Origin of the sequence: Pseudovibrio flavus, assembly GCF_009711345.1 — a bacterium.
Lineage (GTDB): Bacteria > Pseudomonadota > Alphaproteobacteria > Rhizobiales > Stappiaceae > Pseudovibrio > Pseudovibrio flavus.
In genome coordinates, this window is the sequence record NZ_SMMA01000065.1 from 357,212 (window position 1) to 413,053 (window position 55,842).

Here is a 55,842-nt window from a genome sequence, read left to right on the forward strand (position 1 = left end):
CTGACCAGCGGCCATATATTCACGCAGTTTTAGAGGGTTACAGGCCTTGATCTGGTCGTTGTCTTTGAAGGGAAGAAGCGCGACATCAAAATGCTGAACGTAAGCGGGGAGAGCAGCATGATCTCGCGGGCCAAGAAAATGCACATTGGGCAGAAACTGCAAGGTGCTGATATCAGTCTCGACCTTGCCAATAAAAACGAAGTTCCAGTCAGGTAGGGCTTTTGCAGCTTTTGCAAGGCGTGCGGTATCTACCCAGTCGGCTATGGAACCATAGAACCCGGCAACCGGGCTTGCAGGCATATCTAGCGGGCGAGAGTGCGGGGCGGTAAACAGCCCGAAATCTACGCCATGGGGAATAAGAAGTGTCTTTTCCTGCGGGAAACGGCTGGCCAGTTCCTCACTTGCGGCAATAACAAGGTCGCACTGCCTAACGAGATCCTTCTCCATGTCCAGCACAGGCTTATGATCAACGCCTGCAAGAGCGCCAAAGTCGTCGCCGCAATAATAGATGAGCGCCTTTTCATCAAGAGCGCCAGCTATAACGACGGCAGGGGGCAAAGAGGTCCAAACCAGAGGATGCGATATACCGAGGGATCGCATTTTTTTGCGGATCTGCCTGCTGAGTAGGAAGCGGTTGATGATTGCTGCCAGTTTGTTTCCCGGCCATGGAATGGCGATGGGGCTGAGAATATGCAGCCCCTTTGGTAGAGGCTCCGCCGTTGCACCGGTCTCAGCAACCATATTGGAAAGGGTAGGTTTTAAAGGCGCTCCTAAAATGGAACGGGCTTTTTCCCAAACGCGCTTCAAATCACGACCAGAGAGCTTGGGCCTACGCATGCCAATGGAGTTGACCCATATCACCTGCCGTCCATTCACCATGGATTTGATCAAGTGCTGCGTTGAAGATGGGTGACGACCCCAATCCTCTCCAAACACAACAAGATCATGCTTGGTCATGCGGGGCTCCATTCGTTTTCTGGGTGTCGTCGGCTACGGTCTTGGGGGCAGCTTTTCGTGTCGTCGCCGTAGTGCGTTTTGTTGCAGGGCGTGCGCTGGGCTGTTTTGTTGTTGTGGTTTTAGCCGCGGCGGCAGATGCTGCGCGTGGTTTGCGCACAGGTGCCTTACGGGCGACTTTTTTGGTTAGGGCTGGCTTATCTTCTGTGGCCTCGCTCTGCGGCTCTTCAACGGTCTGTTCATTGGCTGTAGCGCTGGGCGTGTCGATCTGTTTGATAACACGGGCAGGGCAACCGCCAGCTAGAACCCGTGGTGGAAGGTCTTTTGTGACGATGCTACCTGCAGCGACAACAGTGCCCGCGCCAATGGTAACGCCCGCCATAACCATAGCCCCGGTTCCGAGCCATACGCCGTCTTCCAGAACAATATCGCCGACTTGATCTTCCGTTTCAGGTAGGCCAGCAGCCCGCGCCTCAGGATCCAGAGGGTGACCGGGGTAGCCTGCCAGAAAGTTCCGTCCAGCAAGGCGCACATTATCGCCAATCTTGATGGCATGGCCTACGGCAAGTGTGGTCTGCCAGCCGATATCGACATTGGAGCCTACCACAAGGCGAGGCGTCTCATCGCCGCTTGAACGGCCGGAAATAGTGGTCTGGCCTGATAGGCGAACGTCCTCGCCAAAGTCCATGACTAGATGTCCCAGCACGAGCGGCATGCCGCCATAGATGTAAAGCTTGGGCGCAGGTCGTGCGAGCTGGCTTTGGAAGAGCGGTGTTGTCCATAAAACACGGATGATGTCGAAGAAGAGATTTTTGATAATGCGGCTGAGCTTATAAAGGCCGTCATGAAACCAAGGAATGACAGGAAAAGAAAAGCCCTTAAGGTACTTAGCGGCGTCGTACAAAAAGCGTGCAGCCGGATGCTCCTTCGCTTTGATCCACTTCTTTATGTCTGCAATAGTTTTCATCTAGACGATCCTCGGTTCTTTAAGCGCAAGCGATTGCGCAGATCATAAATGCGGGCAGAGCCTTTGGTTTCGGCAGGAAGCGCGTCGGGGTGGGCAAGGTTTTCGGTGTATTTTGCCAGCGCTACGGTAAGGGACAGCAGAATGTAGATCGGCCACGTAAACCCTTGCGTCAGGAAGGTGCCCGAAACGCAAAAACCGGCAATACCGCCGATAAGGGCAAGCGCTGTTGCACGAACGGATGCATCGGCTTTCTTCTCATCAAGGGTTTTGGATGATTTCATGTTCGTCAGCATCATCAGCACCACCATGGTGATGAAGGCAAAGAAACCGGGAAAGCCAGTCTCGCCAAGCACGCCAAGCCATGTAGAGTGCACGGCCTTGTTCATGCCGGTCCAGTGGTCGGTGTAGAAGAAGTAGTTGACCACGAAGTTGTCCAGCCCAACGCCGTTGAGCGGCCTGCTGGTTGCCATGTTCCAAGCCGCACCCCATGCGTAAATGCGTCCCATGGCACTTTCATCAATGCCGTCTTCTGCAGCGCCCCCCGACTTACGGTCGGAAATACCGGCCATAACCATCAGGCCCATAAGACCAATGCCGCCAATGGCAGCCAGTAGTACCTTGTTTTTGATGACTTTGTTTCCGCCAATGCCAAGCACCGTCACGATGCCAAGCAAGCCGCCGCGGCTCTGCGTGGCAACAATACCCCAGCAGATCATCATGGTCGCCAGCATTCCCAGCAGACGATCAAAGAGCGTTGGCCTCATTATGGCAAGTGCGGTGGCAAAGCTAAGGGGAAAGAGCAGCACGAGCGAAAGGTCGTTCGGATCACCCAGCACCGAGCCATAGTCTCGGCCAATGGTAACGCGTGAGCCTTCAACAAGGCCCAAGCCTTGAAGCTTGCGCGACACGGCAACAATGGCAACTGCAACGCCCGCCATAACGAATACACGGGCGGCAAGGGCGAAGTCCTCTGGGCGTTTCACGATCCAGCTAATGGCAAGGACCATTATGCCGATCTTGATATAGGTGTCCTTGAAATAGGCAAAGGCAACGCCTTTGTTGATCGCCAGAAAGAGGCCAAAGAACACAAGGCCGAAGAATACCGCGAAGGCCGTTAGGTCGCGGTGCCAGAAGGGCTTCATGGTTTTGACGCAGAAAATCTGCCAGCACAGCACCCCAAGTGTTGGCAGAGCCAGCAGAATGGGAATGCGGAACGGCATAAGAACCGGAAAAACCTCGTGAATGCGGAAGAAGGAAAACACCACAAAGCCAAGGCAGAGGTAGAAGAGGGTATTAAAGGCTATCAATACGCAAATTGGCAAAAGGGCGATGCCGATTGCCAGAAACGGGTGCAGCGGATTGAACAGGCCAACGCCAACGATGAGGGAGGCGATCAGCGCAATAGCGATGTGGTTCGTTCGTCGGCGCGGGCGCGGATATTCGGGCAGGTTCATCATGTACCAGCCCTCGAAAACCGCAGGAACGTCTTGCCCTTCACCTTCAACGCAACGGTAAGGCCGAGGCCGAGTAGAACCAAACCGCAGCCAACGGCGTAGGCGAACTGCAGGCCGATGGAAACATCAAGCGGCTGGAGGAAGACTGCCAGTAGAGCGAACAGCGTGAAAAACGCCATGTAGCTCAGGCGGTAAGGGATCGGCGCCCGCCCGTGGTAGAGGTAGAGGAACAGGAAGAGGCGCAAACTATGGCCTGCAAGAGTTGCGATGATTGCGCCCGCTACACCATGAGACGGAGCAAGCAGTGCATAGCCTGCAACGGCAACGATACCGCCTGCCACATTGACGGAAAGCACATGCAAACCATGCTGGGCGCGGTAGCAACCAACGTTCATGAGTGAGCAAAGCTCATTGAGGGCAAAGCACAGAACCAGCCATGGAATGTAGGCAATGGCAGGGGCGTAGGATGCAGGAAGCAGCCAGTTTATGAAGATCGGCGCGGCTAGGGCTGTGCCTAGCGCTCCTGCGATCAACACCCAGTAACCAAGTAGGACAACATCAGCGGATTCTTCCAGTCCGCCTTCTTCGTCAATGATGCCAATGCGTTTGGCGTACCACCATAAACCAAAGGGCTGCATAAGCAGCGGTGCGGCAAGTGCCAGCTTTACGGCAATAGAATAGTGGGCCAGCGTTTGCGGCGTAATGGCTGTAACCAGAAACCAGCGGTCGCAAGAACCAAGGGCAAACATGGAAAGGGCACCGCCCACGAGCGGCATACCGAAGTTTACAATACGCTTAAGGCCATGCAGGGAAACGGCAATGCCTGTACGCCTGATCTGGAAGAAGAGAAGCGCCAGCGCCAGAGCAATATCCAACGTTCCATTGGCAGCCAATATGGCGTCAATTCCGTAGCCGTTTAGAAGCAGAAGAACCATTGCCGCAGCCTGCAAGACACCGCGAGAGGCGGTAAAAAGCAGAAACATTTTTGGCTTGTTGCTAAGCCGTAGCCACGCAAGGGGCAGCTCTATCAAACCGCCAAGCGTTGCCCCCAGAACGCTGATCCGCAGGGCCCACATGTTAATGGGCAGGTTCCACGCATGCACAACAAGCGGCACGAGCAGTTGAACAAGAACCCCAAAGACAACGGCCAGAACCAACGCGCTTCCGGTAATCGCCGCAGCTTCCTTGTTGCGGGCTTCATCACCCACCTGAACGCCGGAAAAGCGGAAAAGCGTATCGGCAAGGCCCATAGCGAAGATGAGGCCGAGAAACTCCAACGTAGAGGCGACCACATCCAGATAGCCCACATCCTCAGGCTTCATATAGCCAGTGAGGACCGGCAGAGTGATGACTGCCAGTCCCTTTGTTAGCACCATACTTGCGATGTATGGCCATATGGAAAGGATGCTGCGGGCGTTCATGGGCTAGGCCACCTTGCGGGCAGAGCCACTCTGGTTTTCGATAATCCGCGATAGACGCTTGGCTGAGCCTTCCAATGTGAAGTTTTCGGTAATCTGCTTTCTACCAGCGCGGCCCATAACCTGCCGCTCCACATCGCTTAGCGCCATTAGTTCTACAATGGCGCGGGCAAGCCCTTCAGGGTCACCCGGTTCCACCATGAAGCCAGTCTCCGGCGTTACCGTCTCCTTCATGCCCATAAAGCGCGTGGTGATGACGGGAAGTTCCATCGCCATGGCTTCTTTCACGACAAGGGGACCGGTATCACGCGCACCGTCTGGCGCTTCTTTGAAGGGGGCAATCAAGCCAACATAAGAAGGGGCGTTTTCGCTGATCCACTCTGCAGGCTTGGGACCAAGGAACGTAAGCCCTTGCTTGTAAAGCCCATTGCCAAGGGATTCCTGCTCTAGCTCCTCCATCAGCGGGCCGCTCCCAACAATATCGATGGCTGGGGCAAGCGGGCCAAGTTGGGCAAGTGCTGCAAAAATATCGTCAGTGCCCTTTTGTTCAACCAGCCGGCCAACGAACAGCAGACGGCCATTCTTCTCCGCATCCTTGCGCGGTACAAACCGCTCCGGCGCAGTGCCGCAGGGCACCATATGAACGGATGCCTTTGGTGCAAAGTCTTGTAGGTCTTTGGTCAGGTCATTGCAGACGGAAACAACAAAATCAGCGGAAGTAAGCTTAAGGGGCAGGTCCTGCGCTTCTGCATACACATCATGTCCGTGGCAGACGAAAGAAACCGAAGCGCCGATCATGCGGGCCGCCACAATCGCGTGCGCGGCTGCTGCGCCTGCAAAGTGGGCGTGGAGATGGTCCACCCCATGCGCTTTGGCAAGGCGGGCGATCTTTAGAGCGTTGCCCATAAGCGAGACCATCGGAATGCCGTTCTGCACTTTGGCAAACGATAGGCCCCGCACGCAGGAACCGGAAAGGCCGGTCAGTGCCTTCAGCGCTTCCATGTCTGGCTCTTTGACAGGGTAGAACGCTTCTTCCTGCGCCATGGTCACATCAATCGCTTGAGCCGGACCATCAACCTCGCGCAGGACATAGGGGATGACAGTATGCCCTTGTGCCTGCATAGCTCGCATCTCATTGCCAACAAAGGTTTCGGAAAGGACGGGGAATTCAGCAAGCACGTAGCCAATGGTCTTCAAGGTTCTCTCCCTGAATTTTTAGAGTTTTCCCGCTTCCAGACCGGATTGGCTCGGATGATGCAGGGTCTTGCCACCAAAACAGCAAAGCCGATGCCATTTGCGTGACTTGAGGCGGAGAAGAAGAAATGAACGAAGAAGTACCGTGCTCTGTGGTTATTCCCACAAAGGATTGTCTTGAATATCTGGAGGATGCGCTGCAAAGCGTGTTGGCCCAAGAGGTCGAGGGGCTGGAGATAATCGTCATTGATGACGGGTCCAGTGACGGCACGGACGAGTTCTTGAAAAAGTTTGCCGAAAGCAATAGCGGACTGGTGGTGATTGATGGCCCCGGTCAGGGGCCTGCAGTGGCAAGAAACATTGCAATTGAACGCGCTAGCAGTGATCTCATCGCGTTTCTGGATGCGGATGATGTCTGGTATCCAGGCAAGCTAAGAGAGCAGATTGCATGGCACCGTGAACATCCTGACGCCTCATTTAGCTTTACTAATTACCGGCACATCAACGAGGTTGGAGACGACCTCGGTGGGTGCTTCGAGTTTTGGGAGAGAAGGGTCAAACTACCCGTTAGTGAAGACTTTACTACACTTGAAGATGCGCAGGCCGTGGTGCTTGCCGCCAACATCGTCGGCACTTCGACGGTTGTTGCAAAAACAGAATCTTTGCGAATTGCAAATGGATTTGCAAAGGAATTGCCCTCCGCCGAAGACTGGGATCTTTGGTTGAAACTGTGTGATCTTGGCCCCGTTGGCATCAGTGCGCGGGTGTTCATGGACTACCTGATGAGGGCAGGGAGCGAGACCAGCAAGCGAGAAGCCCGAATAGAGGCCATGGTACTCATTCTTTCCCGCTACGAAGGCACCGAAGATAGCAGGCTACAGCAGGCCGTAAAAAAGGCGCAGGCGAACCTTTCCGTCGCAAAGGCGGAGAACTTTCGCGAGCAGGGTAATTTGTCTGAATCGCTAAGAGAGCATGTCAAAGCCCTCTGGCTGCAACCAGACAAGCGCACCGCCATCGCCGCCTTGGCAGATGCTAAGGATTGTCTTCTAAAACGCAGTGCCTGACACTACGCCTGTTGGGAAGGGTAGATCGATGAACCTTTATAGCGAAACACGGGACGCAACGCTTGAGGAAGTATCCATCATGCGGCGGGGTTTGCGCAGACGCATGAACAATCTGGCGATCACAGATGATGTCGCCGATGACTTGCAGTTGGTACTGGCAGAATGGGGCGCAAACCTTGTGAGCCACGCTGGTACGCGCCCTACATCCATTGACCTGTCGTTGGATATGACAGGCGCTCTCTTGACCATGACCATTGCTGATAACGGCAGCCCTTATGCGGAGATCACCAATGTATCTCCAGAGGCAGCTATTCACGAAGACCCGTTCTGCGAAGAAAGCGGAAGGGGCCTTGGCTTGATTGTGGGCATGGTAGACGGGCTGGCCTATCACTCCGGCTGCGCTGATCTTGGCCAGAAAAACCGCCTTGTTCTTCAACGCCAGCTTCTTGATCGTCGCCCGACCGTTCTGGTGGTGGATGACGATACCGCCCTTGCCAACACCTACGCGGCGTTTCTTGGTAAGGACTACAAGACCATTGTGGCCACCAAGCTACAAACAGCGTTGAAACACGCCAAATCCTCACCTGTTGATCTCATTTTGACCGACTATCATCTGGATGAGGGAACAGGCGAAGGCATTATCAAGATAATCGAGGAAGACGCAGGCAAAATTCCTGCACCCGTTATCATGATTACAGGTGATACCGACCCAGCTTTGAAAATTCGCCTTGAAGACCTTGGCATCGAGAGCGTTTTGAATAAGCCCGTAGCACCGGTGGATTTGAAGCGAGCTGTTCGTCACTCGCTGCGCCGCTCTATGCGGGCCAGAACCGGCCTTCTTCGCCATTTTGAGGCGGTATCCCATGAACTGGGAAGTTCCAAAGGCAATGAAGTGCACATTCCTGGCTTCCTGCTTGATAGGAAAGGCGGGTCGGCGGATGTTGGCACAGGCGACGCGTTGGTGGTGTGCGCTGGTGATGGCTTCGAGCGTGTTGTGCTGGTTGATATGGTCGGCCACGGTATTGTGGCGCAGGCTTGCGGCGTTGCTTTCCTTGCCATGTTGCGCACCGTACATACGCTGAACAGGAATTTGGATGCCGGTACCTATCTGGAAAAGGTCAACGAGGTTCTGCTCGGTGATATCAACTTCTCCGGCCTGCTATGCACCTTGATTGTGCTGGACTGTTTTGAAAATGGCGAGATGCGCATTGCATCGGCAGGGCATGTTGAACCGGCCTTGATCAAAAACGGCAAGCTGGAACAGCTTCCGGTTTCTGGTGGCCTTATCGCCCTGATGCCTAATCAGGAATTCGAGACAACCACCATCAAACTGGGTCTGGAAGATCATTTGATCCTGATGACGGATGGACTTGACCCTGCGGGCCTTGCCCATGGTGCATCTGTTCCCGCATGGTTGGAAAAAGCGCTGCTTAAACGTCACCAGAAAGACGGAACAATCGCTACCGAGCATCTGCAGGAAGATATTATCGCAGAGCTTGGACCGGAGCCGGAAGATGACTGGACGCTGATCTGCGTTAGACGCCAGCCTGAGAGCGAGCCTGAAAGCGAAGAGGGGGCGTAACCCCTCTAGCTTCATAAACAGAGAGGACTTGCGGCAGGCGTGCTTTGACAGAGTAGTTCTGCTCGATAAAAGCAGCAGCACTTTCCCGCAGGTCCATCAACTGCTTAGGGTCGCTGTAGAGCCATTCCTTAAAAGCGTTATAGAGCGATTGGCTGCTGTCTCTGTTGTAGAGCCAGCCCGTTTTGCCGCGTGTTATCACTTCTGGCAGGGCACCGACGTTTGAGGCAATTACCGGAATGCCTGCGGCAAGCGCTTCCAACGCCACCAGAGGCAATCCTTCGGCTCTGGATGGTATGACCACGACACCAAGACGCGGCCAGATCTTGCGAAGGTCCGTTACCATGCCGTGAAACTTGATAAGCTCGGCATATTCACCCTTCAGCTGCCCTTCCATTGGTCCATCTCCAAATACAGACCAATGCACCGGTGCATCAGCAAACGCTGCTGCAAGCTCACAAAACGTATCGGGTGCTTTCTCGTAGGAAAGACGGCCAATGAAAGCCACTTCGTCTCCCAATGGACGGCTGCTATCTAGCTGCGGACGATCAATAAAGTTCGGGATCAAAATGGTCTTGAACCAGAGCTTCTTGGCAATAGGCACGCTGACAGCAATTGAGGTTCCCAAAAAGGCCGTTGCTTTGTCTATGAGCTGATAAAGGCTGACAGGAAACGGTCCGGTCTCGCCCGCATGAAAGGTAGAAACCGTGGGTATGCCTCTTAGCTTGCAGAGCAAGCGGCCCATGATGCCAGCCTTGTAGCCATGGGTATGGACAAGCTGCGGCCTGCCTTTGGAAAGCTCTGAGAAAAAGCCGGATATTGAGCCGGAAAGAACGGTGTAGGGAACGTTCTCCTGTTCCAACTGTTCAAGCCACTGGTTGGCTCCGTGGTCTTTCCATAAAACGACACGGGCATCAAATCCCGCATCACAAAGGGCTTTCGTCAGTACCAGAACGTGCTTTTCGATACCGCCTATACCGCTTGAATCAACAAGCTGCCAAATGATGGTCATTACCTGCACTCTTGTTCTTGTTGAACAAGACCATGGCATAGCGGTTCCAAAGAAGCCTTTAACGGCTAAGGTAAACTGGCCTTGGGTGCTTTTGCTGCAAAGTGTTCAGAAATCCAGATGCCGCCAAGAACCAGTGAAAGACCGGCTGCATGATAAAACCGGAAGGTCTCGCCCAGAAGAACAACCGCGAACACTGCCCCGAAAATCGGAATAAGGTTTACAAACAGTCCCGCTCTGGCAGGGCCAATAAGCTCCACGCCGCGCATAAAGAAAATCTGCGCGATAAACGATGGAAACAGGGCGATGTAGAGGACGATCAGCCAGCCTTCAAAGGTTGGCCACAAAGCAGTTTCTGTCGCCATCTCATAGCCGACCAGCGGGAACGATACGATCGCCGCAACGCTTGAAGTGACAGTAAAGAACACAAGGGCTGGCACTTTAGGGCGAGAACGCAGACCCAAAGTGTAACCGGCATAAAAAACGCAGGCGATGATCATCAAGCCATCACCGGGGTTTATCTCCAGCTCCACAAGGCGCTGTAAGTTGCCTTCACTGGCAATGGCAATAACCCCGCCCAAGGTGAACAAAATGCCGATGAACTGGGCAAAGGTGATGCGGTCCCCGAATACAAACAGCGCTCCCAGAGCCACCAGCATCGGCACCGACCCTTGCAAGATGCCGATATTCAAAGCCGAGGTATCATGGGCTGCGATGTAAAAGAGCGCATTAAAGCCGGTAAAGCCAAAGGCCGCCATTAAAGCAATGCCGACAATATGGGGCGCAATAGTCTTCCAGTGCGCGATGAGCTTTTTGCCATAAAAGGTCAGCATCAAGCCGCTCACAATCGCCCAACGCAAGAACACCACAACAAGCGGCGAAACCTCTCCCACTGCAAGTTTGCCCGCAATCGAGTTACCCGCCCACATCATGGCGGTGATCATCAAGAGCAGGATGGGGCGGTTGTACGATCGCTTGAATGCGGACATGTTTTACACCTTAGGTCGTTAGACCTGTACTCAATATACTTTGGGTCGAAATCATCAAAGTGGTCATTTGGATAAATTTTCAAAGAACTTAGCTTTTGTGGGACTCAAAAGGAAGCACCTGTTTAATGATGGATTTTTTCCAAAACGGAAATAGTCCATTTGCCTTCGGCTGATTGCACCTTGCTTCCAATTTTGTCATGGTCTGTTCACTCTCATACAGAGAAATACAGATTTCGCGGACAGAGCCGATCTTTCCGCATGAATTAGACAGGCGGACGAGATGGCAGAAAGAAAACAGATCGCGGGGCTTCAGGTTGCCTCCCAGCTCTACGATTTTATCGAGAACGAGGCACTGGCCGGAACCGGCGTTAGTTCCGAGGTGTTCTGGCAGGGCTTGGGTGATCTGCTCAACGGCTTTGCACCGCGCAACAAAGAGCTGCTGGCAAAGCGTGATGACATTCAGGCCAAGATCGATGCATGGCATAAGGCAAACGCAGGTCCTGTCGATATGGAAGCCTACAAGGCATTCCTGAGTGAAATCGGTTACCTGCTGCCAGAGGGCGACAAGTTCGAAGTGGATCCGGAAGACGTTGATCCGGAGATTGCGCTCATCCCGGGCCCACAGCTCGTCGTTCCTGTCATGAACGCCCGCTATGCCCTCAATGCAGCAAACGCCCGCTGGGGTTCGCTCTATGATGCGCTGTATGGCACCGATGCTATGGGTTCCAAGCCGCAGGGCGGTGGTTATGATGCAGCCCGTGGTCAGGAAGTGATTGCCTATGCCCGCAAGCGTCTTGATACCGCAGTGCCGCTCGACCAAGGCAGCTGGGCCGATGTAACCGACATCTCCATTTTCGCATCCTCACTGGCGCTTAGTCAGGGTGATGACGAGTTCGCGGGCCTTGAAAACCCACTGCAGCTTGTTGGTTATACTGGTGAAGCGGATGAGCCAAAGTCCATCCTGCTCGTGAAGAACGGCCTGCATATCGAAATCATCATTGATAAAACGCATCCAATTGGCGCGACAGACCCAGCAGGCATTGCCGATGTTCTGCTTGAATCGGCTGTAACCACCATCATGGACTGCGAGGATTCCGTTGCAGCCGTTGATGCAGACGACAAGGTAACCGTTTATCGCAACTGGCTGGGCCTCATGAAGGGTGACCTGAGCGAGGAAATCTCCAAGGGCGGCAAAACCTTCACCCGCGCTCTCAATGCTGATCGCGAATATATGGACATGCAGGACGAAGAGCTGACGCTTCCGGGTCGCTCCCTCATGCTCGTTCGCAATGTCGGTCACCTCATGACCAATCCGGCTATTTTGCTTAAGGATGGCTCCGAGGCTCCAGAAGGGCTGATGGATGCAATGATTACTGTGCTGATCGCCATCCATGACATTGGCAAGCCGGGCAAAACAGGCGGCAAGCGCATGAACTCCCGCGCTGGCTCTGTCTATGTCGTTAAGCCGAAAATGCATGGCCCTGAAGAGGTAGCTTTTGCTGACGAGACCTTCTCCAAAGTGGAGAGCATTCTGGGGCTTGAGCAGTACACCGTAAAGATGGGCATCATGGACGAGGAACGCCGCACCACGGTGAACCTGAAAGAGTGTATCCGCGCTGCCAAAAGCCGCGTGTGCTTCATCAACACCGGCTTCCTTGATCGTACTGGCGATGAGATCCACACCTCCATGGAAGCTGGCCCGATGATCCGTAAAGGCGAGATGAAGCAGGCTGCTTGGATTTCCGCCTATGAGAACTGGAACGTCGATACCGGCTTGATGTGCGGTCTTTCTGGTCATGCGCAGATTGGTAAGGGCATGTGGGCCATGCCGGATCTGATGGAAGCAATGCTGGAGCAAAAGATCGGCCATCCAAAAGCGGGCGCAAACACTGCTTGGGTTCCATCTCCAACTGCAGCAACACTGCATGCACTGCACTACCACATGGTCAACGTACCGCAGGTTCAGGAAGAGCTGGAACAGCGTGAACGTGCAAAGCTGGATGACATTCTGACTATTCCGGTTGCAAGTGAAACAAACTGGAGCGCAGAGGAAATCCAGAGCGAGCTGGACAACAACGCACAAGGCATCCTTGGTTACGTTGTACGTTGGGTAGACCAAGGCGTAGGCTGCTCCAAGGTGCCGGATATCAATAACGTTGGCCTGATGGAAGACCGCGCAACCCTGCGCATTTCCTCCCAGCATATCGCCAACTGGCTACACCATGGTATCTGCACGCAGGAGCAGGTCATGGAAACCTTGAAGCGAATGGCAGCTGTAGTTGACGAGCAGAACGCTAGCGATCCGCTCTACACGCCAATGGCAGCAGACTTCGATCGCTCTATTGCCTTTGCTGCAGCGTGTGATCTTGTTCTGAAGGGCCGTGAGCAACCAAACGGCTATACCGAGCCTGTGTTGCACGCTCGCCGCCTGCAGTTGAAAGCTGCGGCTCGCTAGGTCCGCGCACAAACGAAATCTATGAAGGGGCAGGGTGCGATGAGCGCTCTGCCCTTTCTCTTTGGCTACCTTCTTACAAAATACGGTTCAGGAGTGCATTTGCGCCCTTTTCCGCAATCTTGGTTGCTTCGTGAATGATGGCCCCTTCCGCCATATCTTCCATGGGTTCAATTAGATGGTCATGGATTTCATCTTCAAGAAGCGTTTCAATGCCTTCTGGCTTTTTGTCAGTCTCCGCCGCTGGCGCTGCTTCAACAGCCTTGTCGTTCTGGTCTGGAGCATGGTCTTTCTGTTTGACCGACAAAGTGGTGCCGAGCTTTTTAGCGAGCTGCGCTTTGATGATGTCCAACACAAGAGGAACGAGCTGCTCTTTCACCGTTTGAACGACGGTAGCCTCCACCTCTTGCAACGCTGTATCCATAACGCCGCCGATGAAGGTTTGTGTTGTACCGATGTGGCGGAAAGCGCCGATATCCGGTCTGGCGGGGTTTATCTTGTCCAGATCAATCGTGTTGTTTTCCGGCTGCTGGGAAAGGTTCCACTTGCCGCTATCTAGAAACTCCTGATAACCAGCCCACCCTCTGGAAAGGCTTAGCCAAGTGAACTCGCAGAGCTTGTCATCCAAAAGGTTCTGCAGCACCAAACCGTTGCCGTAAGCTCCCACCTTGTATGGGTTACCAGCTTCAGCAAAAGCGGAATTAACCGCCTGAAAGTAGGGTTTGATGTTGTTCTCGTAGTCAGCCTGCGATGCATCGTAATCGACGGCGAAATAGATTGCCGAATGGCGCGGCTGGCCCACTATCGACTGGGCTTGATCCATAGCCGTTGCAGCGTTTTCTTCGCCCGTCTTCTGGCTAAAGCACTCTGCTGAGTTGTTGGCATCTTCATAAACGCTAAACAACGCAAGGCCAGCGCCTAGTAAGGCTTCGGCTTCTTCCTTGGAAATGCGTTTCCAGCTGCTTAGGGAAAGGTAGCGCCCAACGGCGACAACGCCTTTGCTCTTGAGTTCTTGCGCACTGTGAGCAAGGTCACTGGCAGAATCGACGGCGTATCTGGTCTTGTCACTCATCTCTTGTTCTTTCTTTCGTTGGACACTGAAAGAACAGACGAGGAGATGTCACAGCTGTGAGGTGCTGCAGCAAGGCAGGGTTAGCAATTGCTCTGCCTTGCTTTAGGGCTTTGTTTCAAATTGGCTAGATCGGCAGTTGAATAACAACAATCAAGCCGGTGCCCTTTTGTTTGTTGGCAAGCGTGATCGTGCCGCCATGGGCGTGGATGATGCTGCGGCAAATGGCAAGGCCAAGACCGATACCGCCGGTATCTTCGTTACGGCTTTCTTCAAGTCTCACAAATGGTTCGAATACATCTGTCATCCGCTCCTCCGGAATACCGGGACCATCGTCACTGATCGTGATTATGGCGGTATCACCGCTGCGCTTCAGCTCTACCTCGGCATTGCCACCATAGCGCAGGGCATTGTCGATGATGTTGCGCAGGGCGCGTTTCAGCGACATCAAACGGCAGGAAAGAATAATCCGGTCCTCAGCCCGCGCCTTCACATCCGAGCCAATGTCCTCGTAGTCTGTGGCAATGGTCTCTAACAGACCGCCAAGGTCCACGTTGCGCGGCTGTTCGGTGGTTGCCTCATCACGGGCAAAGGCAAGGGTTGCCTCTGTCATTGCCTGCATTTCATCCAGCGTTGCAATCATGCGTTCGCGGTCTTCGTCATCCTCGATAAACTCGGCGCGAATGCGAAGGGAGGTGATCGGCGTGCGCAGGTCGTGACTGATCGCTGCCAGCATGCGTGTCCTGTCTTTGACAAAGCGGGTAAGGCGGTCCTGCATTTGGTTGAAGGCGATAATGGTGGAGCGGACCTCAAGTGGGCCTGCCACTCTCAAGGTCGCAACTTCTTGCCCTTTGCCAAGCTGTTCGGCGGCTTCCGACAGGTCACGCAAAGGCCGCATCATCAGCCATACAAACGGGCCGATAATGATGACAATGGCAACGGCTAGAAACAGGATTGGTGCCAGAATTGGCGCAAGTGGCCGCTTTGGCATCTTGAAATTGCTTTCAAGGTTCAGCCAGCTGCCATCATTAAGCTGGAGGGAGGCAAATACGGTCACCCCTTGCAGAGAGAATATACCCGGATCGATCTTATCCCAGCGGCGGTCTACACGGTGGCGGTGCCCGCGGTCTTCCGGCGGCTGGCTTCTGGCGACCCTTCCAAACCGCTCTTCGATATTTGGAAAATCGTCCCGATCCTTGTGAACCACGACGTAGATAGGCCTGTCATCCTTCATGCGCCGCTGAAGAAAGTTGGCAAGGTTCTTCTCCATCCTCTCATCGCCGGATGCGTCGAGAATAGGTTCCTTCGCCACCCAGTACTTGGTGCGTGCGTTGGACGTTGCCTTTAGCAATTTGCGCTGCAAGGAAGGGGGCGTTTCTTCCAGCAGATGTACAATAGAAGCCGTGCGCCACAGAGCGTTGCTGCGGGCTACTTCAATTAGGGTTGAGCGCCGCTCGCCAGTAAAAATCGCAAAGCTGATAATCTGTGTCAGCACCAGCGTGAACAGCAGCAGCAAGATAAGCCGCGTTGCCATGCGCTGGGGCCAGAGGCGCTTCAACCACTTCATCATTCTGGCTCTGTCACATCTGCGGTGAAGGTGTAACCACCACCCCACACGGTTTTGATAATGGTCGGGTTCTTTTGATCCGGTTCGATCTTTTTGCGAAGGCGCGAGACCTGATTATCGATAGACCTGTCAAACACGGCAGGTGAGCGGCCCGATGTCAGGTCCATCAGCTGATCGCGTGAAAGAACCATCTTTGGCCGCTTTAAAAAGGCAACAAGCAGCTGAAATTCACCCGTTGAGAGAGGAGCGACCACACCGTCTGCACTTGTTAGTTCCCGAAGGGAGAGGTCGAGTGTCCATCCTGCAAAGCTGAGGCGCTCGCGCTCTTCCGGATCACGCTCTTTGGGAACGCTGGAAACGCGTCGCATAACAGCGCGTATGCGGGCAAGCAGCTCACGAGGGTTGAAAGGCTTGGTGACATAATCATCTGCGCCCATCTCCAAACCGATTACGCGGTCGGTATCCTCTGCCATAGCAGTGAGAAGGATGACAGGTGCCTGATTGGTCTCTACCAGATGGCGGCATAGAGATAGACCATCTTCACCCGGCATCATGATATCCAGCACCACCAGATCAATGGAGGCCGCCTTTAGAATCTTACGCGCCGAAGCGGCGCTATCTGCGACGGTCGCACGAAGATTGTTCTTGATGAGGTATCTGGCCAAAGGCTCGCGAATATCGCGATGATCATCAACAATAAGAATATGCGGCGATGCTTGGCTCATAGACTAATCTTCCAGACTTCCCGATCACGGCTACGCTAAACAACAGCGCCTGACCTTTAAAATGTACAAGGGCAATGCCCGTGAGTTTGTCATAACACCGCTTGAATATTAAGGCTGTGAAAGATTGTATCAAAAGGTATCAGCATGGCCTATTGCGACAAAAGCTGACTAAACCCGCAGGTTTCCGGCATTTTTTTGCGACAAACGCTCATTAAGTTCAAATCCATCGAAGCAGCCTACCCCCTTAAGCAAATGTCGAGCTTCGAACGAAATGAGGAGATTATTATGAAGCTGATCAAATCTATTGCCCTCGCTGGTGTTGCTCTTGCTGTTGCTGGCACTTCTGTTACCGCTGTTTCTGCTGCCCCGTTTGGCAAGCATGGTAAGCGCGGTGAAATGCAGGAACGCATGTTTGACCGTTTTGACCGCGATGGATCGGGTTCTTTTAATCAGGCAGATGTAGATGCCGTAATTCTGGAAGAGTTCAAGGGCCTTGATAAAGACGGCACCGGTAGCTTCACTCTGGATGAGTGGAAAGTATACCGCACCGAACAGGCCCAGCCGATGATCGTTCGTGCATTCCAGAAACTGGATGCCAACGGCGACGGTCAGGTGACCCGTGAAGAGTTTGTAGAGCTTGCTGAAAAAGCCTCCAAGCGCATGGACCGTATGAAAGAGCGCCGCGAAAACCGTGAAGGTAAAGGCGATCGTGCAGAAGGTAAGCGCGGTGATGGCAAACACGGCAAGTTTGGCAAAGGCCCACATGGCAAGCGCGGCGGTATGATCTTCGCCCAGCTGGACACCAATAACGATGGCCAGATCACGTCTGAAGAGATTGCAGCGTTTGCTGATAAGACCTTCGCCAACGGTCCGCTGAAACTGGAAACCTTCACCCCTGTGTTTGCAAGCTTTGCCGAGCCAATGCACGTCCGCTCATTCCAGCGCCTTGATACAAACGGCGATCTGACAGTGACACAGGACGAGTTCACCAAACGCCATGCTAACCTTGTAGAGCGCATGGACAAGAACGGTGATGGTGAAATCACCAAGTCTGACCTGCGCGGCAAATGGCGCAAAGGCGGTAAAGGTGATCGTGACGGAAAAGGCGGTCGCAACGGTGACGGCCCACGTGAAGAACGCTCCAACTAAATAGAAGCGTCAGCGGCTCACACACATCGCCCTATTGCTCACAAACGTTGACGCATGACAGAACGCGGCTTCCTTCAAGGAGGCCGCTTTTTGTTGTGTCTAGCGAAGGCGGTAAACCGTTGTGGGTGCAGCGCGCCCTTTAAGCTGGAACTCGCCAACTGGCTCGACGTGGAACATATCGTTTAGATGATCCACCATCTCCTGCGAGATGAGCGTAATAACATCGGCATAAGGGTCTACTTCTGTGCCAAGAGATTCTAGGCGCGAAGCAATATTCACCGTGTCTCCAATAACGGTGTAATTGACACGGGAAGGGGCGCCAAAGTCGCCTACCACCAGCGGTCCCATGTGAATGCCTATGCGAATGCGAATGGGGATTTCACCACGCATCACGCGGGCGGTATTCTCGCCCTTGATCACGCGGGAAATTTCGGTGGCTGCCATGACGGCCGGAATAGCGGGGTTGTCTATGGGTTCAGGCGCGCCCCAAAACGCCATAACGCTGTCGCCTATGTATTTGTCGATCGTACCATCATGCTTTGAAATTGCATTGCCGATCAGCGTTAGATGCTGATTGATGAGATGGGCAATCTCCTGCGTTTCCATCTGTTCGGAAAGTGCGGCAAAGCCTGCAATATCGGTAAAGAGGACAGACAGAACGCGTTCCTCTCCCTCGTGGGATTTTTTGCCGCTTTGTATCAGCTTGCTAACGAGCTGCGTTGGTACATAGCGTGAGAACATCCGTAGGCCAAAGAGCATCCGGTTGAAGGAGTTGGCAAAATCATCCAGCTCCCTAACGCGGCTACGGGGAATTTCTGAGATGTCCTTGAGGTCCATTTGATGGACTTTTGCAACGCCAAGAGCTGCAGAACGGACAGGACGCACAAGATAAAGCGCCACAGCACCAGCCAAAAACGCAAAGACTGCAATCAACGCTAAGGCGACGACGCCCGTTCGCCCTTGAGCGACTGGTGAGTTGCGCAGCAAGTCAGCGGGAAAGTACCACGCGACACGATAAGTCAAACTGCCTTGTCGTTTTTGTAGCGGGCCGACTGTTAGAATGTAGTCTTTATCTTCGATATTGATTTCAAAGGCCTTGAAGTTTGGTCCCATCGCGTTTTCCAAGCGGGTCGCGGGAACAGCGTTCTTCAGTTTCTCAAGGATCTCCTCTGTAATCACCTCGCTTTTGATTGCGTGCTGGCTGCTGGTTCCTTCAGAGTTTACCTCCGCCAGATCAGGGTGAACCAATACGCGCTGCTGGTCATCAATCAAAAAGGCGGCAAGGTCATTCTTGGAGATGCTGCGCAGTATCTCTGAAATGCGCTTGATGGATATGGCAAAGAGCATCGTTACAAGACGATCCCCTTCCTTATCCAGAACAGGATGAACGTAGTAGATGTAGTTCGTCTGCATGCCTTGAACGGCATAGGGCGAGGCCCAGAACGGATCGCTCTGCTTGTTGATCAGCCCTTCAATTCTAGCAACGATAGAGGAGTTTTCTGCGCTCACGTATCGCGGCACCAATACGCCATCATCACCAGTTCGGGCAACGAAGAGGGCTGCGCCATCCGGTGATACAAAAACAACCTGATCCAACATGGAGGTAGCGGCTGTCAGCCCGTAGGCATAGGCGTCCAGCTCTTCCTTGTCGATAAGCGATAGACTGCCGGAGAGGATGCCACGTTCTGTGTATTCGGCCTGAGATTCTATACCGTCGATAGACTGCGTAAGTTCGCGCTGGAGCTGCTCAAGTCGATTGGCGGAAAACAAGCCCATCACGCGGTTCACAGTCGTCCTGTTAGCCGTCCACTCCAGCAAAAAGATGCAGGCGCCGGTAAAAAGAATAGAACCGACAACAAAGCTGCACAGCAGTGTGGCAAGGCGTAGGCGATTGCCGCTCAATGACTTCTCCTTAAGGGCCTTCTAACGGGCATCAAGGAGTTTAGGCGCAAAGGCGCAAGGGCTACGTTAAGTACAAAGAAAAACAGGCGAAACCGGTTACCGATTTCGCCTGCTCATATCTTGAAATTACGCGTTCGCGTTAAGCTTTGGCAGTTTCCCGCTCATGCAGCATGGTGCTGTAATCAACGGCGACCTCGTAGGTTGGGTCTTCGTTGGCTTCCAGTTCCACCATGGAACCTGCTTTGCTCAGCAGCTTCTTACAGTCCGGGCTGAGGTGGCGCAGGTGCAGGCGCTTGCCAGCGCGCACATAACGACCAGCCAGAGCGTCGATTGCCTGAAGGCCGGAATGGTCCACCACGCGGGAGTTGATGAAGTCCACGATCACTTCATCGGGATCGTCTTCCGGTGTGAAGATCTCGGCAAAACCAGCAGCACTACCGAAGAACAGCGGGCCTTCCAGCTTGTAAACGAGGTGACCCTCCGGCGTATGGAACTTCTGTGCAGCGATGCGCTTGGAAGCGTTCCATGCATAAGCCAGAGCGGAAACGATAACACCCACAACAACAGCCACCGCAAGGTCAGCGTAAACGGTAACACCGGTTACAAGAGCAATGACGATGGCATCAGTCATCGGGATTTTGTTGAGGATCTTGAAAGTGTTCCACGCAAAGGTGCCGATAACCACCATGAACATCACGCCCACCAGAGCAGCAAGCGGAATGCGCTCGATAAGCGGGGATGCGAACAGGATGAACGACAGCAGGAACAGCGCTGCAGCAGTACCTGCGATGCGCGTACGACCGCCGGATTTCACGTTGATCATGGACTGACCGATCATCGCACAGCCACCCATACCGCCGAAGAAGCCGGTTACAACGTTCGCAGCTCCCTGCGCCAAGCATTCCTTGGAAGCGCCGCCTTTTTTGCCGGTCATGTCAGCAACAAGGTTCAACGTCAGAAGGCTCTCGATCAAACCGATTGCCGCCAGAATAAGCGAGTACGGCAGGATGATCTGCAAGGTTTCCATATTGAGCGGAACCATAGGGATATGGAACTGCGGCAGGCCACCTTCGATAGAAGCCATATCGCCAACGGTGCGCACATCAAGGCCAAGGGCCAAAACAACAGCAGAAACTACGAGAATACCGGCAAGTGGTGCTGGAATAGCGTTAGTGAACTTAGGCAGCAGCCAGATAACAGCCATGGTAAGGCCAACAAGACCAAGCATGAGCGTAAGGTCATAACCGCCAAGCCAATGGGATGCGCCCGTTGCAGCATCTACCACTTTGAACTGGCCGAGCTGGGCGAGGAAAATCACAATCGCCAGACCGTTCACAAAGCCGAGCATAACCGGATGTGGCACAAGGCGGATGAACTTACCCCAGCGCAGGGCACCAAAAATAATCTGCAAAATGCCCATCAGCACAACAGCGGCAAACAGATACTCAACCCCGTGCTGAACAACGAGGGAGACCATCACAACAGCCAGTGCGCCAGTCGCGCCGGAAATCATACCCGGACGACCACCAAACAATGCGGTGATAATGCCAACGATGAAGGCTGCATAGAGGCCCACAAGCGGGTGAACCTGCGCCACAAAGGCAAAGGCTACAGCTTCAGGCACAAGGGCAAGGGCAACAGTAAGCCCTGAAAGAAGCTCGGTTTTTACTGTGCCAGCAGACAGTTTCGTGTCTACAGGCGCAAGGGTTTCTGCAGGTGAATGCAACGGCAGCTCCAAACTGGAAAGGTATTTGGCTGGTGTTGAATTTCCTTGGATTTAAGGAAGGGTTCCCCCCAAACGTGCTTTACGCACTAATACCAGCTCTTAAGGTTTGGCAGAGTTCTAACCAAATTATGGCGAAAATGGTACCGTAAACTTGCATGGCTCCTATGCGTCCTGTGCAAAGCTATGCGATTTTCTGAGAGGTGGGGCCTGCTTATTTCTCCCACTTTCGGACTGTTTACCGCCTATGGGAAAATCGCTATAAACCTCTCTAACAGACTGGGAGGCATCGAGAATTTCTCATCAGTTAATCTCTTTTCTATTCGCCGTTGCAACAACGGAGCAGGCAAATAAATAGCCCTTTGCTTCGCCGTTGGTCCTAGGCCGAAAAGGGCAATAGAGTACTTAACGTGTGCTACCGAAAGGTCGAGCGCCTTTAGGATAGGAACACACGCCAAATCTATGACGCGGTGCGATTGGTGATTCTGCTAATCCAAACGCCCACGTTATCAGGGGAGCCTTTTCATGAAACCGACCAATCCCGTGTTCACTGGCGTTGAGACGACCATTTTTGAAAGAATGTCCCGTCTGGCGGTTCAGCATGGCGCTATCAATCTGGGGCAGGGGTTTCCTGATGTAGACGGACCCGAAGACATTCGCCAGAAAGCGGCCGATACGCTGATGGAAGGGCCAAACCAGTATCCGCCAATGCTGGGGCATCCCGCACTACGGCAGGCAGTCGCAGATAACAACAAACGTTTCTATAACCTTGATGTTGATTGGCAAAGCGAGGTGATGGTGACCTCCGGCGCAACCGAAGCGCTGGCCGATGCTATCTTCGCTCTGGTAGAGCCGGGCGATGAAGTCATCGTGATTGAGCCGCTCTATGACTGCTATTTGCCTCTAATCCAACGAGCAGGCGGCGTAGCTGTGCGCATCCGCGTGACCCCGCCAAACTGGGATCTGGATCTGGATGCACTAGCCTCAGCCTTTAACGAGAATACCAAGGCAATTCTCATCAATAATCCGATGAATCCAGCAGCCAAAGTGTTTTCCGAAGACGAGCTTGCAGCCATTGCAGCCCTATGCGTTGAAAACGATTGCTATGCAATTTGTGATGAGGTCTACGAACATCTCCTGTTCGATGGCGAAGCTCACACGCCGCTCATGTGCATGGACGGTATGCGTAACCGCTGTGTGCGCATCGGTTCTGCTGGTAAGACCTTCTCCATGACGGGCTGGAAAGTGGGCTACATCACTGCGCCTGCTAACCTTCTGGAGCCTATTGCCAAAGCGCACCAGTTTTTCACCTTCACAACGGCACCAAACCTGCAGCAAGCGGTTGCCTATGGGCTTGGTAAGGATGACAGCTACTTTAATGGCTTGTCTGCCGAGCTTCAGCGAAAGCGTGATAACCTAGCCAATGCCCTCTCTGGCTTGGGCTTTGGCGTTCTACCGTGTGATGCGACCTACTTTCTGACTGTTGACTACAGCCCGCTAGGCCTTAGCGAAAAGGACAGTGATTTGTGCATCCGTATGGTGGAAGAGGCGGGCGTCGCCCTTGTTCCCGTTTCGGCATTTTATGGTGGGGAAGCACCAGAGCATTACCTTCGCTTTTGTTTTTGTAAGCAGGATCATGTATTGGATGAGGCAGTAAAGCGTCTCGCCACATGGCTTGAAGGGCTGCACAAGTAGCCTCAACGGGCGAGACCAACCCTATTCATGTGTTGATGGGCATTCCGGATCACCGGATGGAGATAGGTAAGGACCTCAATGGATAATCCTGTATTGGTGGAAGTAACCCGTGGCAATCGGGTTGAAAGCCGTCATCGCGGTTCTGTGGCTATCGTTGACGATGAAGGCAAGCTGGTTTTCGGCATTGGTGATGTGAAACAGGGCGTTTTCGCGCGCTCCGCTGTAAAAGCGTTGCAGGCGCTACCGCTTGTGGAATCCGGCGCGGCCGATGCCCTGGACCTTGATGAAGCGGAAATCGCGCTGGCGTGTGCATCCCACAACGGTGAAGCGGTTCACGCAGGCACCGCTGGCATGATGCTGCGTAAGGCTGGCCTGAGCGTTGAAGACCTGATGTGTGGCACACACTGGCCGCGCTACATCGAAGACAGCGCCAAGCTTATCGAGGCAGGCGAGGGTCCGTGCCCACTGCACAACAACTGCTCCGGCAAACACGCAGGCTTCCTTGGTCTGGCAAAGGTTGTTGGTGTTCCAACTGCCAACTACACCGACTATGACCATCCGGTGCAAAAAGAAATCCGCAACGTGTTTGAATGCATGGCTGGCGAGATCGTTGGCGCGGACACCTGCGGCACTGACGGCTGCTCTATTCCGACCTATGCAATGGGCCTCGAAAACACAGCAAAAGCTTTCGCAAGGTTTGGCACTGGTACCGGCCTTGATGAAGAGCGTGCGAAAGCGGCTGAACGCATCTATGAGGCTTGCGTAAACGAGCCTTACATGGTCGCGGGCCGCGAGCGTTTCTGCACCGACATCATGGATATCTTCCGTGGCCGCGTTTTCGTTAAAACCGGCGCTGAAGGCGTGTTCTGTGCCTCCATTCCAGAGCTGGGCTACGGCGTTGCGCTGAAGTGTGACGACGGTGCGCCGCGTGCTGCCGAAAACATGATGGCTTCTGTCTTGAATGCGCTGCTTGAGCGCAACGATGAAGAGGAACAGGTTCTCTCCACTTGGCTCAATAAGCCACTGAAGAACTGGAACTCCATTCATGTCGGTGATGTTCGTGTGGTATCTGACTTTGCCAAGCTTTTGAAAGCACAGGCTTAACTCGTAGCGCGAACCACTCGGTTATCGGTGACTGTAAGGTGCGGCCACTCGGACGCACCTTTTTTTGTTAGGTCATCGGTAGCCCGTTCATTCCAGCGGTAACCCAGAACAGCCCCTTCGCTTGCGCCTTCAATAATATTCTGCGCGATGATGACATCGCCAGCTCCCTCTGCAACCGACACGTTAAAGCCGATAGGCGTTCCGCGCAGGATATTCTGCGAGGCAACCACATTGCGAAGAAAAGGACCCCAGCCAAGCAGCATACCAACGCGGGCAACATCCTCAATGGTGTTACCAGTCACGCTTGCATCCGCTTCAACCGAAATGCCGGTTCCAAAGGCTGTTTCGCCCAGAGGGTAGGGACCAGTACCCTTGATGTTGCGCACCACGTTACTGGAGACAACGGCAAGGTGTCCGCCTTGATCCAGATTTGCAACGGAAATACCAAGCGCAGCTCCGTCGACAAGGTTTTGCGAAATTACAGCGCCCTCAAAGGCAAACTCGCAGAAAATTGCCACTTCACCACTTGCAAGGCATTGGTTGCCTAGCACTTGGAAGTTGGAGGAGGAGTTGCCGCGAATAGCAGAAAAAGCGCAATCGCGAATGATGTTGTTAGAGACCATCACCCCATCTGCAAGATAGGCGTTGATGCCGTTGCCGTTCTGGCCTGTGCCGCCTGCATCAGCTCTGATGTTGGAAATCCGGTTGCCGCGCACCTGCGCACCGTCATAGCCCTTAGACCAGCGGTGGACGAGAATGCCGCCATTACCGCAGTCACTCACTCTGTTATCGAGAATGTTCAGCGCATTGCCTTCAACACTGAAGATCGCAACGTCCAAAAGATTGGTGAAGCTGGATCGCACCACTTCGCCGGAAGAACGTTCAAGATAAAGGCCGCAGCTTGCACCATTAAAGAACGAGCAATCCTCAATTGTGAGGTTTGAAGCTGCTTTGAAGAGCGCTAATCCCTTGTAACCCTCTCCGCTGCCACTAGTTCCTTTGCCATCAAGAGATAGGCCCTCTAGCCGAATATGAGAGACGTCAGAAGCCTGCAATACAGGGTCTGCGCCACTGGCCTCTAGGATTGTCAGGTTTGGCACGCCGATAAGCTGGGCGTTGCTTGGCAGGTTGAGCGTTGAAACCTTGTAGCGCCCTGCTGGAAGCAAAAGCGGTTCACCGGCCGTCGCGGCGGCATTGATGAGCGCTTGCAGCGGCGCAGTAACATCGCTACCTGCTTGGCTGGTAAGCGCGGCTGCTTCTGGCGAAAAGGAGCGACGTAGCCCAAGCTTTGAAAAGTCTGGGGTTTGCGCAAGAACAGCTGAGCTACTGGCCGCAAGCAATGTCATCGCAGCGCCTGCTTTTAGAAAAGCCCGTCGGTTGAGGCTGCTGGATGTGTTCTTGCGCATCTCTTGTCTCTAACGATTGTTTATAAAACGGTCGAAAAGCTGATTGGCAGCGATGGTTGGTGCAAGAGTGCCAGACTGCACCTTTGCTTCCCACTCAGGCAGGATTTCTTTGATATCGGGATCGGTTTGTAGAGCGCTTATGAGCTTGTCTTGCAATTGTGACCACATCCAGGAAACTTGCTGGTTCGCGCGCCGCTTCTGCCACTCTCCACTTGCTTTCATTCGGTCTTCAAAAATACCGATCTGCGTCCAAACCTCATCAAGGCCCTCATTGGCAAGCCCAGACATGGTGAGGACAGGCGGCGACCAGTGCTTGGATCGCGGCGCGAGGATATTCAGCGCAGCACGGTACTCGGACGCTGCAGCGCGAGCACGGATTGCACCGTCACCATCTGCTTTGTTGACGGCAATCATATCGGCGATCTCAAGAACACCCTTCTTGATGCCTTGTAGTTCATCTCCCGCGCCGGGAAGCATGAGAACGAGGAAGAAGTCCACCATCTGCGCAACGGTCGTTTCGGACTGACCAATGCCAACCGTCTCGACGATGATAACGTCAAAGCCTGCCGCTTCGCACAGCAGCATTGTTTCGCGGGTTTTAGCTGCAACACCGCCAAGGGTGCCGGAAGACGGGGAAGGGCGGATATAGGCATTCCGGTCATGGCTAAGGCGCGCCATGCGGGTCTTATCGCCAAGAATAGAACCGCCCGTGCGCGTAGAGGACGGGTCAACCGCAAGAACCGCAACCCTATGGCCAGCTTCGGTCAGGTTGGAGCCAAGCGCATCAATGGTGGTGGACTTGCCAACACCCGGTACGCCAGTAAGGCCTAAACGAAACGCCTTACCGGTCCTGTCCATAATACGGGCAAGCAGTGCTTCTGCCAGTTTGCGGTGCGCAGGCTTTTTGGATTCCACCAATGTGATTGCCCGCGCAAGTGCCGCCCTGTTGCCCTCGCACAATTGCTGTGCAAGCTGTTCAAGGTCGATGGGTGCGGTTTTCGGGCTCATCAAAACAATGGTCCTTTGGCCTTGGAATGAATCAGACCTAACCCTTGACCATGGCAGGCAAAAACGCAAGCCAGACCAACAGCTTCCCGCTAAGGTACTAAGAGGAAACTGCTCTAGCGGTAGACAATAGCGGTACCGGATGCAGTAACCATCATCATGGAGCCGTTGCTGCCTACAGTTTCGTAGTCAACGTCAATGCCAATAACGCCGTTTGCACCCATGCGTTGAGCCTGCTCGCACATTTCCTGAATAGCAATGCGGCGCGCCTTTTCGATTTCCGCCTCATAAGCGCCAGAGCGGCCACCGACGATATCGCGAATGCCGGCAAAGAGATCTTTAAAAATGTTGGCGCCCATAATGGCTTCACCATGAACGAGGCCCTTGTATTCAACGATATCGAGGCCCTGCAAAGTATGTGTGGTGGAGGTGAGCATAAGAATTTTCCTAAAACGGGTAAAAGATACACTTGATCTAGGAAGGCGAAGCGCTGCTTTTAAGAGCTCTGCGAAAACTTTGTTTTCATAAACCCTGTTCAGCCGCGTTAGGGCGCACTTAATGGTGTCCACGGGCTTTGCTGGGCATGGGCGCGGGCATGGGCCACACTCGGAGCAAAAAGCCCGAGAGGTTATAATGATTAGCGTTGCGCCTTTGATTTTTGCCGCCCTTACAGGCTCCTCCGCAAACCCGACTGTTCCCACAGTGAACCCGATCGTGGAGCGGGTTGATATCGAGCTATCCCAATGCATCAAAGAGCAGGACAACAAAGGCGAAGCGCAATATCCATGTATCTATGCCGGAGCAATGGCGTGCCTTGGCGGCCCTGCCTCCAACGAGGAACGGGCAGAGTGTGTGTCGCTGGAGCGGTACTTCTGGGACCGTAAGCTCAACAGGCTCTACAAAACCATGACTTCAAAGAAAAGCCCGAGCAGCTTCTCTAAAGACCTGCGAGACGCCCAGAGAAACTGGATTTCTTTGAGGGACAAAGACTGCTCTCTCTTTGCATCAATGGGCGTGCAGGGCTCGCGCGAAAAGCGGCTGCACGAGGAATGCATGCTCGAGCATACCGCTTTCCGCTACATCAAGCTTGATGAGTTCTATCAGGCCTCAAAAGGGCGCAAATGATTAGGCTGTAACGGGCGGAAGGCCAACAGCAGCGCGGCCTTCATTGGATTTCAAGGAAAAGTCAGTGCCAGCGTATGCAGCCCCTTCAGGTGAACACAAGAAGGCAATCGCCTCTGCTGCCCAGCTTGCTGGAATGTGAGCGCTTGGCTGCAACTGGCTCACAGGGTTGATGCCGGATGTGCGGATCTGTACCTGCATTTCGGTCGCTACAGTACCTGGGCTCATGCCAATAACGTTGATACCCTTCTCGCGGTATTCTTTATCAGTGCACTTGGTTAGGGAAAGAACCGCAGCCTTGGTTGCGCAGTAATGGCTCCACCCCTCAAGAGCACCAGTCGCAGCACCGGAGCTGATGTTGATGATGGTCCCACTTCCCTTGGCCAGCATCGCTGGAAGAGCTGCATGAATGCCATAGTAAACGCCCTTCACGTTGATATCGACCACCTTGCCCCATGCTTCAGGGTCGCTTTCATCAATGCGTGCGATAGGGTCAATGACACCAGCATTATTGATCAGAATATCGAGTGAACCGGAAACTTTCTCCGCCATAGCAACAGCACGTGCTACTGCGTCATAGTTGCTTACATCGACCTGAATGGCATCGGCCTTGCCGCCGTTTTCGCGAATATCGCAGGCGATTGCTTCAATGGCTTCTTCCGAGCGGGCAGCAAGAATAACGTGCGCGCCGCGTTCCGCGAACAAGCGGGCAGTTGCTTCACCAATCCCCCGGCTGGCACCAGTGATCAATGCGGTTTTACCTTCAAACATGTACATAGCAACCTCGACTTCTGGTGCTGGATCTTTTGGGAATAGGATAGCGGCTGGGTTCCGGCTGGAACTATCCAAGAGACTCCGTTAAGTGTACATCCTGAGATATATCTACGTACAGATAGCAGGCTGTAATTATTGATAATTACCCAGATTATTGGGCGAAAATGAGCGATCTAATTATACGAGAGTTGAATGGGTCAGAGGCGCCGCAAGCCACAGCACTGGCTATTGAGGTGTGGCTTCATACCTATGGCGTAAATGGCATCGAGCCGGATCAAGCCCGCTACGTGCTGGATAATATCAGCGAGCAGTCAATGGCGGAGATGATTCACAGCCCGCACCACAAGGTGTTCGGCGCTTTTGAAGGGAAGGGGCTGGCTGCGCTGTTGGTGTTGGATGGCTCATCCGTTTGTCCAAGCGACAACGAGTTGCGCTGGGAAATTCATAAGCTCTACGTCAAAGACCAATTCAAAGGTCGCGGGTTAGGGCGTCGCTTCTTGCAAGTTGCCGAGGAGGTTTGCGGGTCTGACGGAGGCTATTGGCTGACGGTCTATCATGGTAATGCGTCAGCGATTGCGTTTTATAAGGCAATGCATCTCGCCTTGTGGGGCGAGACCTACTTCAATCTTCAAGGCAAACTTAATCTCAATTACATCTATGCGCTGAAGACCAAAGTGTAGGAAAACGAAAACGGCCCCGAAGGGCCGTTTGCATTATTCGTATCCTAAGCTCTCATTCAGCTTATGAATGAGGCCCTCAGCAGCCTCTGAAATGACTGTGCCCGGAGGGAAAATCGCCGATGCACCGGAGGCGTAAAGCGCGTCATAATCCTGCGGAGGTACGACACCGCCAACAACAATCATGATGTCTTCGCGCCCTTCATCCGCAAGCGCCTTTTTAAGCGCTGGCACCAGTGTCAGGTGGCCTGCGGCAAGGGAGGAAACGCCGACAATATGGACGTCGTTTTCAATCGCCTGTCGGGCAGCCTCTTCCGGTGTTGCAAACAGTGGCCCGATATCGACGTCGAAACCAAGGTCGGCAAAGGCCGAGGCGATGACCTTCTGGCCACGGTCGTGACCATCCTGTCCCATCTTGGCAACGAGAATACGAGGGCGGCGGCCCTCGTTCTCTTCAAAGTCGTTGACCAGCTTTTCGATCTTGGAAAGAGCGGCAGACATGGAGCCAACCTCACGTTTGTAAACGCCTGCGATGGATTTGATCTCGGCTCTATGGCGGCCGAAAGCGTTTTCCATCGCAAGGGAGATTTCGCCAACTGAGGCTTTGGCGCGGGCGGCTTTGACACAAAGGTCAAGCAGGTTGCCCTCGCCGGAACGGGCAGCGTTTTCAAGCGCGGTGAGGGCCGCCTGTGTGTCAACCTCGTTACGCTCTTCACGAAGACGCTTGAGCTTCTCGATCTGACGAGCGCGAACCTCAGCGTTATCTACCTGTAGAACTTCCAGCTGATCTTCCTTGTCAGGACGATACTTGTTAACGCCGATAACGCTTTGCGTGCCACTATCGATGCGGGCCTGCGTTTTGGCCGCGGCTTCCTCGATGCGCAGCTTCGGAATGCCCTTTTCGATGGCCTTCGCCATGCCGCCAAGGCTCTCGATTTCTTCGATATGCTTTAGTGCTTTAGCCGCAAGATCGTTCGTCAGACGCTCAACGTAATAGGAACCACCCCAAGGGTCGATAGTCTTTGTCGTGCCGCTTTCCTGCTGAAGGAACAGCTGGGTGTTACGAGCAATACGGGCGGAAAAGTCCGTCGGCAGTGCGAGCGCTTCATCTAGTGCGTTAGTGTGCAGCGACTGCGTGTGGCCCTGCGTTGCTGCCATAGCTTCAACAGTTGTACGAACGACGTTGTTGTAGACATCCTGCGCGGTGAGGGACCAGCCAGAGGTCTGCGAGTGCGTACGCAAAGACAGGCTCTTCGGGTTCTTTGGCTGGAAGTTTTCCTGCATGAGCTTGGCCCAGATCAGGCGAGCGGCGCGCAGCTTTGCTACTTCCATGAAGAAGTTCATGCCAATGGCCCAGAAGAACGACAGGCGCGGGGCAAATTGGTCGATGTCCATGCCTGCAGCAACACCTGCACGGGCATACTCAATGCCGTCAGCAATGGTGAATGCCAGCTCCAGATCGGCAGTCGCGCCAGCTTCCTGCATATGGTAGCCGGAGATGGAGATGGAGTTGAACTTCGGCATATTCTGCGAGGTGTAGGCAAAAATGTCCGAGATGATGCGCATGGATGGAGCAGGAGGATAGATGTAGGTGTTGCGCACCATGAACTCTTTCAGAATGTCATTCTGAATGGTTCCAGAGAGCTTTTCAGCTGGTACGCCCTGTTCTTCCGCCGCTACAATGTAGAGCGCCATGATTGGCAGAACAGCGCCGTTCATGGTCATGGATACGCTCATTTTATCCAGCGGAATGCTGTCAAAGAGCGTACGCATGTCATATATGCTGTCAATTGCAACACCGGCCATACCAACGTCACCGGCAACGCGTGGGTGATCACTATCGTAGCCGCGGTGTGTTGCTAGATCGAAGGCGACCGACAGGCCTTTCTGACCAGCAGCCAGATTGCGGCGGTAAAACGCGTTGGAATCTTCAGCAGTTGAGAAGCCAGCGTACTGGCGCACTGTCCAAGGCTGCTGAACATACATGGTCGGGTAGGGGCCGCGCATAAACGGTGCAAGGCCGGGCCAAGAGTTTAGGTGATCAAGCCCCTCAAGATCCTCGGGAGAATAGCTCGATTTTACCGCGATACCTTCTGGCGTCATCCAGCTTTCAGCAGATGCCTCCGCTACACGCTCGGCGCTGTCTTCAAACTCGGCTTTTGTGAAGTCGGGAAACCGGCTCATGCGCCTTCCTCCAATGACAATCGCAGGTCAGAATGGGGCGGATGGCTAAACACTGCATGGCAGCTCTGCAGCTCTGCTAAAATGTTGCAGCCGTTAAAGACAACCGCGTCAGCGCTGTCCGGTAGACCCTTTGGTTTGACAACGACCGTCACGCGTTCTGCGCCAGCTGACTTTAGCTGAGCAACTAACTCGGCGCCGCGTTCGGCGTAGGCATCATCTGTCCCGCATAGACAGGCAATCACTGCGCCGCTTTCCTTGAATGCCTTGACCATAGCCGCAGTGTCAGAAAACACAGCAGAAGGCGTGGCTTGGAAACCGCCACTTGCATACAGATTGGCTGCAAATGTCGCGCGGGCTGTGTGGTCGGCTACAGAGCCAATCGTTGCCATGAAGATTTTTGGAGCAACGCCCGTCAACTCGGTAAAGTTCTCGGCTTGCTTGCGCAGAGCTTCAAACGGCTCGGAAAGACGCGCGATCGGCAGCTTTTCGCAAGTGATACCATTGGTTTTTGGCCGCGAGCTTTGGATATCAAGCAGCGTAAAGCCTTCCGCATAGAACTTGCGGAACGAGGCACAATGAGAGCCTTGCGCATCAGGCTCGGCTATCCCCTCAACCTTGGTGCTAACACAAATGTCGGGAAGATCCACCACATTAATGCGAACCGGTTTTTCATCAGCATTCGGGAAGGCTGTCGTTCCGGTCAAAGGCATTGCGCCGAAAGCGACGGCTTCTTCCTGCTCTGCGCGCTTTTTTGCGATAGCTGATTGCAAGAACCCGCTTTGCAGCGCATTGAAAATGCCGCCGTCGGCTTCGATCTGCTGGAAGAAGCGCCAAGCCTCGCGGGCAATAGCATCTGTACGCTGTTCAACGAGACCTGAACCTGCGCCCGGGTCATTAACCGCTGCTAGGTTGCTTTCTTCAATCAAAATGCTCTGGGTGTTGCGAGCGACGCGACGGGAGAAACCGTCTGCCAGTCCGCCAGCAACCATAAACGGAAGCACTGTCACGCTATCTGCGCCGCCCAGCCCTGCTGCAAATGCAGAGACGCTAGAGCGCAGCATATTCACCCATGGGTCATAGCGGGTTTGCATGCGCCATGAGCTTTCCATATGCAGGTGAAGCCCTTCAGCTGGCAGACCTGCAACGTTCATCAAACGAGACCACAGAACTCTTAGCGCGCGCGCCTTGGCAAGTGTTGTAAACTGGTCCGCATCAGCAACTGCGGTTACGCCAACCATACGGGCTAGGTCTTCATCACTAAGGTTGCCGTTCTCCAGCATGCGTAGATAAGCAATGGTGGAGGCCAGAATGATCCCGAGTTCCTGAGCAGGACTTGCACCAGCATTATGGAAAATGCGGCCATCGGCTCTGCAAAGGCTGCCGTGAACTCCCATCTGCTTCATGTGAGCAGCAAAGTCGATGAGGCGGGTACCTAGAACATCCAGAGGGTTACGGATGACGCCGTTTTGGGCATAGATGCCCCAGATCTCGACGGGCGCGTGGATGCGCAAACTGTCTTCCGCAATGCCCATGCTCTTGCAGGCTTCCAGAAGCAGCATCGTCACAGCGCTGCCTTCGTAACCACAATCGAGGTGGAAATCGATCAAGTCCGGCTTCACGCCATCCAGTAGCTTGAGCATATCCTCAAGGCTGCGGGCATCAACGCCGGAACCACGTGAGTTGGAAGAGGAGGGGAACACAAGTTCCAAACTATCGGCGCCGCCCATCAAATCCTCAAGGATTTGGTCGTTCGCCTGCTCGATAATGGGATGATCGACCCGCTGAACGATGCGCCACGGAACGCGAGCGCCCCTTAATTGCAGCGGGTTACGCTCCCTCATACCTTCATAGATAGCGGAAACTGTCAGGCCATCACGGTCTGTTGTGTCCAACGTCGATACCGCAGCGCCCTTAAGGGCCTTGGCAGCGGCACCCTCCCAGTCGTTTCGTGAGGCTTCCCGAAAATAACTAGGAATATCAATAGATTGATGTTCCATGCAAAGTCCTTCCCGGCTCTTTATAGTAAAGACCGTAACAATCTTTCAAGCTATCCTTACGTTCTACGGCACCTATAGCCATAGCCCCCAAGCTTAGGAGGCGCAAAAAGTACCCCATGCCCGTTGCATAGGCATATGTCTCATTAGGTTTAATTATCCTAAACTTGTCGCAATTGACCCTAGGGTATGTAACGCTGTTACTATTGCCGAGTGTTAGTTAATAACTGCTGATCAGTACGCTGGTTAGGGCAGAGAGCAGGGGCAATATTACCGAGATATCAGTGATTTCATTTGGTCTCAATAAACGAGGCTCCAATTTGAATGGTTACATGAAATGCTCTCCCTTTCTTTTTGGTTGCTGACTATTATTGAGAATTAATCACGTATCACGGTGTGGCTAATCGGGTTGGGGTAGCTCGTTTCGTCACTCGTATTGCTGCCTGTCCATGTAACGAGTTGGGGCAAGGCCCTATGAGCTTGGTGGCGCTTCGTAACGAATAAAAGGCGAAGAAGTGCCTCACCCAAAGGGAAGGCAAGGCAGAATGAACGATACCGCAGATGTCGAATCGAAAGTAAAAGCCATCGCTGAGGCGCGTGCCGCAAAGCCGGTGCTGGATATTGTGGAGTCCTATCTGAGAAGGTTGGGTGCGTCCCACATTCTCATTACAGGGCTGCCAATGCCCAACAGGACCATTGATAGTCTGGTCCATCGGTTTCGCTGGCCGGATGAGCGCAATGGCGGGGTCGAGCGTACCTCGCTCAGTGCGGGCGATAATGCTCTTATGCTCGGTCTATCTGGTAACCGACCAGCTATTAAGCAGGTTGGCTCTACAGACACGATCAACTCGGAGCTCTTTTCCGCTATCGGCGAGGGCGCACGCGTCATGGTCATTCCTGTTGATGCGTTGCATCCGTTTCAGGCGATGGTTGTTGGCGCAGGCCATGGCATTTCGGCAGAGTCCTTCGATCTGGCGTCTCTGGAAATCGTTTCTGCAGCAGCCTTTAAACGCCTCTTTGAGCTTGGCGTGATTTCCGATCAGCGTCCGGGTGATCTTTCCGCCCGTGAACGGCGTGTGTTGGAACTGACTGCTCTAGGCAAAACAGCGCATGAGATTGCTGAGGATTTGGATATCTCCCAGCGGACGGTTCATGCTCACCTCCAAAACGCGAGCGCTAAGCTGAACGCCTCCAACAAGACCCACACAGTGGTTGAGGCGTTGCGCTACGGGCAGATCAAAATCTAGATGCGCAGCTTTATCTGAGAAGTTTGACGCATTTGGAAAGCACTAGGCGGGGCGGTGACACCGTCCCACTAGCATGTTTGAGAGGCGGTTCACGTGTCGCGCTCCAATATCTGAAGGGGGCTATCAGCTAGCCTCCATCTCAATTGATACTGATCGCTGCAAAGTAGACACGTAAATCGACATTGCTTCCGCCGAGTAGGTATACGGGTAGGCAAAAAAAATAGGCCCTTGGCACACATCCTGTGAGCTTGCAGGGCCTACTTTCAAAGCAGCATTATCTCTTAAATCAAGTTCACTTCGCGGGAAGCGTAATTCTTTAAGAAGCGCGGGCAGGAAATTGCCCGAAGAAGCCTGAGCGTTTCTCTATGAACCTGAAACGCGTCACAGGTGATCCAAAAGCAAATAAGCCGGATATTTAAGCGATCTGGCTCAGGCTAGGGATCTTCTTGATAATTGCGTCAACTTTTTCGTCGCCAACATTTTCCTTGGCGAATTTGATCGTCATTTTGGCGACAGACTGAATCTGTCCCATGCTCAGGCCGAGGCTGGTCAGCTCATTAAGAGCGGCAAGGACGCCAACTGTGCTGGACATCTTGCTGGCTAGGCCACCAAGCAGACCAGAGCTGTCTTTTGCTTCCTGCTGGCCAAGAAATTCCTCGGCTTTAGGAAAGGCGTCCATCAGAACTTCCATATCTTCCGAAGAGCAGTTCTTGGAAATGAAGTTCAAGATAACTCCAACAGCAGCCTTGGCTGTGTCTTCTTCGAGCTCGGTTTTTTGGACGATCCGGTTGATCAAACGGTGCATTAATGGTCTCCAGAGTTCCACCTATGCGTTCAACTTAAGCGCTTGCAGCGCCTTGAACACCAAGGAAACACACTCCCGTAAAAAAAGGCCGCAATAAGGTCTTGGGAGGCTTTTCCTCAAGCCTATGCTTTTTCGCTATGCAAGTGCAAGTTAACAGTTACTAACTTTGCGGCTTACCGTAATTTCAAAGTGGCTAACTATAAGGAAAATATCGCCTTATCGAGCTTTGTTAGTATTTAGGGGCAAAAAAGGAGAGGAGTTCTCCAAAACACGCCGGTGGAAAAATCACGGTAATGTGCGCCGCCGATTAAAAACAGCAGGGATACCCGCCCACCTGTGCTATGTGCTAAAGCCTCTAATTCAAAGCATGGCCGCTATCTGCCATTATGTTTGCCGAGCAGACCGTGGTCAGTGCTTACTGCGATAATGACATAATGAAAGGGAAACCGGTATGAGCCAGTTGGAAAAGGTCCTTGCCCGCGTTGATGATAACCTTGACGCCAGCTTGAACCGTTTGTTCGACCTCATTCGCATCAAGAGCATCTCCACCGATCCAGCTTACAAAGACGACTGCCGCTCCGCCGCTCAGTGGCTGGCAGACGAGTTGACCGCTATCGGTATTCCTTCTGAAGTGCGCGACACCACTGGTCATCCAATGGTCGTTGGTCACCGCGTTGTTGAAGGCAAATCCGGCCCGCACGCGCTGTTCTACGGTCACTATGATGTTCAGCCGGTTGATCCGATCGAACTCTGGCATGCAGACCCGTTTGATCCGCAGATCGTGACCCGTGAAGACGGTTCCAAGATGATCGTTGCTCGCGGCGCAAACGATGACAAAGGCCAGCTGATGACCTTTGTTGAAGCAGCTCGCGCATGGATGGAAGAAGCTGGCGAACTGCCGATCTCCATCTCTATCCTTCTTGAAGGTGAAGAAGAAAGCGGCTCTCCATCTCTTCAGCCATTCCTTGATGAAAACAAGGAAGAGCTTTCCAAAGACCTCGCGCTCGTTTGCGATACCAGCATGTGGGACAAAGACACTCCTGCGATTTCCGTAATGCTGCGCGGTCTAGTGGGTGAAGAAATCACCCTCAAGGGTCCGAATAAAGACCTGCACTCTGGTATGTACGGCGGCGCCGCTCGCAACCCGCTGCATGTCCTGTGCGATATGGTGGCTGGCCTGCGTGACGAAAACGGCCGTATCACTCTGCCGGGCTTCTATGATGGTGTTCTGGAATTGCCAGAAGACGTGAAGAAAATGTGGGATGGCCTAGGCTTCACCGACGAAGAATTCCTTGGCGGCATTGGCCTGAAAAATCCGGGTGGCGAGAAAAACTACTCCACTCTGGAACAGATCTGGTCTCGTCCGACTTGCGAAGTAAACGGCCTGTGGGGCGGTTACACCGGCGAAGGCTTCAAAACCGTTATTCCTGCTGAAGCTCACGCAAAAGTATCCTTCCGTCTGGTTGGCGATCAGGACCCTGAGCTGATCCGCGATGCGTTCCGCGCTTACCTCAAGTCCAAAACCCCTGAAGACTTCGAGCTGATCTTGCACCCGCATGGCGGCGACAAAGCTCTGCGTATGGACTTTGATGCTCCTGCGCTTGCAAAGGGCAAAGAAGCTCTCTCTGCTGAGTGGAACAAAGAAGCTGTTCTCGTTGGTTGCGGTGGTTCCATTCCAATCGTTGGTAAGTTCAAAAACACCCTCGAAATGGATTCCCTGCTGATCGGTTTCGGCCTTGATGAAGACCAGATCCACTCTCCAAACGAAAAGTACGAGCTGAAGAGCTTCCATAAAGGCATTCGCTCTTGGGTTCGCGTTCTGGATGAACTAGCCAAGGGCTAAAAAAGCCTCTAGTGTTAAACGACATGCCGGAGACAGGTTCTGCCTCCGGCATTATTTTTTGAATGATTGCGAAGGTGTAGAACTATGGGCACTTCCCGAATTTCGGCTGTTTGTGTGTACTGCGGCTCATCCATGGGTGTATCTCCGCACTATGCCGAGACAGCGTTTGAAACTGGACGCCAGATCGCTCTAGCCGGTAAAACTCTGGTTTATGGCGGTGCGCAGGTCGGCCTAATGGGGCGCGTTGCCGATGGTGCGTTGAGCGAGGGTGGTAAAGTTATCGGCGTGCTACCAGAGGCTCTCGCTGCAAAAGAGCTGGCGCATACCGGCCTGACCAAGCTTCATATCGTTGGCTCCATGCACGAGCGTAAAGCCATGATGAATGACCTTTCGGATGCGTTCATCACCCTGCCGGGCGGCGCTGGTTCCATGGAAGAAATGTTCGAAATCTGGACATGGGCCCAGCTTGGGTACCACACAAAACCATCAGGAGTGCTGAATGCTGGCGGCTACTATGCCCCGCTTTTGACCATGCTCGACAGGATGGTGAGTGAAGGTTTCTTAAAGCAGGATATGCGCGATATCTTGAAGGTAGCAGAAACACCGCAGGGCTTGCTTGATGCTTTTGAGAGCTATGAAGCGCCGAAAGTCATGAAATGGGTCACCAAGGACCAGCTCTAAGCGCATAAAATGAGAACGGCCTGAAAGCCACAGGGCTCAGGCCGTTCACGAAAACGAATATTTGTATGCCGTAGTTAGTCGAGGCAGGTCAGGCCCTTAAGGTCTGGCAGCACAGCGGCAGGGGTATAACCTGTATACTCATCAGGCATGTTGTGGCGGTTCACCCAAACGGTGCGCATACCGAACTTGGTTGCGCCTGCAATATCCCAGCGATTGGACGACTGGAAGGAAACAGCTTCCGGATATAGGCGGAAGTTGGTGGTCACCATCTCGTAAACTTCCGGCAACGGCTTGTATTTGCCCACGAGGTCCACTGAGAAGACTTCATCGATAAGATCGGAAATACCAGCTGCATCCGTAGCTGCACTGAGCATGGAAGGCGAACCATTGGACAAAATGGCAATGCGTGCACCGTGTTCTTTCAGGTCTTTCAGGACCTGCGGTACTTCAGGGTAACAGTCCAGCTCCCAGTATGCATCCAGCAGGTTCTGGCGGTAGGAACGGTCTACTTCCGGCACCATTGCAAAGGCGGTATCAAGGGCTTGTTGGGTCAACGCCCAAAAGTCCTCGTAGTGTCCCATCAAGGTTCCAACCCAAGAATACTCGAGTTGCTTCTCGCGCCAGATCATTGAAAGGCGGGTACTTTCCGGTCCCATTTCTTTCGCGTGACGACGCACAGCGGCATGGACATCGAACAATGTCCCATAAGCGTCAAATACATAAGCAGCGCGGCGCATGCAAATCTCCAGTGTCCTGCAAGCAAGTCTTTGATTAATAGAGAAACCTGTCTGGGCGCACGCGTCAAGACATCGACCGCTCTCTACTCAGGTATATTGTGGAGCTTTATTCTCCCACGTTATTTGTAAGCTGAGGTATATGGCTGGCATGCATATGCCTCTTTTATCAGATAGAATCGATGATCAGTCGCTCTGTTGTGGGTATCTTCCACGAACAAAAATTGCGTGAAGTATATCAGTTAACATGAACGAATTACGAACATAGGCCCGTTTGTTTTCATAAGTTGCGGAATTGTCCTATTCGTAGTGTTGCGGTTGACCTAAAGCAAAATTCCCTTTTCCATCTCCTATAATTTAATAAATAAGTTTGTTGGCGCGCTATCGATTAATTGCGCGCATCTAAGGAGAGCAAAATGGCCGGATGGTCGAAGACTTGGACGTGGTTCGATGGCGCTTGGCATGAGGGCAACCCAATGCTTATGGGCCCGCGCGATCACGCATTTTGGCTGGGTTCCAGCGTATTTGACGGCGCACGCGGTTTTCAAGGTGTGCTGCCGGATATCGACCTTCACGCCGAGCGCGTAAACAACTCTGCCCTTGCTCTTGGAATGGAACCAACCAAGCAGGTTGGCGAGATCATCGAGTTGACGAAAGAGGGTATGGGTAAGTTTGCAGCAGATGAAGCTGTTTATATCCGTCCTATGTACTGGGCAACCAAAGATGGCCCGGGTGTTATCGATGCCGATCCGACATCCACCCAGTTCTGCCTTTGCATGTTTGAAGCTCCAATGGCACCAGAAGGCGCGTCCAATACTTTGACGCTGTCTCCTTTCCGCCGTCCAACGCTTGAAACAATGCCGGTAAACGCCAAGGCTGGTTGTCTCTATCCAAACAACGCCCGCGCTTCTAAAGAAGCAAAGGCTCGCGGCTTTGATAACGCGATCGTTCTGGATGCTCTGGGCAATGTTGCTGAGCTTACCTCTGCAAACGTATTCATGGTGAAGAACGGTGAGGTGTTTACCCCGTTCTGGAACGGTACCTTCTTGAACGGTATTACCCGTCAGCGCGTCATCAAACTGCTGCGTGACGCTGGCTACAAGGTTCATGAAGCGCTGCTAAGCTACAAGGACTTCCTCGAAGCTGACGAAATCTTCTCGACTGGCAACTACTCCAAGGTCGTTCCAGTTCGTCAGATTGATGACCGTGAGCTTGGCATTGGTCCAGTAGCGCAAAAAGCACGCGCTCTGTACTTCGAATTCTCGTTCGCACAGCCGTTTACCTACTAAGGGTAACAGCGAGCTCTACGAGTAAAGAAAAGGCCGGTTTGACCGGCCTTTTTTTGTTGTCTGGCAGGCCCAGTTAAACTTCTTGAGGCACCGGCGGGGTGAACGGCTTGATGACCATCAGGGCACACAGAACGAGCATGAGGGACGCAAACAGCGTTGCAATCGTAAAGTCACCTGTTTGTTCATAAAGGGCGGAGGAAATCAGCGGTCCGATTACCTGCCCAAGGCTAAAGGAAGCTGTCATCAGGCCCACGATCAAGCGGGGGGACTGTGGCACAAGGATCTTTGCCTCCAAGAGACCAAGTGTTGTGATAGCAATGAAAGTACCGCCAAAGAGCACTGCGGAAATGATGAGGCCAGTTAGGCTTGGCCAAAGAACGCTAAGTGCAACGCCGATTGCCTCTAGGATAAAGGCAATTAGAAGTGCGTTCTTGTTTCCGATCTTCGCGCCAATTCTTCCCCATAGAAACACCGAGGGGACGCCAGCAATACCAACCATCATCCAGATGAATGATTTGTAGTTGGATAGGCCGTGTTGCTGATCTGCAATAACGCTCAAGAAGGTCGCGGTAATAACATAGCCAAGTCCGAAAAAGCCGTAGGCGAGAATAAGCCGATAGGCATTAGCTGATAGTTTGGTTTTCCCGTTCTGGCTGCTTTGCGGTTCCTGTCTTGCTTCGGATACGGGAGCACGCTTGGGCGCTGGTATAAGCGTGAGCACAGCAAATGTTAGCAGCAGGCTTACAGCCCCACATAATAGCCATAGTGTGGAGGCACTCATACCGATAGTCGATCCCGTTATCTCTACCAGTAGTGATGATAGTGCAATGCCTGTCCCAACCCCTGCAAAGTGCACCGGAAAAATCTTCAAGTCCCCCCGAGCAGTCAGCTCGTCAAGCACCAGCGTGGCCGAAAGAACCAATCCATACGCGCTGGCAACTCCCGATACAAAGCGAATAGTGCCGTAGCCAAGCAGAGTGGGGAGCTGTTCCAGAAAAGGAGCGCCCATCGCGAGTGTGGTGAGGGAAGCCATAGCAATTGCAATTGCAAAGCAGCGGTAGAGACCAAACGGCGTTGGCAGCAGTGCTGCAGCCATCGCACCCAGCAAATACCCCAGATAATTGGCGGAGGCGACAACACCCGATGAGACTGGCGACAACTGACCGTCTGCCAACATGAAAGGCAGGATAGGTGTGTATACGAATCGTCCGATCCCCATCGCCACAACAAGGGAAAGGCATCCGCCAAAGGCCAGACGGAAGGAGGAAATCTTTGAAATCATTGATGGGACCGATTTATGAATACGTAATATACGCTACATAAATCCACTGAAAATACACAGAACGCAAGAGGTGGTTTTTAAATCCTACCAAAGCCGCAGCGTCAGTTTTGCTGGGGTTGAATAAAGAAAGAAATATATTTCTTAATTCGCCAAAAGATCGTTGCGAGTACAGGAAAACACGCCTATCTTGCTCCACACGTTGCAGTGGTGGTTTGCTTTCAGAGCCGCCTCTCAGCATTAAAAATTTAAAACTCCCAACCGGAGGCACTGTCATGTCTTTTGTTCTTGAAGATCTTCCATATGCATACGACGCGCTGGCACCATATATGTCTGCCGAGACGCTCGAGTACCACCACGACAAGCACCACCTTGCTTACGTGACCAACGGCAACAACCTGCTGAAGGACTCCGGTCTTGAAGGTAAGTCTCTGGAAGAAATCGTTAAGGAAAGCTACGGCACAAATCCGGGCCTCTTCAACAACGCTGGTCAGCACCTGAACCACCTTCACTTCTGGAAGTGGATGAAGCCAAATGGTGGCGGCACTGCTCTGCCAAGCCTCATCCAGAAGAAGATCAACGAAGATCTTGGCGGTTACGACAAGTTCCGCGCTGACTTCATTCAGGCAGGCGTAACCCAGTTCGGTTCTGGTTGGGCATGGCTGGCTGTTAAAGACGGCAAGCTTGAAGTGATGAAAACACCAAACGGCGAAAACCCGCTGGTATTCGGTGCTGTGCCTGTGCTGGGCGTGGATGTATGGGAACACTCCTACTACATCGACTACCGCAACGCGCGTCCTAAGTACCTCGAAGCATTCGTCGACAATCTGGTGAACTGGGAATACGTGGAAGAGCTGCTCGAAAAAGCTGTCTAATCCCGTTTCGACGTGATTTTTTGAAGGAGGCGGCCTGTTGGTCGCCTCTTTTCGTTTCTAGCCGAAAAGCCCTTTCTGTCTGCCCAAATGGCAGCGGGAGGTGATGATCTGGTCCAGATACCCGTTCATCAAATAAAGATAGGCTTCGCAGTCCACCTGCGTCTCGAAGCAGGCAACGGTTGAAACATTGTAGGGGCTGTCATAGTCAAACACGCGCCCACCCACATTGGCCTGCCAAACATTTTCCGGTCCAAAACGAGCCGCCGCTATCTTGCAGTCGTATTGAGTGCCCGCAACAGTGGGGTGAACTCTGCCAGACTTGGGAATAAGCCGCTGCTCAAGGTAATTCGTGGAAGGCGGGCGAGCACAAGCCGCCACCACGGCTGCCAGCATGACAGTCGCAATCAGTTTCTTGTTCTTCATTATTGCTGTCTCGCTTTAGCGCTTAAAAAGGGCTTCAGTCTCTTCCTCTGAACCAGTCAAAGATATTCGCATAGCCGCGTTGACAGGCAGCGCTCTGGGTGAAGTCCAGATAGCCCCGCATGAAGTTCAGATAGCGCTGACACATCTGCATTGACTGGAAACAGGCAACGCTGGAGATCGCACGGTTAGGATTGTTGAAGCGGCCATTCACGAACGCTTGGTACACATTGTCCCGTCCATCCTCGGCGACCCGTATTTTGCAGTCGTATTGGGTGCCGTAGACCCGTGGCTTGGAATTCATGTCATTGGGGATCATGAAGTTGAACGGGTATTGCGAGTTGGTGATGAGCCTCGCGTTAGCTGGCGTAGTCTGAGCAAGCACCGATAGCCCCAGCAGCAGTGCAACACCAAGTGATAATGGGTTCCGACAGTAATTCATGGCAGTCTCCCTGTGACGGCCTGTTCCTTTTGGGCGCTATCTTTTTTGACACAGATTCTTGGCAATTTGTTGCGTGTCTAGCCGCGCCTATGGTTTTGAAAGTCTCACAGAAAGCTCACGAATTTATTTAAACTGCGCCAAGGTCTTCTGGTTTGGTTAATCAGCGCTTGCCCGAAAAACTAAAATGCAATGGGCAATAAAAAAGGCGCCCCGCAGAACGGAGCGCCAAGTCAATGAAGATCTTAGCTAAGGTGCACTGGCGTGCTGCAACGGAAAGACCGCTAAGAAAAGCCCTTCCGTATCTTTTTTGCTCTAGCTGACTGTTTCCTGTGTCAGCTTGAGCGCAAACGAATAAACAAGCGCAACTTCTTTGAGGCGGTCAAACCGGCCTGATGCGCCGCCATGACCTGCATCCATATTGGTGCGCAGCATCAAAAGGTTGTCGTCGGTCTTCAGCTCACGCAGCTTGGCAACCCATTTTGCAGGCTCCCAGTATGTCACGCGAGGGTCGGTAAGCCCGCCAAGCGCAAAGATCGCCGGATAGTCTTTTGCTTCCACGTTATCGACTGGCGAATAGGAGGCAATGTACTCGTAGGCGCTCTGGTTCTTGATTGGGTTGCCCCATTCCGGCCATTCAGGCGGGGTGAGGGGCAGTGTGTCGTCAAGCATGGTGGTGAGCACATCTACAAACGGAACTTCCGCGATGATGCCTCCAAAACACTGCGGAGCCATATTCGATACAGCGCCCATCAGCATGCCACCGGCGGAGCCGCCCTGCGCGATGATGCGCTCGTGGCTGGTGTAGTTGTTGCTAACCAGATGACGGCTTGCCGCGATGAAGTCGGTAAACGTGTTCTTCTTGTACTCGCGGCGACCGGCCTTGTACCAAGCAAAGCCTTTTTCCTTACCGCCGCGAATGTGAGCGATGGCATAGACGAAACCACGGTCTACAAGCGACAAGGCGTTGGTGGAGAAATTGGCCGGAATGGAAATGCCGTAGGAGCCGTAGCCATAAAGCAGGCATGGCGCGCTGCCATCAAGCGCTGTTGACTTACGGTACAGCACGGTGATCGGCACCTGCTCCCCGTCATCAGCCGCCGCAAACAAGCGCTGAGTGACATAATCATCCGCGTTATGGCCGCTTGGCACTTCCTGAGTCTTGCGCAGCACACGTTCACGCGTTTCGACATCATAATCGAATGTCTGCGCAGGTGTGGTCATGGAAGAGTACGTGAAGCGGATAATCGAGGTGTTGTACTCGTAGCCCGCCGAAAGGCTAAGGCTGTAGGCTTCTTCTTTAAAGCTTACGCTATGCTCGATATTGTCCACCAAGCGATGCGAAACGATGCGCGGAAGGCCGTTCTCGCGCTCCAGTCGAACCATATAGTTCTGCAGCACGCTCATAGATAGAATGAGACGGCCAGCTTTGTGTTCAACCAAGTCGGTCCAGTGGGTGCGGCCACTTGCATTGAGCTGAGCAACAACAGGTACGCAGACAATCTTGAAGTCTTCAGCCTCGTCCGCATTGGTAAGAATGAGGAACTGGTCACCAGCATCATCAAGTGTGTACTCAACGCCGGTTTCGCGCTGCGCAATCAATTTCGGCTTTGCAGTTGGCTCATCTGCCTTGATAACCCAAACCTCGGAAGTCTCGTGGTCGTGAATATCAATCGTGATGAAGCGGCCGGATTGGGTGCGGCCAACAGCCATAAAGAATCCAGCGTCCTCTTCTTCATATACAAGCACGTCCTCGCTGACAGACGTTCCAAGTTTATGGCGGAAGAGTTTTGATGGACGGTGGTTTGCATCAAGGCGCACGTAAAAGACGTAATCGCCGCAAGCAGACCAGACACCGCCGCTGCTGGTGTCTTCAATCACCTCAGCATAGTCGCTACCGGTCTTCAGGTCGCGGATGCGCAGGGAATAGTATTCAGAGCCTTTATCATCGGCAGCCCAAGCAAGCTTGCTGTGGTCGTCGCTGTGGGAAGCGCCGCCAATACGGAAGTAGGCTTTTCCTTCAGCTTCCTTGTCGCCGTCCAGAATAATTTCTTCCTGCTTTTCCTGATCGCAGAGCTGCGCACGGGCAGCAACATCCATCTCGGAAGGAGAAACAAGTTTACGGTAAAATTTCGGGTGCTGACCGCCCTCGACATATCGAATGCCGTAGGCGTACGGGCCGTCATGCATTGGAACGGAACTATCGTCCTCTTTGATCCGCCCCTTCATTTCCCTGAATAGCGTGTCTTGAAGAGCCTTTGTCGTCTCCATCTGGGCGTCAGTGTAGGCGTTCTCCGCTTCCAGATAGGTGCGGATGTCTTCAGCCAGTACGGAAGGATCTTTCATCACTTCCTGCCAGTTGTCGGCGCGCAGCCAAGCATAGTTATCGGTACGCTCATGGCCGTGCATGGATGACAGGGAAGGGCGCTTTTCGGCAAATGGCGGTTTCAAAGGTTTCATGGTCCCCCAACAATCTTGCGGATAATTAAATATACTTACACCCACAAGTGCTTACCAGTGATGCTTTATAGGATAATGTGATCCTTATCACATGCATCACTGCGATTACGTACATGGATACCGTTCAGCAACACTGTTGCTCAATTGCCATAAGCAATTTCACCTTACGGCAAGCGTTGGTTGAGTTGTGTTCTGGATAAGGCAAACTATCAACAATTATCGACGCTTCAAATCGTCCCACCACTTCACGTTGTTTTTGCAGGGAAAAAGGATAGCTAGCGCTACCCATTATCCGGCGTAAATTTTAGAGCGGTTCCATTCATACAATAACGTAGTCCGGTGGGCTGAGGGCCATCATCAAAAACGTGCCCTAAGTGTCCGCCACAACCTCCACACCTTATTTCAACGCGCACCATTCCGTGTGAAAAGTCCTCGTGTTCTGTTAACGCTTGGGCAGAAATAGGCTCGAAAAAGCTGGGCCAGCCGCAACCTGCATCGAATTTACTGTGTGATTTGAAGAGGTTATTGTCGCACGCAGTGCACGTGTAGGTGCCCAGTTCGTAATGGTCCCAGAACGGTCCGGTAAACGGGCGCTCCGTGCCCTTTCTGCGTAGAATATAGTATTGCTCTGGAGAAAGTCTGTTTTGCCACTCCGCTTCACTTAAAAGCGACATGTCTTTTTTCGAATTCATAGCACCTCCAGACAGCTCTACAGCTGTTGCCTAGATGGGCCCATGTATAGATAGAAGCCCATAATTTTACATAAAATGTACTATACACCTCTTGAAGAAATAAATCGCGCATAGCTACATACATTTGCGTATTAACGACTTGCAGTGCAAGATGAAGTAGGTATCTGCACCTAGGGTCACCGCTTGCCCTTTTTGCACCTGCGCTCTATGAAGTCTGCCAGGTGAGCTGAATTGGGATCTAGGTAGGATTCGAATGCTCCTTGTGAAACCACGTATAAATTAACGGAGTGCCATATGCCGCTTACTGGTGTAGAGGCAACATTTTGGGCCATGTTGGCGCCATTTGTTGCTGCAGCACTCGGTCCTGTCCTCACGCAGCGCTTGAAACACAATGCTGCTTGGGTTCTGGCCGTGTTTCCTGCGCTTATTTTTCTGCACTTTCTCACACTCGTGCCGGGCGTATCTTCAGGCGAAGTATACACCGCAGCACTTGAGTGGGTGCCTACATACGGCGTGACTTTTTCCATCTATCTAGATGGTTTGTCGACCCTTTTCGCTCTGCTGATTTCCGGCATCGGTACCTTCATCATTCTATATGCTGGCGGTTACCTGAAAGGCCATCCGCAGCAGGGCCGTTTCTTCTCGTTCCTGTTCCTGTTCATGGGTGCAATGCTCGGTGTTGTTCTGGCGAACAACCTGATCACCCTGTTCATTTTCTGGGAACTGACCTCTATTACTTCGTTCTTGCTCATCGGTTTTGACCACCTGCGCGCAGCGTCCCGTCGCTCTGCAATCCAGGCTCTGGTTGTAACCGGCGCGGGCGGCATGGCACTGCTGGCTGGCTTCTTGCTGATCGGTCTGGCAAGCGGCTCCATGGAAATGAACGAAATCCTGACTTCCGGCGACGTTCTTCGTGATAGCCCATTGTACGTTGCGATCTTTACTCTGATCGCCCTTGGCGCATTCACAAAGTCTGCTCAGTTTCCGTTCCACTTCTGGCTGCCAAACGCTATGGAAGCGCCGACCCCTGTTTCGGCGTATCTGCACTCTGCAACCATGGTTAAGGCTGGCGTCTATCTGTTGATGCGTATGAACCCTGTACTGGGTGACACTGCACTATGGACAACCGTTCTGCCGATCTTCGGCGGTATCACGTTGATCGTTGGTGCGGTTCTTGGCGCTCGTCAGAAAGACCTCAAGCTTATGCTGGCTTACACCACTGTTGCTTCTCTCGGCTTGCTGGTCATGTTGACCGGTACCTCCGCAGAGCTGGCAATCAAGGGTGCGGTTCTTTACCTCTTCGGTCACTCCTTGTTCAAAGGCGCACTCTTCATGGTCGCCGGTACAATCGACCATGAAGCAGGTACCCGCGATGTAACCAAGCTGGGCGGTCTGCGTCAGGCAATGCCAATTACCTTCGCTGCTGCATGTCTTGCTGCGCTTTCCATGGCTGGTCTTCCGCCTTTCATTGGCTTCATCGCCAAAGAAATGCTGTATGACGGTGCATGGCAGGTGCTGGGCTTCGGTCCGGGCTGGGCACTGATCGCACTCGTTGGTAACGCGCTGATGTTTGCTCTGGCTGGTGCTGTTGCTCTCAAGCCGTTCATCGGTCCTAAGGTAGAAACTCCGAAACACGCACATGAAGGTCCAGTGCTGCTTTACGCAGGTCCGGTCTTCCTGTCTGTTACCGGTCTTCTGGCTGGTGTGTTTGCTGCGTTCACTGGCGATCTGTTCATCAACCCGATGATCAGCGCTGTAACCGGCGAAAGCTACACCTACGGCCTGTACCTGATCCCTAAACACATCAACGCAGCGCTGTTCCTGTCTCTCATCACCATTGCTCTGGGTAGCTTCCTGTTCACCAAGCTCGACCTTATTCGTGCTCAGGTAGACAAGCTCGTAAAAGCAATTGGCTGGGGTCCGGACAAAGGCTTCGACCAGCTCATTACTCTGGTTGTTAAGTTTGCAACGCTCGTTACCCGTACAGTTCAGACTGGCTCCATGGTCAGCTACGTGCGTGCGACCTTCATTGTACTTGCAGTGTTCCTGTACGTACCAATGTTCGCAACCGGCACGTTCCCGACCTTCTCTGCGATCCAGAACCTGACCTTCTATGAATGGACCTTCGTGATCATCGCCGTTATCGGCCTTGGTGCGGTTCTGTTCGCGGTCAATCGTCTTATCGCGATTGTGTCTTTGGGTATTCTGGGCTTCGCAGTCGCGATCATTTACCTGCTTTACGGTGCACCGGATCTGTCCTTCACCCAGTTCATGGTTGAAACGCTTTCCGTTGTTATCCTTGCATTGGTCATGACCAAGCTCGATCTTCAGCCACGCGACTTCCGTCTGGTTAAAGACCGTGTATTCGACGGTGTTCTTGCAACAATCGTTGGTTTTGGTCTGGCATTCCTGCTTATCAGCATTGTCGAACTTCCGTTCAACGCTTCTCTTTCCGAGTTCTACGCGCAGTACAGCCGCGTGATCGCTCACGGTCGTAATATCGTGAACGTGATCATCGTTGACTTCCGCGGGCTTGATACTCTGGGCGAGATCACCGTTGTGCTCGTAACCGGTCTGGCAATTCTGGCGCTCATTCGTGTGCGCCCGAAAGGCGAGAAGGCCGAGCCGCTTGTTGCTCCGGAACCAGTTCGCAATGAGGAGGGTGCTTAAATGAATACCGTTATCTTCCGCACTATTGCGCCTTACCTGTCAGCACTGATGATCCTCTTTTCGATCTTCGTGCTGCTCCGCGGCCATAACGAGCCGGGCGGTGGCTTTATCGGCGGTCTGATTGCTGTATCCGCTTTTGCGATCTACGGCATTGCTTGCGGTGTAGCCGCTGTGCGCCGTGCAATTACATTCCATCCGCTGTCCATCGCTGCGGCTGGTCTGGTTCTGTCTGCATTGTCGGTTATGCCAAGTATCTTTCTTGCGCAGCCTGCAATGACCAGCCAGTGGCTGCAGATCCATGTCTTCGGTACTCCGGTAGACCTGTCCACTCCGATGTTCTTTGACATCGGCGTTTACCTCGTCGTGGTTGGTGCGATTACTTCTATCGCTCTGGCTCTGGAAGAAAGGGAGCAGAAATAATGGAAACCATTTTCGCGCTCCTGATCGGCCTTATCTTCTCGGCAGCACTCTACTTGATGATGTCGAACAAGTTGGTCCGCGTTCTGCTTGGTATCGCAATTCTCGGCAACGCCGTGAACTTGTTGATCTTCTCTGCAGGCCGTCTGACCCGTGAAGTGCCGCCGGTCATTCCAGTCGACAGCTACATTCCGTTGGAAGTCACAGCTAACCCGCTGCCTCAGGCTCTTATCCTGACTGCGATCGTGATTTCCTTCTCGTTCTTCGCGTTCTTCCTGGTGCTCGGCTACCGTGCGTTCCAGGATCTTGGAACCGATGACGTTGTAGAAATGCGTATCGCTGAGCCTAAAGGCGAAGCAGAGCCGCCACTGGGGTACTAATAAGAATGGCTGCAAATAAACCTGCTTTTGATTGGGCAGCTGCCTGGGTTATGGATCCTACTCCGCTAGCGGACTGGCTCCTGGTGGCTCCTACTTTGCTGCTCATGCTGGGTGGTGCGACAGCTATCATGCTGCGCAAGAAAACCGACATCCAGCCATGGATCGGCATTGGTACGATCGGCTTGGTCGTACTCTCCAATATTCTTCTGCTGGCGCATGTCCTTAATAACGGCATTGTCAGCATGGTTATGGGCTCTTGGCTTCCTCCATTCGGTATCGCGTTCACCGCTGATGCTATGGGTGTGCTGTTTGCCCTTGCTGCGTCGATTGTTGCGCTTTGTGCTGCAATCTATGCTGCAGGTTCCATCGAACAGTCCGAACGTCGTTACGGTTTCTACCCGTTCCTGATGCTTCTGCTGTGTGGTGTGACCGGCGCATTCCTCACCGGCGATATCTTCAACCTGTACGTATGGTTCGAAGTGCTGCTCATCTCGTCCTTCGGCATGATCGTGCTGGGTAACGAGAAACGTCAGCTCGACGGTGCTATGAAGTACGCGGTTCTGAACCTTCTTGCGACAACCCTGTTCCTGGTAACCACCGGTCTCCTCTATGGTATGGTCGGCACCTTGAACATGGCGGACATCGCTATGAGAATTCCTCAGCTTCCTGAGAACGCTCCTGTAATGGGTATCGCTGCCCTTTACTTCCTTGCGTTCGGCATGAAAGCTGCTGCGTTCCCGGTTAACTTCTGGCTTCCTGCTTCCTACCACACCCCACGTATCGTGGTGTCTGCGGTGTTCGCAGGTCTTCTCACCAAAGTTGGCGTTTACGCGCTGCTTCGTGTGATGCTGGTTGTCATGCCTGAAGGTCGTGAATGGCTGTCCACTCTGATTGGTCTTGTTGCTGTTGCAACAATGCTGACCGGTGTTCTGGGCGCTCTGGCACAGACCGACATCCGCCGTATGCTGGGTTACATTGTTATCTCCGGTATCGGTACCGTTCTGGCAGGTCTTGCTGTTGGTTCGGAAGTGTCTGTTGCTGGCTCTATCTTCTACGCAGCGCACTCCATCTTGTGTATGACTGCACTTTACCTGCTGGCTGGTCTTATCAACCTGCTGGGCGGTTCCTACTCCCTGCGTGAGCTGGGTGGCCTTTACCTGCGCAGCCCTCTGGTTGCAGCATGTACTCTGGTTCTGCTGTTTGCAGTTGCTGGTCTGCCTCCATTCTCCGGCTTCTGGCCGAAGGTTATGCTGGTAGAAGGCGCTCTTGCTGGTGGCATGGGCTGGGTAGCAGCTGGTATTCTGGTAACCGGTGTTCTCACCGCAATCACCATTGGCCGCTTCTGGATCTTCATTTTCTGGCGCGGTGGCCCAGAAGGTGTGACAGATGGCACTCAGGTGGTTGTTCAGGCGACCGAGGAAAAGGCAGTTATTCCTGTAACCGTGCTCATTCCGCTTTCTATCCTGACTGGTCTGATCATTCTGATCGGTATTCAGCCTGAAGGCGTTATGGCGATTGTTCAAAAGGGTGCGGCGGTCCTCGTTGATCCAGCAACCTATGTACAAGCAGTGTTTGGAGTTAAGCCATGAACAAGAGCCTGTTTCTAGCAAACTTGCTGATGGCCGTGGCATGGGCAGCCGTTTCCGGCTCCTTCACCGGCCTCAACCTTGTCTTCGGTTTCGTATTGGCGACTCTGACCCTTTATGTCATCCGTGAGCAAGTTGCTTTCCGTCGCTACATTGCTCGCTCCTGGCGCATTACCAAGCTGGCTCTCACCTTCTTCTGGGAACTGGTGAAGTCTTCTTGGCGCGTTTTCATCATGCTGATCAATCCTAAACTGGATGTTCAGCCTGGTATTATCGCGATGCCACTGACAGTGACCAAGGACTACGAAATCACGTTGCTTGCCAACATGATTACGTTGACCCCAGGTACCCTGTCCATGGATGTTTCCGAGGATCGCAAGACCCTTTACATCCACTGCGTGGACGTGCCGGATCCGGACGAAACCATCCGCGAGATCAAAGAGAGTTTTGAACGTCAAATCATGGAGGCGTTTCGATGAGTGTCTTTGAACAGGCTTCTGCAGGCTTCCTGCAATTCGCCGTCGTCTTCGCGATGATCTGTCTTTCTGCATCCTTCTTGATGATCACCTACCGCATCATCAAGGGCCCAACCCTTCCTGATCGTATCATCGGTCTGGATACTCTGGTTGCAGTTGCGATTGGTCTTATTGCGACGATCGGTATCCATTCCGGTTACTCGCTTTACGTTGATATCGCGTTGGCACTTGGTCTGGTCGGCTTCCTTGCAACCGTTGCATTCGCACGCTTTGTTCTTAACCGTGGCCGTGAACAGGACGCAGTTATTCAGGAAGAGTGCAAAGCAACCGAAGAAATGTTGGAGGAACGTAAATGATCGCGCTTCTTAATGTTGTGGTTGGCTTGGTTGTAATCGCCGGCGGTTTGTTCTGCTTTGTTGCAAGTCTTGGTCTGATCCGTCTGCCAGACGTTTACACCCGCATGCACGCAGCATCTAAAGCTGGTACCCTTGGTTCCGGTTTGCTGCTCATCTCTTTGGGCGTAATTGCAACCGAGTGGGATGTTCTCAGCCGTGCGCTTGCTGGCTTTATTTTCTTCCTTCTCACTGCGCCAGTTTCTGCGCACCTGATCGCTCGCGCTGCTCACAGCGTTGGCTATCGTCCATGCCCGGAAACAGTTCGCGATGATTTGTTTGAAGAAAACAAGCATCAAGGTGCAAAGTCCAACTAAGGACAAAATAAAACAATAGAACTAGGGGAGGAGTGTTCCTTGGGGCTAGGCAATCGCGCAATAGGCGTGTTAAAAGCCGAGCTTCAAAGCGCTTCTCCCCTTTTTCGTGGCGTAAGGGCAGCCACTGCTGTACATGGCAAAGAAATGCCAGCGAAAATCTCCGAGTTTTCTGCCAGTTTTCCCTCAATACTTACTTAGATCATATAAGCAATTTGGAACGTGTAAGTTTCTTTTGCCCATCAACTGTTCACAAAACGTAGTATAGATCGTATTTATTGCATTATTTCTCTTGTTATCTATAAAGGTAGCTCCTATAAGGACGGGCAGTAGTTTTGCTTTGCTCGGAATCAATTGTTATTGATAAAAACTTGAGGTTCGAAAGTGTCCTGCAAGTTTTTTCAAGCAAATTAGACCGTGCAAAGCGTGTGATCTAAATTATGTATATATGACCGACAGGTGAAAGAATGAGCGAGATCCCTGCAGACAACAACCTGATTGATCTGACCGCAGACATCGTTTCTGCTTATGTTAGCAATAATACTGTGGCATCTGCTGACTTGCCTGTACTTATTACTGATGTTTATGCTGCCCTGCAGAAAACCAGCGGCACTGTTAAAGAGCCTGAGCCAGAGCCGCTTAAGCCAGCAGTACCAGTGAAGAAGTCTGTAACCAACGACTACATCATCTGCTTGGAAGACGGTAAGAAGTTCAAGTCCCTGAAGCGCCACCTGCGCACCCACTACGATATGACCCCTGAAGAATATCGTGAAAAGTGGGGTCTGCCTGCAGACTACCCAATGGTTGCTCCACACTATGCAGCTGCACGTTCCGAACTGGCCAAGAAAATGGGCCTCGGTCAGCAGCGTAAGCGCGCAGGCAAGTAATCGCTAGCAGCTGATTTGCTTTAAAACCGCATCCGAATTTCGGGTGCGGTTTTTTTATGCCCGTTATTTGCGTGATTCACGTTATAAGCCCCGTTTTGTTTTAAGTGCTGTTGAACGTGTGTGTCTAAGTTAAGCTTCCGCGATTACCTTTAAAAATAAGTGGTGAAAAATGATTGGTTAAATCTGACTTGATGACGATTATATCTACTGTACCACTAGGAAATTGTAGAGAGTTTTGGATTGCGGATAGTTTATACTGCTGATTTCAAGGTTAAATGAAATTCAGCGATGTTTGTCACTGAAGTGCTTCCGCTAGAAACAATAAACAACAAGTTATTCTCATCGAATTTTGAGGGGTAACACTCGCTTTCGAAGTGAGTTCGAGCATCTCGACCCAGCTTTAGGAGGTGAGGAAGATGAAACTCTTCGATAGTGCATTACACAGGACCGAAGAAGCTCTGGCGATAAAACAGGCAATACCGCAGCCCTTGATGGGAGGGGTGGATTTTATCGCTACAGGATGTGTTGCTCTCGCGTTTGCAGTAAATCCGCGACACATGCATGCCCCCTCTCGTGGAAGGGCTCGCGTGGCACTTGCCCGGCAGGTTTCCATGTATCTGCTGCATGTTGCCTTGGGGTTGACACTCTCTCAGGCTGGAAGGGTGTTTGGCCGTGACCGGACGACCGCAGGCCACGCTTGCAAGATTGTCGAGGACATGCGCGATGACGAAACGTTCGATAGGCTTATCACTGATCTAGAAGCTGAAATGCAAGCCTCTGTTCGGCGGGCAATTGATATGCATGAGTGGAGGGAAAGCGCATGACGTCACTTCCAATGCAGCTCTATGCTTTGTCTGCCGGTACGAAAGAGAAGGTTGTTGCCCTGCTGAAGCAAGTAAAGCGGGCAGGCTACTCCAAAGATAGGGCTACAGAGGCTTTTCCTAGTCCGGTCTTTGAGCTGGCGCTTGATACTGGGCTCATCGAATATTCAGCGTCTGACCATCTTTCCCTCACAATGATTGGCCGACAGACTTTGAAGGTACTTTTAAGTTCTGCTGGGCTGGAGGAGCCGCAGTATGCATCTCCCGTAGGCTCAATGGGCGTTAAGCTAACCGACTTACCTCAGGTGAGTCTCAAAGAAAGTCCTCTGCAGTGGCTCGCCAGTCGGCGGGATCGGCATGGCCAACCGATGGTTACGAGCGAGCAGGTTGAGGCCGGTGAGCGTTTGCGTACGGACTTTACTAGGGCTTGTCTAGGCGGCATCACCCGCAGCAACTGGCGCACTGAAAGGCTTGGATCCAGCTATCGCCAAATGGAAGAGAGCGACTATCAGCTGGACGCACGCCGACGCTTTTACGATGCGCTTGATGCTGTCGGGCCAGAGCTTTCTTCAGTTCTGGTAGATGTGTGCTGTCACCTCAACGGGCTTGCTGCGACGGAGAAAAAAAGAGGTTGGCCGGAAAGAACCGCAAAGGTGGTTCTTTGCCTAGCGCTGGACCGGCTCTACGCTCACTATCTGGTAGCGCTCAGGGCATCTCCATAAACGAAAAAAGGCGCAGCCCTCGATGGGACATACGCCTCCAATCTAACAGAGCGTAACTTGATTATGCAGCTTCGCCGCTAATGGCTTTCACAGCATCGCTCTTGATGCGCTGAACCATAGAGGCAAGGCCGTTGGAACGCTGTGGGGTGAGGTGCTCGCGCAGGCCGATCTGGTTGAAGGTTTCTTCGATGTCTTCATCCAAAATGGTCTGTGCGTCCTTACCGGAGTATTTTGCAAGAACGATAGCAACAAGGCCGCGCACGATATGAGCATCGCTGTCGCCCTTGTAGGTCAAAACAGGCTTACCGTCGCTGTTGGTACCAACCGAAAGCGCCAGCCAAACCTGAGATACGCAGCCCTGTACTTTATTGGCATCGCTGCGCTCTTCATCGCTCAGGGGTTCAAGTTCGCGGCCAAGCTCGATGACATACCGGTAGCGATCTTCCCAATCGTCCAGAAATTCAAAACCTTCGAGAATATCTTCGATAGAGCTTGCCATTGCTATTGTGTCTCCAGAGCATTTTGGCACTGTTCTACAGTGCGCTCCTTAAGAGAGCAACCGCCTGCAGGTTCTATTCAAACCTGTTTGCCCAAAAGCATAAGGCGGAGAGATTGCGATGGTCTTGGATGGGAAGATGTTACGAACGCGGATTAGGGCGCGGCAGTGGAATGGATAGGTACTGTGTGTTTACTGAACGGTTCTCGACCAGCTCTTGTACAACGGCAGGAGCGGTTGCAATTGCTTTAGCCGCTGCAGCGGTTTCTTCTGCGCTAAGCTGCCACGGAATCTGAAGGTCGTCAGATGTGAGCGTACCGGTTGTGATCTGCTCCTGAATTTCGGCGATTGGTGCGAGTTTGATGGCTTCGCTCACAGGTGCCATTACATCGGCTGGCAGTTCTTCAAGCGCAATCGCTTCAACACCCTCGGCATTTTCTTCTTCAACAAGGTAGGAGTAAGCAAGACGGGCAGCCTGTTTTGCTTTCATACCAACCAGTTCAAGAATGTTGTTTCCCGTTTCGCATGCAGCAGGGTTGCGCTCGCAAAAGCCGGAAAGGTCACTCACAGTCGACTGCGCAGCAACAAGGGCCTGAAGTGGATTAATTGCAGGCGCTTCCTCATCGCTGCCAGTCCCAATAGGGATGATCAGCAAGATCAAGGAAATCCAGAAGGTCATTTTGAGTAGTGAGTACATAATCTGCCCCGTTATGTCACTTGACGCTACTTTTAAGAAAATCG

At 52.9% G+C, this 55,842-nt stretch carries 50 protein-coding genes (1 of these 50 running past the window's edge); 23 read left to right on the forward strand and 27 right to left on the reverse strand.

Annotated elements, in window-relative coordinates; genetic code table 11:
* The 5 genes in view from E1162_RS16775 to E1162_RS16795 are tightly spaced (at most 3 nt apart) and all read right to left on the reverse strand, a layout consistent with a single transcriptional unit that may run on beyond the window.
* Positions 1-957 carry the 5' portion of a glycosyltransferase gene (locus E1162_RS16775; RefSeq protein ID WP_257099063.1) on the reverse strand. Its footprint begins 201 nt before the window's first position, so the window shows 957 of its 1,158 coding nt (coding positions 1-957); its start codon is at positions 955-957; its stop codon lies beyond the left edge, outside the window.
* On the reverse strand, positions 944-1,921 hold the full coding sequence (locus E1162_RS16780) for an acyltransferase (RefSeq protein WP_155133606.1): 978 nt from the start codon (positions 1,919-1,921) through the stop codon (positions 944-946). The genes E1162_RS16775 and E1162_RS16780 overlap by 14 nt, the downstream gene beginning before the upstream one ends.
* Positions 1,918-3,378, reverse strand: a complete 1,461-nt coding sequence (locus tag E1162_RS16785) for an O-antigen ligase family protein (RefSeq protein WP_257099064.1) — start codon at positions 3,376-3,378, stop codon at positions 1,918-1,920. The genes E1162_RS16780 and E1162_RS16785 overlap by 4 nt, the downstream gene beginning before the upstream one ends.
* Positions 3,375-4,796, reverse strand: a complete 1,422-nt coding sequence (locus E1162_RS16790) for a lipopolysaccharide biosynthesis protein (RefSeq protein ID WP_155133609.1) — start codon at positions 4,794-4,796, stop codon at positions 3,375-3,377. The genes E1162_RS16785 and E1162_RS16790 overlap by 4 nt, the downstream gene beginning before the upstream one ends.
* A 3-nt stretch (positions 4,797-4,799) precedes the next feature.
* Positions 4,800-5,990 carry a glycosyltransferase family 4 protein gene (locus tag E1162_RS16795; RefSeq protein ID WP_155133612.1) on the reverse strand — a complete coding sequence of 397 codons (1,191 nt, stop codon included), beginning with the start codon at positions 5,988-5,990 and terminating at the stop codon, positions 4,800-4,802.
* Positions 5,991-6,115: 125 nt separating this feature from the next.
* On the opposite strand from E1162_RS16795, the gene E1162_RS16800 reads away from it, so the two are divergent.
* Both E1162_RS16800 and E1162_RS16805 read left to right on the forward strand, forming a co-directional pair.
* The gene (locus tag E1162_RS16800; RefSeq protein ID WP_155133615.1) at positions 6,116-7,051 is read left to right on the forward strand and encodes a glycosyltransferase family 2 protein; all 936 of its coding nucleotides are present in this window, start codon (positions 6,116-6,118) and stop codon (positions 7,049-7,051) included.
* Positions 7,052-7,079: 28 nt separating this feature from the next.
* Positions 7,080-8,633, forward strand: a complete 1,554-nt coding sequence (locus tag E1162_RS16805; protein ID WP_155133618.1) for a SpoIIE family protein phosphatase — start codon at positions 7,080-7,082, stop codon at positions 8,631-8,633.
* Here E1162_RS16805 and E1162_RS16810 read toward each other — a convergent pair.
* Both E1162_RS16810 and E1162_RS16815 read right to left on the reverse strand, forming a co-directional pair.
* Positions 8,587-9,642 (reverse strand): glycosyltransferase family 4 protein, encoded by a 1,056-nt coding sequence (locus tag E1162_RS16810; RefSeq protein ID WP_257099065.1) that lies wholly within the window; start codon positions 9,640-9,642, stop codon positions 8,587-8,589. The two genes, E1162_RS16805 and E1162_RS16810, sit on opposite strands and share 47 nt — an antisense overlap.
* A 65-nt stretch (positions 9,643-9,707) precedes the next feature.
* The gene (locus E1162_RS16815; RefSeq protein ID WP_155133624.1) at positions 9,708-10,628 is read right to left on the reverse strand and encodes a DMT family transporter; all 921 of its coding nucleotides are present in this window, start codon (positions 10,626-10,628) and stop codon (positions 9,708-9,710) included.
* Between the two features lie 280 nt (positions 10,629-10,908).
* On the opposite strand from E1162_RS16815, the gene E1162_RS16820 reads away from it, so the two are divergent.
* Positions 10,909-13,083 (forward strand): malate synthase G, encoded by a 2,175-nt coding sequence (locus tag E1162_RS16820; RefSeq protein WP_155133627.1) that lies wholly within the window; start codon positions 10,909-10,911, stop codon positions 13,081-13,083.
* A gap of 73 nt (positions 13,084-13,156) precedes the next feature.
* On the opposite strand, the gene E1162_RS16825 is transcribed toward E1162_RS16820, so the two are convergent.
* The 3 genes from E1162_RS16825 to E1162_RS16835 form a co-directional block, all read right to left on the reverse strand.
* Positions 13,157-14,152 (reverse strand): DUF1906 domain-containing protein, encoded by a 996-nt coding sequence (locus tag E1162_RS16825; RefSeq protein ID WP_155133630.1) that lies wholly within the window; start codon positions 14,150-14,152, stop codon positions 13,157-13,159.
* Positions 14,153-14,276: 124 nt separating this feature from the next.
* Positions 14,277-15,719 carry an ATP-binding protein gene (locus E1162_RS16830; protein ID WP_257099066.1) on the reverse strand — a complete coding sequence of 481 codons (1,443 nt, stop codon included), beginning with the start codon at positions 15,717-15,719 and terminating at the stop codon, positions 14,277-14,279.
* Entirely contained in the window at positions 15,716-16,441 is a 726-nt protein-coding gene (locus E1162_RS16835; protein ID WP_155133633.1) for a response regulator, read from the reverse strand. Before E1162_RS16835 ends, E1162_RS16830 begins: the two co-directional genes overlap by 4 nt.
* A gap of 285 nt (positions 16,442-16,726) precedes the next feature.
* Between E1162_RS16835 and E1162_RS16840 the strand changes: the two genes are divergently transcribed.
* Entirely contained in the window at positions 16,727-17,590 is an 864-nt protein-coding gene (locus E1162_RS16840) for an EF-hand domain-containing protein (protein WP_257099067.1), read from the forward strand.
* 99 nt (positions 17,591-17,689) lie between these two features.
* On the opposite strand, the gene E1162_RS16845 is transcribed toward E1162_RS16840, so the two are convergent.
* Both E1162_RS16845 and E1162_RS16850 read right to left on the reverse strand, forming a co-directional pair.
* Complete coding sequence (locus E1162_RS16845; protein WP_155133639.1) at positions 17,690-19,492, reverse strand: adenylate/guanylate cyclase domain-containing protein; 1,803 nt, start codon at positions 19,490-19,492, stop codon at positions 17,690-17,692.
* 139 nt (positions 19,493-19,631) lie between these two features.
* A complete protein-coding gene (locus tag E1162_RS16850) occupies positions 19,632-21,218 on the reverse strand; it encodes a SulP family inorganic anion transporter (protein WP_257099068.1) in 1,587 nt (528 codons plus the stop codon).
* A 522-nt stretch (positions 21,219-21,740) separates the two neighbouring features.
* Here E1162_RS16850 and E1162_RS16855 point away from each other — a divergent pair.
* Both E1162_RS16855 and E1162_RS16860 read left to right on the forward strand, forming a co-directional pair.
* On the forward strand, positions 21,741-22,910 hold the full coding sequence (locus tag E1162_RS16855; protein WP_155133645.1) for an aminotransferase: 1,170 nt from the start codon (positions 21,741-21,743) through the stop codon (positions 22,908-22,910).
* Positions 22,911-22,988: 78 nt separating this feature from the next.
* Entirely contained in the window at positions 22,989-24,014 is a 1,026-nt protein-coding gene (locus E1162_RS16860; protein WP_155133648.1) for an asparaginase, read from the forward strand.
* On the opposite strand, the gene E1162_RS16865 is transcribed toward E1162_RS16860, so the two are convergent.
* From E1162_RS16865 to E1162_RS16875, 3 genes are all read right to left on the reverse strand, one after another.
* Positions 24,011-25,420, reverse strand: coding sequence for a TIGR03808 family TAT-translocated repetitive protein (locus E1162_RS16865; RefSeq protein WP_155133651.1), 1,410 nt, complete (start codon positions 25,418-25,420; stop codon positions 24,011-24,013). The genes E1162_RS16860 and E1162_RS16865 overlap by 4 nt on opposite strands.
* A gap of 9 nt (positions 25,421-25,429) precedes the next feature.
* On the reverse strand, positions 25,430-26,428 hold the full coding sequence (gene meaB, locus E1162_RS16870; protein WP_155133654.1) for a methylmalonyl Co-A mutase-associated GTPase MeaB: 999 nt from the start codon (positions 26,426-26,428) through the stop codon (positions 25,430-25,432).
* 113 nt (positions 26,429-26,541) lie between these two features.
* Positions 26,542-26,862 (reverse strand): heavy metal-binding domain-containing protein, encoded by a 321-nt coding sequence (locus E1162_RS16875; RefSeq protein ID WP_155133657.1) that lies wholly within the window; start codon positions 26,860-26,862, stop codon positions 26,542-26,544.
* 196 nt (positions 26,863-27,058) lie between these two features.
* Between E1162_RS16875 and E1162_RS16880 the strand changes: the two genes are divergently transcribed.
* A complete protein-coding gene (locus E1162_RS16880) occupies positions 27,059-27,550 on the forward strand; it encodes a lysozyme inhibitor LprI family protein (RefSeq protein WP_257099069.1) in 492 nt (163 codons plus the stop codon).
* Here E1162_RS16880 and E1162_RS16885 read toward each other — a convergent pair whose 3' ends face one another.
* Positions 27,551-28,324: an SDR family oxidoreductase gene (locus E1162_RS16885; RefSeq protein ID WP_155133662.1), complete on the reverse strand. Its 774-nt coding sequence runs from the start codon at positions 28,322-28,324 to the stop codon at positions 27,551-27,553.
* Between the two features lie 161 nt (positions 28,325-28,485).
* On the opposite strand from E1162_RS16885, the gene E1162_RS16890 reads away from it, so the two are divergent.
* Complete coding sequence (locus E1162_RS16890) at positions 28,486-29,001, forward strand: GNAT family N-acetyltransferase (protein ID WP_155133665.1); 516 nt, start codon at positions 28,486-28,488, stop codon at positions 28,999-29,001.
* Between the two features lie 33 nt (positions 29,002-29,034).
* Here the strand turns inward: E1162_RS16890 and scpA are convergent, their stop codons facing one another.
* Both scpA and E1162_RS16900 read right to left on the reverse strand, forming a co-directional pair.
* Complete coding sequence (scpA, locus tag E1162_RS16895; RefSeq protein ID WP_155133668.1) at positions 29,035-31,182, reverse strand: methylmalonyl-CoA mutase; 2,148 nt, start codon at positions 31,180-31,182, stop codon at positions 29,035-29,037.
* Entirely contained in the window at positions 31,179-33,179 is a 2,001-nt protein-coding gene (locus E1162_RS16900; protein WP_155133671.1) for a methylmalonyl-CoA mutase family protein, read from the reverse strand. Before E1162_RS16900 ends, scpA begins: the two co-directional genes overlap by 4 nt.
* A gap of 542 nt (positions 33,180-33,721) precedes the next feature.
* Between E1162_RS16900 and E1162_RS16905 the strand changes: the two genes are divergently transcribed.
* Positions 33,722-34,423, forward strand: coding sequence for a LuxR C-terminal-related transcriptional regulator (locus E1162_RS16905; protein ID WP_155133674.1), 702 nt, complete (start codon positions 33,722-33,724; stop codon positions 34,421-34,423).
* Positions 34,424-34,838: 415 nt separating this feature from the next.
* Here the strand turns inward: E1162_RS16905 and E1162_RS16910 are convergent, their stop codons facing one another.
* On the reverse strand, positions 34,839-35,228 hold the full coding sequence (locus E1162_RS16910; protein WP_155133677.1) for a DUF2780 domain-containing protein: 390 nt from the start codon (positions 35,226-35,228) through the stop codon (positions 34,839-34,841).
* 451 nt (positions 35,229-35,679) lie between these two features.
* Between E1162_RS16910 and E1162_RS16915 the strand changes: the two genes are divergently transcribed.
* Both E1162_RS16915 and E1162_RS16920 read left to right on the forward strand, forming a co-directional pair.
* Positions 35,680-37,071 (forward strand): dipeptidase, encoded by a 1,392-nt coding sequence (locus tag E1162_RS16915; RefSeq protein WP_155133680.1) that lies wholly within the window; start codon positions 35,680-35,682, stop codon positions 37,069-37,071.
* A gap of 84 nt (positions 37,072-37,155) precedes the next feature.
* A complete protein-coding gene (locus tag E1162_RS16920; RefSeq protein WP_155133683.1) occupies positions 37,156-37,752 on the forward strand; it encodes an LOG family protein in 597 nt (198 codons plus the stop codon).
* Between the two features lie 74 nt (positions 37,753-37,826).
* Here E1162_RS16920 and E1162_RS16925 read toward each other — a convergent pair whose 3' ends face one another.
* Positions 37,827-38,489, reverse strand: coding sequence for a haloacid dehalogenase type II (locus tag E1162_RS16925; RefSeq protein ID WP_155133686.1), 663 nt, complete (start codon positions 38,487-38,489; stop codon positions 37,827-37,829).
* A 413-nt stretch (positions 38,490-38,902) separates the two neighbouring features.
* Here E1162_RS16925 and E1162_RS16930 point away from each other — a divergent pair, with 413 nt between their 5' ends.
* Positions 38,903-39,775, forward strand: a complete 873-nt coding sequence (locus E1162_RS16930) for a branched-chain amino acid aminotransferase (protein ID WP_155133689.1) — start codon at positions 38,903-38,905, stop codon at positions 39,773-39,775.
* Positions 39,776-39,848: 73 nt separating this feature from the next.
* Here E1162_RS16930 and E1162_RS16935 read toward each other — a convergent pair whose 3' ends face one another.
* Complete coding sequence (locus tag E1162_RS16935; protein ID WP_155133692.1) at positions 39,849-41,057, reverse strand: YbfB/YjiJ family MFS transporter; 1,209 nt, start codon at positions 41,055-41,057, stop codon at positions 39,849-39,851.
* A 272-nt stretch (positions 41,058-41,329) separates the two neighbouring features.
* Between E1162_RS16935 and E1162_RS16940 the strand changes: the two genes are divergently transcribed.
* Complete coding sequence (locus E1162_RS16940; protein WP_155133695.1) at positions 41,330-41,929, forward strand: superoxide dismutase; 600 nt, start codon at positions 41,330-41,332, stop codon at positions 41,927-41,929.
* A 57-nt stretch (positions 41,930-41,986) separates the two neighbouring features.
* Here the strand turns inward: E1162_RS16940 and E1162_RS16945 are convergent, their stop codons facing one another.
* The 4 genes from E1162_RS16945 to msrB all read right to left on the reverse strand — a co-directional run bounded on the left by E1162_RS16945 (position 41,987) and on the right by msrB (position 45,940).
* Positions 41,987-42,352 carry a hypothetical protein gene (locus E1162_RS16945; protein WP_155133698.1) on the reverse strand — a complete coding sequence of 122 codons (366 nt, stop codon included), beginning with the start codon at positions 42,350-42,352 and terminating at the stop codon, positions 41,987-41,989.
* A gap of 34 nt (positions 42,353-42,386) precedes the next feature.
* Entirely contained in the window at positions 42,387-42,791 is a 405-nt protein-coding gene (locus E1162_RS16950) for a hypothetical protein (protein ID WP_257099070.1), read from the reverse strand.
* A gap of 312 nt (positions 42,792-43,103) precedes the next feature.
* Entirely contained in the window at positions 43,104-45,248 is a 2,145-nt protein-coding gene (locus tag E1162_RS16955) for a S9 family peptidase (RefSeq protein WP_155133701.1), read from the reverse strand.
* Positions 45,249-45,529: 281 nt separating this feature from the next.
* Positions 45,530-45,940, reverse strand: a complete 411-nt coding sequence (gene msrB / locus E1162_RS16960; protein ID WP_155133705.1) for a peptide-methionine (R)-S-oxide reductase MsrB — start codon at positions 45,938-45,940, stop codon at positions 45,530-45,532.
* A gap of 294 nt (positions 45,941-46,234) precedes the next feature.
* Here msrB and E1162_RS16965 point away from each other — a divergent pair, with 294 nt between their 5' ends.
* From E1162_RS16965 to E1162_RS17010, 10 genes are all read left to right on the forward strand, one after another.
* Positions 46,235-48,610 (forward strand): putative monovalent cation/H+ antiporter subunit A, encoded by a 2,376-nt coding sequence (locus E1162_RS16965; protein WP_155133708.1) that lies wholly within the window; start codon positions 46,235-46,237, stop codon positions 48,608-48,610.
* Entirely contained in the window at positions 48,611-49,030 is a 420-nt protein-coding gene (locus E1162_RS16970) for a Na+/H+ antiporter subunit B (protein WP_155133711.1), read from the forward strand.
* Positions 49,030-49,407: a Na+/H+ antiporter subunit C gene (locus E1162_RS16975; RefSeq protein ID WP_155133713.1), complete on the forward strand. Its 378-nt coding sequence runs from the start codon at positions 49,030-49,032 to the stop codon at positions 49,405-49,407. Before E1162_RS16970 ends, E1162_RS16975 begins: the two co-directional genes overlap by 1 nt.
* A 5-nt stretch (positions 49,408-49,412) precedes the next feature.
* Positions 49,413-50,996 (forward strand): Na+/H+ antiporter subunit D, encoded by a 1,584-nt coding sequence (locus tag E1162_RS16980; RefSeq protein ID WP_155133716.1) that lies wholly within the window; start codon positions 49,413-49,415, stop codon positions 50,994-50,996.
* Positions 50,993-51,472, forward strand: coding sequence for a Na+/H+ antiporter subunit E (locus E1162_RS16985; protein ID WP_155133719.1), 480 nt, complete (start codon positions 50,993-50,995; stop codon positions 51,470-51,472). Before E1162_RS16980 ends, E1162_RS16985 begins: the two co-directional genes overlap by 4 nt.
* Positions 51,469-51,825 carry a cation:proton antiporter gene (locus tag E1162_RS16990; protein WP_155133722.1) on the forward strand — a complete coding sequence of 119 codons (357 nt, stop codon included), beginning with the start codon at positions 51,469-51,471 and terminating at the stop codon, positions 51,823-51,825. Before E1162_RS16985 ends, E1162_RS16990 begins: the two co-directional genes overlap by 4 nt.
* Positions 51,822-52,178 carry a monovalent cation/H(+) antiporter subunit G gene (gene mnhG / locus E1162_RS16995; RefSeq protein ID WP_155133725.1) on the forward strand — a complete coding sequence of 119 codons (357 nt, stop codon included), beginning with the start codon at positions 51,822-51,824 and terminating at the stop codon, positions 52,176-52,178. Before E1162_RS16990 ends, mnhG begins: the two co-directional genes overlap by 4 nt.
* Before the next feature lie 464 nt (positions 52,179-52,642).
* Entirely contained in the window at positions 52,643-53,062 is a 420-nt protein-coding gene (locus E1162_RS17000; RefSeq protein ID WP_155133728.1) for a Ros/MucR family transcriptional regulator, read from the forward strand.
* 491 nt (positions 53,063-53,553) lie between these two features.
* Positions 53,554-53,886 carry a helix-turn-helix domain-containing protein gene (locus E1162_RS17005; RefSeq protein WP_155133842.1) on the forward strand — a complete coding sequence of 111 codons (333 nt, stop codon included), beginning with the start codon at positions 53,554-53,556 and terminating at the stop codon, positions 53,884-53,886.
* Complete coding sequence (locus tag E1162_RS17010; protein WP_155133731.1) at positions 53,883-54,605, forward strand: DUF6456 domain-containing protein; 723 nt, start codon at positions 53,883-53,885, stop codon at positions 54,603-54,605. The genes E1162_RS17005 and E1162_RS17010 overlap by 4 nt, the downstream gene beginning before the upstream one ends.
* Before the next feature lie 61 nt (positions 54,606-54,666).
* Here the strand turns inward: E1162_RS17010 and E1162_RS17015 are convergent, their stop codons facing one another.
* Positions 54,667-55,104 (reverse strand): SufE family protein, encoded by a 438-nt coding sequence (locus E1162_RS17015; protein ID WP_155133734.1) that lies wholly within the window; start codon positions 55,102-55,104, stop codon positions 54,667-54,669.
* 139 nt (positions 55,105-55,243) lie between these two features.
* The coding region (locus E1162_RS17020; RefSeq protein ID WP_257099071.1) for a DUF5330 domain-containing protein at positions 55,244-55,842 on the reverse strand (599 nt) is incomplete at its 5' end.

Excerpts from the sequence above, each read along its gene's own strand:
- E1162_RS16980 (WP_155133716.1), top strand. The coding sequence starts at position 49,413 with ATGGCTGCAAATAAACCTGCTTTTGATTGGGCAGCTGCCTGGGTTATG.
- E1162_RS17015 (WP_155133734.1), bottom strand. The coding sequence starts at position 55,104 with ATGGCAAGCTCTATCGAAGATATTCTCGAAGGTTTTGAATTTCTGGAC.
- E1162_RS16780 (WP_155133606.1), bottom strand. The coding sequence starts at position 1,921 with ATGAAAACTATTGCAGACATAAAGAAGTGGATCAAAGCGAAGGAGCAT.
- E1162_RS16935 (WP_155133692.1), bottom strand. The coding sequence starts at position 41,057 with ATGATTTCAAAGATTTCCTCCTTCCGTCTGGCCTTTGGCGGATGCCTT.
- E1162_RS16835 (WP_155133633.1), bottom strand. The coding sequence starts at position 16,441 with ATGAGCCAAGCATCGCCGCATATTCTTATTGTTGATGATCATCGCGAT.
- E1162_RS16860 (WP_155133648.1), top strand. The coding sequence starts at position 22,989 with ATGGATAATCCTGTATTGGTGGAAGTAACCCGTGGCAATCGGGTTGAA.
- E1162_RS17005 (WP_155133842.1), top strand. The coding sequence starts at position 53,554 with ATGGGAGGGGTGGATTTTATCGCTACAGGATGTGTTGCTCTCGCGTTT.
- E1162_RS16885 (WP_155133662.1), bottom strand. The coding sequence starts at position 28,324 with ATGTACATGTTTGAAGGTAAAACCGCATTGATCACTGGTGCCAGCCGG.
- E1162_RS16945 (WP_155133698.1), bottom strand. The coding sequence starts at position 42,352 with ATGAAGAACAAGAAACTGATTGCGACTGTCATGCTGGCAGCCGTGGTG.
- E1162_RS16790 (WP_155133609.1), bottom strand. The coding sequence starts at position 4,796 with ATGAACGCCCGCAGCATCCTTTCCATATGGCCATACATCGCAAGTATG.
- msrB (WP_155133705.1), bottom strand. The coding sequence starts at position 45,940 with ATGAATTCGAAAAAAGACATGTCGCTTTTAAGTGAAGCGGAGTGGCAA.
- mnhG (WP_155133725.1), top strand. The coding sequence starts at position 51,822 with ATGATCGCGCTTCTTAATGTTGTGGTTGGCTTGGTTGTAATCGCCGGC.
- meaB (WP_155133654.1), bottom strand. The coding sequence starts at position 26,428 with ATGAGCCCGAAAACCGCACCCATCGACCTTGAACAGCTTGCACAGCAA.
- E1162_RS16925 (WP_155133686.1), bottom strand. The coding sequence starts at position 38,489 with ATGCGCCGCGCTGCTTATGTATTTGACGCTTATGGGACATTGTTCGAT.
- E1162_RS16810 (WP_257099065.1), bottom strand. The coding sequence starts at position 9,642 with ATGACCATCATTTGGCAGCTTGTTGATTCAAGCGGTATAGGCGGTATC.
- E1162_RS16785 (WP_257099064.1), bottom strand. The coding sequence starts at position 3,378 with ATGATGAACCTGCCCGAATATCCGCGCCCGCGCCGACGAACGAACCAC.
- E1162_RS16910 (WP_155133677.1), bottom strand. The coding sequence starts at position 35,228 with ATGCACCGTTTGATCAACCGGATCGTCCAAAAAACCGAGCTCGAAGAA.
- E1162_RS16920 (WP_155133683.1), top strand. The coding sequence starts at position 37,156 with ATGGGCACTTCCCGAATTTCGGCTGTTTGTGTGTACTGCGGCTCATCC.
- E1162_RS16800 (WP_155133615.1), top strand. The coding sequence starts at position 6,116 with ATGAACGAAGAAGTACCGTGCTCTGTGGTTATTCCCACAAAGGATTGT.
- E1162_RS16965 (WP_155133708.1), top strand. The coding sequence starts at position 46,235 with ATGCCGCTTACTGGTGTAGAGGCAACATTTTGGGCCATGTTGGCGCCA.
- E1162_RS16985 (WP_155133719.1), top strand. The coding sequence starts at position 50,993 with ATGAACAAGAGCCTGTTTCTAGCAAACTTGCTGATGGCCGTGGCATGG.
- E1162_RS16950 (WP_257099070.1), bottom strand. The coding sequence starts at position 42,791 with ATGAATTACTGTCGGAACCCATTATCACTTGGTGTTGCACTGCTGCTG.
- E1162_RS17010 (WP_155133731.1), top strand. The coding sequence starts at position 53,883 with ATGACGTCACTTCCAATGCAGCTCTATGCTTTGTCTGCCGGTACGAAA.
- E1162_RS16830 (WP_257099066.1), bottom strand. The coding sequence starts at position 15,719 with ATGATGAAGTGGTTGAAGCGCCTCTGGCCCCAGCGCATGGCAACGCGG.
- E1162_RS16955 (WP_155133701.1), bottom strand. The coding sequence starts at position 45,248 with ATGAAACCTTTGAAACCGCCATTTGCCGAAAAGCGCCCTTCCCTGTCA.
- scpA (WP_155133668.1), bottom strand. The coding sequence starts at position 31,182 with ATGAGCCGGTTTCCCGACTTCACAAAAGCCGAGTTTGAAGACAGCGCC.
- E1162_RS16875 (WP_155133657.1), bottom strand. The coding sequence starts at position 26,862 with ATGCTCACCTCCACCACACATACTTTGCAGGGCCTCGATATCGTTGAA.
- E1162_RS16825 (WP_155133630.1), bottom strand. The coding sequence starts at position 14,152 with ATGAGTGACAAGACCAGATACGCCGTCGATTCTGCCAGTGACCTTGCT.
- E1162_RS16840 (WP_257099067.1), top strand. The coding sequence starts at position 16,727 with ATGAAGCTGATCAAATCTATTGCCCTCGCTGGTGTTGCTCTTGCTGTT.
- E1162_RS16915 (WP_155133680.1), top strand. The coding sequence starts at position 35,680 with ATGAGCCAGTTGGAAAAGGTCCTTGCCCGCGTTGATGATAACCTTGAC.
- E1162_RS16890 (WP_155133665.1), top strand. The coding sequence starts at position 28,486 with ATGAGCGATCTAATTATACGAGAGTTGAATGGGTCAGAGGCGCCGCAA.
- E1162_RS16865 (WP_155133651.1), bottom strand. The coding sequence starts at position 25,420 with ATGCGCAAGAACACATCCAGCAGCCTCAACCGACGGGCTTTTCTAAAA.
- E1162_RS16940 (WP_155133695.1), top strand. The coding sequence starts at position 41,330 with ATGTCTTTTGTTCTTGAAGATCTTCCATATGCATACGACGCGCTGGCA.
- E1162_RS16880 (WP_257099069.1), top strand. The coding sequence starts at position 27,059 with ATGATTAGCGTTGCGCCTTTGATTTTTGCCGCCCTTACAGGCTCCTCC.
- E1162_RS16820 (WP_155133627.1), top strand. The coding sequence starts at position 10,909 with ATGGCAGAAAGAAAACAGATCGCGGGGCTTCAGGTTGCCTCCCAGCTC.
- E1162_RS16905 (WP_155133674.1), top strand. The coding sequence starts at position 33,722 with ATGAACGATACCGCAGATGTCGAATCGAAAGTAAAAGCCATCGCTGAG.
- E1162_RS16975 (WP_155133713.1), top strand. The coding sequence starts at position 49,030 with ATGGAAACCATTTTCGCGCTCCTGATCGGCCTTATCTTCTCGGCAGCA.
- E1162_RS16930 (WP_155133689.1), top strand. The coding sequence starts at position 38,903 with ATGGCCGGATGGTCGAAGACTTGGACGTGGTTCGATGGCGCTTGGCAT.
- E1162_RS16815 (WP_155133624.1), bottom strand. The coding sequence starts at position 10,628 with ATGTCCGCATTCAAGCGATCGTACAACCGCCCCATCCTGCTCTTGATG.
- E1162_RS16855 (WP_155133645.1), top strand. The coding sequence starts at position 21,741 with ATGAAACCGACCAATCCCGTGTTCACTGGCGTTGAGACGACCATTTTT.
- E1162_RS16970 (WP_155133711.1), top strand. The coding sequence starts at position 48,611 with ATGAATACCGTTATCTTCCGCACTATTGCGCCTTACCTGTCAGCACTG.
- E1162_RS16805 (WP_155133618.1), top strand. The coding sequence starts at position 7,080 with ATGAACCTTTATAGCGAAACACGGGACGCAACGCTTGAGGAAGTATCC.
- E1162_RS16900 (WP_155133671.1), bottom strand. The coding sequence starts at position 33,179 with ATGGAACATCAATCTATTGATATTCCTAGTTATTTTCGGGAAGCCTCA.
- E1162_RS16990 (WP_155133722.1), top strand. The coding sequence starts at position 51,469 with ATGAGTGTCTTTGAACAGGCTTCTGCAGGCTTCCTGCAATTCGCCGTC.
- E1162_RS17000 (WP_155133728.1), top strand. The coding sequence starts at position 52,643 with ATGAGCGAGATCCCTGCAGACAACAACCTGATTGATCTGACCGCAGAC.